This is a genomic window from Subsaximicrobium wynnwilliamsii, assembly GCF_007997225.1.
GTDB lineage: Bacteria > Bacteroidota > Bacteroidia > Flavobacteriales > Flavobacteriaceae > Psychroserpens > Psychroserpens wynnwilliamsii.
The window spans coordinates 1-57,671 of the sequence record NZ_VORM01000008.1; the positions used below are offsets into that span (position 1 = coordinate 1).

Genomic DNA, 57,671 nt, shown 5'->3' on the forward strand with positions numbered 1-57,671 from the left:
TAATGCTAAACGGAATTTTACAGGAACGTACCATAAAATCAAGAAAAAATATCTGCAACTTTATCTAAACGAGTTTGTTTACAAGTTAAATCGAAGATATTTTGGTGAGCGAATCTTTGATAGACTAGTAATAGCAAGCATTACAGCTAATGGACACTAAACGGATATACAAACTAAATTTCTTTGGTTCGATAAAATTTGGTTTCATAGACTGGTTTAGTAGTGATGCGTTTGTTTAGAGTCAATGTTCTGAAAGCATAGTAAATATAGTAGTTAGCGACCGTTCTTTGATTTTTTGATTTGATTTTAAAGGTAACTTTGGTCAAAACCAAAGTTATGAATAGTGGAAAGTACATTTTTGCTCAAGTTCTTTCATTGGTCAACCGCTATGAATTTCAAAAATGTGTTGACCGTTATAAAGGGGATCACGCCACGAGCAGACTTAATTGTTGGAACCAGTTCGCACAACTCTTTTTTGGTCAGATGACAGGAAGGAACGGTCTGCGTGACATTTGTCTCTGTTTAGGGGTTCACAGCAATCGCCTATATCATTTAGGCATCAAACAGAGCGTTAACCAATCGACGCTTTCCCGTGCTAACGAAAATAGGGACTGGCGTATCTTTGCGGATTTCGGCATGTACCTGATAAATCTGGTCAGCCCATTATATACCGATGGTCCAGAAGCGATAAGTGATATCGACAAGGACATTTTTGCCATAGATTCCACGACCATTTCGGTCAGTATCATTTTGATGGACTGGGCCAAGGGGAAGTACTCTCGGGGAGCGGTCAAGATGCACATGGTATTGAGTTTGCAGGGTAATATCCCAACGTTTATCCATATTACGGACGGCAAATACCATGATGTCAACGCACTCGATGAGATTATCGCTATTGCTGGAGCCATATATGTAATGGACAAGGCCTATATAGACTTCAACCGACTGTACAAGCTCCATAGGAATGATTCTTTCTTTGTGGTACGTGCCAAAACAAACCTACGCTTCAGAGCGGTGGCATCAAGAAAGATAGACAAGGCAACGGGACTCCGGTGTGCCCAGTACATAAAGTTGCTCGTTCCCAAAAGTCGAAAACAATATCCAGAAAAGATAAGGCGCATCAAGTATTACGATAAAGAGAAGGACTTGACCTTTGTGTTTCTTACAAACGAGTTTGATTTGAAGCCCATGGAAATTGCCGACATTTATCGAGAGCGGTGGCAAATAGAGGTCTTTTTTAGATGGATAAAGCAGAACCTGGAAGTGAAAAAACTTTGGGGACACTCGAAGAATGCTGTACATACACAATTATGGATAGCAATATGCACTTATTTGATTGTAGCATACCTGAAAAAACAACTACAGAGCGAATACTCAATCTATGAAATGACTCAAATATTAAGTATTTCTATGTTCGATAAAACACCTATAAATGAGCTGTTTACTGGAAAAAAAATCTATAAAAAAATACAAGAACAGCTAACTTATTTAATAACAATTAGTTATAAACGCATCAGTACTAAGACTGGTTATTTATTTAAATAATAGCAACATGCTTATAGAATACATTAGAGTCGAATATATACGGCTTATGTTTCAATATTATTTTAGGTTTATCCTTCCCAAATATACCCGATTCAAATAAGAACTCAATTTTGTTTGTAAAGTTTTGTAATATAAACCAAATATATCTTCTCGGAAGGTTAGTACTCGAAAGCCGTAAAAAAATTTGAACATTAAAGAATAATCAATCGCAGTATGTAATCTGTAATCGATATCTTCATAATGAGCCATCCATTTGGAATCTATTCAAATATAGACTTTGCTTCATGGTAAATCCTCTCAAAATTTGCCTCTAATTCTGCACTAGAAAACTCTTTATAATTCTTCGGAAGCTCCCGTTCAATTTTCTGTAATTTAAACTGTACCCTCTTGTCCTTCCCATCCGCATAAGTAATGAACTCCCCCTGCTTCAACCTGAAAAACACATCAGCCCTAATCTTTGGGATCTCCTTCTCTCCTGTTGTAATACGCGTATCAAAATCCAGATTATGACCACGGCTCACGCTTTTGGTAGGATCTTTAACAATCTCAAAAAAGCGTTCGTAATATTTTGCGGTGTCTGGGTCGTTGACCTTGCCAAAGAATTGATAAGAAAGATTGCTCAAAATAGCCTTGCTTGCCTTATCTCCATACATCATATCATTTTGGATTTTGTCCTGCATCACATATATGGTAGAAATATTATAACTCCGAAGTGTGGCAGGAATACGATGCATATTCAATAAGCGAATCGTAGGCGCTTCTTCCATCATTAGAAAAGAAGGTTTTGCTTTACGGACACTCATTTGTTTTGTAATGGTGTGGATAATGGTGGCAATTACAGGCGAATACGAAGTTTCGAATTTGGGATTGTTCACAACCGAAATTACTGTTGGATTTTCTGGACTATTTATATTGAGTGGTACTTCATCCGCAGACAATGCCATAAAGATACGTTGGGTGCTGATGCGTTTTAAGGCATTCGCCAAAGTACTTTTCACACCTGCGGTCTGTCGTTCAGAATCCTTGCCACTTATAAAAGCATCTGCCATCGCCCTCGATGTGATATTGCTTTCCAAAAACTGGATTAGGCTGTCCGTGTCCAGATATTGATAAATGGCAATTAGATGAGGCAACGTACAAAATTGAGGATAACTCGTTTTCAACTTCCAAATCAATCCACCAATCAGTCCTTCCGCAGCATCGTTGAAAAATTTGGTTGTTCCCGTTGACCCAGACTCTCTTTGCTCTAAAAGATTTTCGATTAATACCCTTGACACCTCGTTAACGCTTTCCTCGTTCTCTAAATAACGTGGGGCAATAGGATTTACCCTGTGGATGATTTTGTCAAAGGAAATGACCTTAAAGGGAATATCTCCACCTTTGAATAGCGGATATGCCATTTCGGTCAGTTCGAAATCTTTATAATCGTGAATAATGCCACAAAAGTCTTGCTCTTGAAAATGTTTCAGGAAACCGTAAACTACGCTTTCAGTTTTGCCACTTCCTGCAGAACCAATGACCGACGCACCTCGCTTGATATTGTCCAATTTAAAATTTCCCTTGGTCGTGGCAAAATTGACCTGATACTTGGCATTTGCAGTTTTGGGCTTTTCGGTTTTATGCAGAAAAACGTAAAGCCCTATATTGATAAGCATAAGAGGGCAAACGAGATAAAGTAGTATTGGTATTACCTCGGATTCGTTTGAGAGGTAAAACAATAATAAACCAAGTATCAGTATATTAAATATAAACGCATATCGTGATACCCGAAACGTTCCATAAAAAAGAGTGCTGGTAAAGCCAACCACAAAAAATATGTTTAAAAAATTGTCCATAGCTTGTTTTTATATTCCAATGGAACTTGAATTAATGGCCACCTCGACGCCTCGACGTAACCGGTTAAAAACTTTCATTGCCAATTGAGCCTGTGTGACAGGTATGCTTGGCATCATCGGAATGCCAGTCTTGCCCATTATTTTGAAGGCCAATGCCTTTTCATTGGTCGGCAACTTCATCAGAGCGGCAAAATAGATTTTCGGGTTCTTGATGAAATCCTTTCTGGCCTTGTAAGTCTCCGCAAAGTTCCGTTGGTAGCCGAATGTCTTATCAAATGTTTTCTCTGCACTTGTAAAAAATTTATCCCTATCAAAACCTCGTTTTACATTTTTACCGTGCATTTCAACCTCGGAAGCTTTGTGTTTGCTCCCTGGCGAAAGACTAAATGTATTGGAAGCATCCTTTCGGCTTACGATAATATGGATATGGCTTTGGTTTCCCGCTTTTGGCATTCCCTGAACAATTCGTTTACCATCTTGTTGATGTGGTGCTTGCTTCTCTAATTTGGAAACCTCCTTTTGCATTTTATTGATATTACCTTCCGCTCGTCCATCTTGTACATTTCGTATTTCAGTTTTTAACTGAAGTATTTTTGTGGCGTACGATTGGTTTTCTTTGATCTGTATATCTGTTCCCTTGAAGCTGCGCTGGTGTTCAATTTTTGCATAGTATTTTATATCATCGATGGAAATCGGAAGTCCATTGATTTCACGGTTGAAGGATTCCACATAATCCTTCATCAACTCACGCGTGTACTTTTTTAAATCTTCGCTGCTGTTCTGCAATCTGTTCAATTCGTATTTGGATGGACTAACCGTAATCGAATAAAATTTGGGCTCTGACTTTTTTAGTTTCGCAGCATTTCCATCAATATCTTTAATGACTTCCTCTGCTGAAATTTCATCGCCATATTGATTGAAAAAGTGTTCCATATCGCCTTCTTCCAATCCTTGATTTTCCTTTTCCAAATAGCCAACAAAATCTGCCGAACCTTGACTGTAATTACCTCCCAATTTCTGAGGTGTGATCGTGATATACATAGCTCAAAAATTTAGAGTTCGTTGTTGTGGTTCTCCTTTTCTCTGAATCGCACTTCCTTCTTTTCATCCACATATTTCTTTTCCAAGATCAAAGGTTTTTTTGTCGGTGCTTCGGTCTGAAAAAGTGATTCTATCATTGCAACTGTCGGTTTGGTTTGAGTCTTTTCCATATCGCGCATTATGGCAATTACCGCATTGATACGTTTCTTGATCGATGCTTCGATCGTCCTTCCGGTCGGTCCCAATTTTTCCTTTGGCGAGATTTCGTTGTAGAAGAAAAAATCGAGCATCGTGGACATTGCCACGGTATGTGATTTGAAGTGTGTTCTTGAAAATTGCTGGAAACGTTTTGCTGTTTCCTTTTTGAATCTAATTCCTATAAATGAGTCCATAATTCGCCGATTTGTCGCAAATCCTTCCCTAAAATTGGGCGTTCCAAGGCTGTTTGTCGCAAATTGCTGAAGGTCAAGAAATTATATGTTTTTCAAGTAGCTGAATATCAGCATTTTGAAAACGAAAAGGAGTGCTTAACATCGCGCAGCGTGTTACCCTCTTGCTACTCCTTTTCGTTCGCCACAGGCGAACAAAAATTTCGTACAATCTGGCTAAAAAGCCAATTGCATTTTAGGGAAATGAATTTCCAGTATGTTATTTTTCGATGGGTATGGCTATCGGCGAAAGTGAAAATTGGATAACCCTACGTAAAATTGAATGCTGAATTTCAGCAAGCTAAAGATACATTAAATTAGTATAGGGTTGCAAATTAGTCACGAAAAAGACCCTTGAAAATTCAAGAGCCTTAATTTCAAAATTGGAGCTATTCAAATAAGAAACTTGAACGAATAACTATAAAGGTTTCGCTGTGCTTCTTCCTCAATCAAAACATCGAAATTGGCAAAATTCTTATCGACATATTTTCGCATGTCATCGCCAAATTTACGTTCCACATCTTTTTTTGATATGGCCAAGAGTCGCTCTTGGGCCTCTTCACTCAAGTCTGAAAAATTGAGATAATACATGGTGTTAAAACCTTGAAATAATTAATATTCGCTAGGTAACATGAGCATGTTGTTCACAAAAAACAAACGTAGTTCATCCAATGGAAAATCCGAAACACTATATCCATGACATTCCAGGACATTCTCATTGCCATCTGTATAAATCAACTGCGCTTCATGTCCTGTATAGTCCTGCTTTTTTCGTGACAATCTCTTGAAATCTATGGTCACAAACTCAGTTTTCGTCATTAAGGTTTTAGCCATCAATGAGGCATCGGAAACCAACCAATAACAATTTGCGTTTTCAGCAAGATATTTTATACCACATGTATATCTCGTTTTGATAAGCGGAATCTCATAGTACGTATCAGAACCATAAAATTGCTTCAATCCTTCCAGAATTATATTGGCTTGTGTTTTCATTTTTAAGTTGTTTTAATTAATGATAAAAAAGAGGGCGTGATTTTAATCTTTGACGCCCCCTTTCATTTTATTTACCCGTTGGAGCTGTCATCGCCCTTAATTCCCAAAAGCAGGATTTCATCTATTACCACTTCGGTAATAAATCTTTTCTCCCCTTCCTTTGTCTCATAGGAACGCGATGTCAATTTGCCCTCTAGAGCAACTTCCTTTCCCTTGCCTACATACTTTTCGACGATTTCGGCAATCTTACCCCAAGCGACGATATTGTGCCATTGGGTGTTCTGTTCTTTCTCTCCATTGGGGTTTTTGTGAAACTCATTGGTGGCGATTGAGAATCTGGCGACTTTCTTTCCGCTTTCTAGGTTCGTGATTTCTGGCTCGTTTCCCACGTTGCCGATTAACTGTACTTTGTTTCTTAGCGTACTCATGATTTAAAAATTTAAGGATTAATATTTACCGTTCTGAACCATTCAGAAAGGCTTTGAGATTGATTTACTTATTATATCCAGAGCGTTTTCCTTTTTTTGTTTTCTTGATTTTTGTTCCGCTTCCTTTTTGTTGATTTTGTAAGATTTCATGATTTGTATTTTAGATTTACTTCCCATAGAGCCGTCACTGTTACCTTCTTTTTGTTGCCTAGTCCAGTTCAATATTCAGGTTTGTGAAGACATATAAAAAGTGCGAGGAACGAGCCTGGTTATGCTGTCGTTCAAATCTGAATGTTGTTATTTTGCTGGCAAAAAGAAGTGTGCGGGTGATGGTTCGGGATGTGGATCTAAACTGCTTGTGAAATACAAAAACATAGGAAGCGGAATAAAATGCCAATACATTTTTTTCATTTTTTTAGGCGGACGCTATTCTCGATTTTGGCATGGGAATGCAGTGTCCCGATCCCGCAAAGCGGAACGGGAAAACGAAATGTACAGCCAGAAATCGGGGATTGTGTCCAAGACCTTTGTAGGGAAGCGCTTTGCCCGAAATGCAGCTTTTCGCGGAATGAAGTGGGAATGGGCTTACCGGGCTATGAACATGGATTATTCTTGTTACTCGAAGTTAAAGCGGACTTGACTTCAAAGCTGTAGATTGGAATGTAGTTTGGTCGATTTCCGATTCTTTTCGGAAAGCGGGCAAGTGGAATGGAAATCGGAAGCTTTGGAGTTAGGTTCAAGATTTTTGTAGGGATGCGCTTTTCCCGGAATGGAGCTCTTCCTGCCCTTCCGGCAGGCGGGCGCGGAATGGAGCGGTAATGGGCTTACCGGGCTATGAAAATGGATTATTCTTGTTAATCGAAGTTAAAGCGGACTTGACTTCATAGCTGTAGATTGGAATGGAGCTTGACCGCTTCCCCACCCTTCTCTGGAATGTGCGGGCAAGTGGAATGGAGATCGGAAGCTTTGGAGTTAGGTTCAAGATTTTTGTAGGGATGCGCTTTTCCCGGAATGGAGCTCTTCCTGCCCTTCCGGCAGGCGGGCGCGGAATGAAGTGGGAATGGGCTTACCGGGCTATGAACATGGATTATTCTTGTTACTCGAAGTTAAAGCGGACTTGACTTCAAAGCTGTAGATTGGAATGGAGCTTGGTCGTTTTCCGATTCTTTTCGGAAAACGACCATGTGGAATGGAAATCGAAAGCTTTGGAGTTAGGTTCAAGATTTTTGTAGGGAAGCGCTTTTCCCGAAATGCAGCTTTTCCTGCCCTTCCGGCAGGCGGGCGCGGAATGCAGTGGGAATGGGCTTACCGGGCTATGAAAATGGATTATTCTTGTTACTCGAAGTTGAAGCGGACTTGACTTCAAAGCTGTAGATTGGAGTGTAGTTTGGTCGATTTCCGATTCTTTTCGGAAAGCGGGCAAGTGGAATGGAAATCGAAAGCTTTGGAGTTAGGTCCAAGATTTTTGTAGGGATGCGCTTTTCCCGGAATGGAGCTCTTCCTGCCCTTCCGGCAGGCGGGCGCGGAATGCAGTGGGAATGGGCTTACCGGGCTTTTAAAACGGATTATTATTTTTAAGCAAGGGTTGAAGCGGGCTTGACTTTAAAGCTGTAGATTGGAATGGAGCTTGGTCGATTTCCGATTCTTTTCGGAAAGCGGGCAAGTGGAATGAAATCGGAAGCTTTGGAGTTAGGTTCAAGATTTTTGTAGGGAAGCGCTTTTCCCGAAATGTAGCTTTTTCTGCCCGTCCGGCAGGCGGGCGCGGAATGAAGTGGGAATGGGCTTAGTGGCTTATGGAAACTAATTGTTAAAAGTAGAATCTGAAGCGGAATCTTTTAAGCAAGGTTCAGTATTTCTAGAGTGAAGCACTCCGTTTAAAGCGAGTATAGGTGCGAAGTGGAAATTATATTATAATTTGTTGTTATTTAAATAAATCTTTAAAGCTTCTTTATAATTCCTACCAATTGGAATTTCTATATTGTTGACCAGTATGCACTTACCATTATACTGACTTATTTTAGATAAAGGAACAATGTACGATTTATGAATTCTCATAAATTTATAAGGACTTAATATAGCTTCAATCGATTTCAATGTTTTTAGCGCTAAGCAATAATTGTTTCCTGTAAAAATTTTAGCATAATCTTTCAAACCCTCAATATAATCGATATCCTTTACTAAAATTTTAATAAATTCATCTCCTTCCTTTACAAAAAATGAGGGTTCAAGTGTCTTTTGATTCTCACTATTTTCTAAAATTTCAAAACGGGTTATGGCTTTACAAAAACGTTCAAATGAAATTGGTTTCAATAAATAATCAACCACTTCCAGATCAAAACTTTCAACAGCATATTCGCTATAGGACGTAGTAATTATAAACTTCGTATTACCCTTAGAAAGTTTTACAAGTTCAATTCCAGAAATTTCGGGCATTGCAATATCTGTAAAAACAATATCTATTTTATGACCTTCTTTTAAAAAATTAAAAGCCTCAACCGAATCTGTAAATGTTTTAATCACTTCTATATTAGAGAATCGTTTTAAATGATGCGTTATAACATCGATAGCCAAAGGTTCATCATCAATTATTATGGTTTTATGAAAATTCATTTAGTGTAGTCTTATTTTAAGATGTGCCGTGTAGGTTTCTTCTGTATTAGTGAACTTCAAGCTTGAATTTTTTGGATACAATAGCTGTAAGCGTTGTTTTAAGTTTTCGAGTCCTTTTCCTTTACGGTTACTTTCTTGAAAATGCTGTTTCTTAAAAAGACTATTCTCTACGGTGAACAGTAGTTCTTTATTCTCTATATTCACATTGATTGTCACAAATGCATCTTTTGAGTTGGTGTAAAATCCGTGCTTAAAAGCATTTTCTACAAGTGTTATCAAAAGAAAAGGGGCTATCAATTCTTCATCATTTATATTTCCGACATTAGTAAGTTGAATAGATGAATCCTTGCCAAATCGCATTTTCTCAATATCGATATATTTTTTGATAAAATCTATTTCTTTAACCAAAGGTACTTTTTTAATATGCGTTTCATCGGTTAGATAGCGCATCATACTTGACAGTTTCAAGATATAATCTGATGTCTCTGGATGATTCTTTAAAGACAAGCTGTACAAAGAGTTAAACGCATTAAATAAGAAATGAGGATGTAATTGATTCCGAAGTAATTGTTCTTTTGCTCGGTATAATTCTTTTTCTAACTTTTTATAGCGATTCAAATACTCTAAGCGATTTATAAAATAAATACCCAAATAAAACAAAAGGGATTGTCCTAAAAAACTGGTAAAGTATTCAAAGGATTGCTCAAACTCGATCCTATCGTGTATTCGGAAATCTTTAAGCCATGCTAATCCTATTAGTAAAAATATAAAGAGACTTACTAACCCAATTTTTTTCCAAAGGTCTTTTAATTTTAACACATAATAATATAATCCATAAGCGATTAAAGCGAATACAAAATTCTCTACAGCATCACTTGTCAAAAAGAAAAGCCAATCTTCTGGGATTGAGAAAAAGGTTTCTCTCACTAATTCGAAAGTGATAATGGCTATAAACATCACATTGAAAGTGATTTTAATAGACCGTATGCTTTTGTTAGATAATTTCAATATGATAGGTTTTGATCAGTATTTTGTAAATATAGAAAAATGGAATGCTGTTAAGTCGATTAGAAAGCTAGGTTTGTCGATTCGTTTGTAATGTTTGTCCATCTCATTTTAATGAAAGCTCTAATTGAAATACGTTTGATAAGAATTCACTTTAAATATTAAAAAAATGAGAACGTGTTTTATTCTGACTATTTTATGTTGTACTTCCATAATTGTCTCTGGTCAAAAATTGGAACTGAAAAAAGCATCTCCTTTTACCGCTGTAAAATGGGAAGGAGAGCAACCTATTGTAAAATTTGAAAACGAATGGTACCATTTTGAGAAATTAGATCACTTCAGCAAAAAAGAGATTTTAGATTTCTGCAAAATAGAGTATGGAGATAACTGGCAAAAACGTTTTTCTGAAGATCTTGTGAGCGTATTGAAAGGCTTAGGGTATCAACCCAATCTAAAAGTAAGTTTACAACTTTCTAAAAATGACATTTCACAAACAAGAACAGGAACATTTACTTTTGAGAATAGACAGCTTTCACTTCATTACAACAAAGCTGTAAAAGCATCTAAATTTCCTCAAAAACTATCGATAGCAGAAGCTTTAGCTGATTTAAGACAATTTGAAGAAATCTTGAAAACTAGATCTTCTTACGCTCAACTTTCCACCTTTGATTATAAAACAGCTATAAGAGAATTAGGGACCTCAATTGTAATTAAAAAAAACGAAGTAGATATTAATGAATTTACGAACGATTTAGGCAAAATTATGGCTCAAATAGGAGACAGGCATTCATCTATAAAAAATGAATCATTCAATAGTATTGGACATAACACTTATAATTTAAGGCTTCCATTTGGTATTGCACCAATAGATGGAAAAATTGTGGCGACAAAAGAAAATTCAAAAATTAGGAATTACACCTACTTTTATGATTCTCATCCTAATATTAAGAGTATAAATGCAATAGATATAGAAACGTTACTAAACTCTTATAATTACCGGGATAAAAAAGCGCCAAGAGAAGCTAAACTATCAAGAGGAAGTCGTGCTATTCAGAAATATGGAGCATTATTATATAAAAATAATATACAATGTCCAGATAGTGTGATAGTTATTTTTACTAACGAAGCTACTGAAAAGACAAAAACATTTCAATTAACTACAGATAAAAAGGGATATTATTCGCAGTTGATTCAAGAACACAGTAATTTCAGGGAGAAGGTGGGAAATGGAAATTTCAATAGTTTGAGCAATATACTAGACTCCAATATTGGGTATATCAATATTCCTGAGATGTACCATTACGAAGATTTAGAAGGCCTGGAGGATTACATAGAAAATACGTTGAGAAGTTTCTTAGACACCAAAGCATTAATCATTGATATTAGAAATAATCCTGGCGGTAGTAGAGATATATTGAAAACATTTGCACGATACATTGTTCAACCTGAGCAGTCTCCTTGGATAGCTAATGTCGCTTATTTGAGGGCAGATTCAACAATATTTGGGGATGATGAATCAATGAGTGGCCGCTATCTATATAGTTATAATTCTGAGGAACTATCAGACAACGACAGAAATGCAATAGATCAGTTTGATACTGATTTCGAACTTCAAAAAGCATTTGATGATTCAAAATTTAGCAATCCTTTTTATATGGTTCTACATAATGGAAAGCAACAATACCGGCATCCAGTATACATTTTAGTAAATGAAAATAGCTTTAGCGCAGCAACTGTCTTTACCAGCGCATTTAAAAGTTTACCAAACGTAAGAATAGTAGGAGAAACAACGGATGGCTCAAGTGGTAATTCAATAAAAATAAATCTGAAAAACTCAAATATTAGAGTTAAAATTTCTACGATGCTGTCATTTCAAAGAAATGGAAAAACATTAGATGGAAATGGCACGGTTCCAGATATTAATATTCCAGCAGATAAAATACAAGTTTTAGATGGTTATGACAATCAGTTAAGTAAATTAATTGAAAATATTAATTAATGCTAATTTGCAAAATTGCAATAAGAGGTTTACGAAATGAAGTGGGAATGGGCATACCGGGCTATGAAAATGGATTATTCTCGATACTCAAATGTAAAGCGGACTTGACTTCAAAGCTGTAGATTGGAATGGAGCTTGACCGCTTCCCCACCCTTCTCTGGAATGTGCGGGCAAATGGAATGGAAATCGGAAGCTTTGGAGTTAGGCCCAAGACCTTCGCAGGGAAGCGCTTTTCCTGAAATGCAGCTTTTTGCGGAATGGAGTGGGAATGGGCTGAGTGGCTTATGGAAACCTGTGTTGCAATTTTAGCAGTACTAAAGAATAGTTGAATTCAAAGCCGCAGATTGGAACGCCCTTGCAGCGTTTATCAAAGTGGATTTTGGTCGTTTCCGAATCCTTCTCGGAAAGCGGACAAGCTAATATATCTCAACTTGATATAAAAAACACAACCTAGAGCTGTGGTGTGATTTATTCCTATTTCAAAATTTTACCCTAAAAACCCAGTACTATCAATCTCCAAAATAGTATGATCCTCTTGATAATTCCTGGCGCTTGAGTATTTCCAATCTATAGGGTTTGTCACAAATCCTGCTTCTACTGGATTGTTATGGATATAATCTATTTTCTGTTTTATAACTTTATCACTCCATAACTCTATGGGTTTGTTATGATGTTGCCAGAATTGGTATTTACTTGTTGCGGCATTCTTTTTACCCGCTCGCTCAAACATCCATAACAACCATTCTTTTCTGCTTTCTTGTGGGTTGTTCTCAATCGCTTCTAAAACCCTCTTTGAAGTATGTCGCTTAAAATCCCGGAGCAACCCAGATGGCTGCTCATTAGTAGAACGAAATATAAAATGCACATGACTTGGCATAAAACAATAACAATAAAGCTCCATCCCTTTCTTTTCTCTGCAATACTTTACGCTTTCTCCTAAAACATCAAAGTAGGGATGCCGTGTAAAAACATCTATCCAATTTACCGTTGCAAAGGACACAAAATACAAACCTGATTTGTTATGAAATTTATAGTTTCTGCTCATAAGCCCAAACTACAAAAACTACTTCAATTTACTTTAAAGCAACTTGGTAAATTAATACTACTCAATGCCCATTCTTGGAGGTCACTAGTACAAACTCTTGAAAACATTAGGAAACCTAAAATTCAAAGCTCCAAAACTAGAACTTGAAGCGGTGTTTTAAGCTGTGTTTTTACTAACTCTTACCGCCACTAGTTGCAAACTAGCGGGAGTGGGGAGAATGATGATGAGGAACTCTTTAAAAATCCAGAGATGCTAAAACGCTTTCAGGATATTTCAGAGTTTGACGATGAGGATAGAAAGCATATGCTCTACACTCTTGATGCGCTCATTAAATCCGTGAAGCTTAAATCGAATGCATAAAAAAAACCACAACTCTTACATTGTGGCTCTGTGTTTTTATTCTCTTTACCGCCACTAGTTAAAAACTAGCGGTAGCCATGCTAGGGAACAGCGGTGATTTAAGCTATGTCTGTGCTTACTCTTACCGCCACTAGTTGCAAACTAGCGGTAGCGGGGAAGTATTGTAGTAGAACTCAGAAAAAAACAAGGCATATCACAAACAGACCTTGCTTCTCAACTTGGCATTCATAAAAATGTATTCGGTAGATATGAGCGTAATGAGGTTTTACCATCTATTGAGATAGCTCGTAAAATTGCTGATATACTTGATGTAAGTTTAGATTATCTTACTGGTAAAGCTGATGTACAGATGGATAAAAATACTCGTGAACGTATCTTAGAAGTCTCTAAATTTGAGGAAGAAGATAAGCAACATATCTTTTCTGTTATCGATGCTTTTATTGCTAAACGTAAAATTCAGTCTATACTTTAAACTAAAAAACCACCTCGTTAAAGGTGGTTTTTGAAAGTCAAAAAAATAAATATCTTATTAAGACAACTATCAATGCTAAAACTACAAGTGATAGCATAGCGTTAATATATGGGTCGTCATCCAATATTGATTTGAAAGTTCTTTTCTTTCTTAAGAACACCCATCTTATTAGAGCACCTGGATACCTAAATATAAGCACAACAATTGTTTCTAAAATTATTTCAACCATAATTTATTAATCTTCTAATCGTTTTAAAGCTTCTTTTATACCTTTCTTAATAGCTGATTTAACAACTGTATTGCCTACTGCATTTTTAACCACTTTGACTGGTGTTGCAACAACTGAAACAGTATTGTTTATTACTTCCTGTCCTTCTTCAAAAGATAAGCCTCTGCTTTGAGTGTTCCTTCCTTTTTCAAAACTCCAATTTTCAAATTTATATGTATTTTTTATCAGTACATTATCATAATCATTAGCTGTACCTTCGTGAAAACCTTCGTTAATAACAACGTTTGTTTGATTGATTATTGCCGCTCCTATGTCTTGAGGCAACTCCAAAAAAGGTGCTACTATATCAGAAACAAATCGAGAAGCTTTTTCCGTAGTATTTAAATTAGATATTATTTCTGTTCCTGTAGATTCTTGTACTACAAGCTCATCTCCTTTTTTATAAGATTCGCCTGTATCATTATTTTGAAAAGAACCATCTTCATTTAAAGAATAATTATCTCCACCACCAACAGCTAAATCTGTTGATGCTCCAATATTAGTATAACCTTCACGTTCTGCGCTTCCTTCAAAATATTCGTAATTACTATTTTCAATATTCTGATACCAATCTAATGGCGCCATACCATCTGGGTCAATAAAATAAATAGGGTTGTTGAATGCATAATTATAAGGCGAATGTCTTCGCATTTGTTCCGCTAATGGGTCGATGTTCATCCAACGCCCAAGAGCTGGGTCGTAGTTCCTTGCACCAAAGTCATACATGTTAAGTCCAAGCTCATCCTGTATCTCTTTTCCGTTGTATCTGTACTTGGAAGCTGCGCTGTTACTGTTGGCAGATACTATATTGTTGTACCCTTTGTGTTCAAGTCCAAAGGGATAGTAGTTGTTTTCCTCAACAATCTCCAGTTCTCCAAATGTCAGGCTTACATGTCCAACATAGAAATAGGTTTCGATGCCTGTATTGGTGTTGTCCTTGTCTATGCGGATGCTCCCTATGGTATTGCCCGAGTCCTGCATGGTGAGGGTGTGATCTCCGTAACCGGTCTGCAAGTCACTGTGGAGCTGATTATAGCGTACAAGGACGTTGTTGGCATCATATTCCGGTAGATACAGTCTTACGCTAGACTGCGTGTTCCCTTTATCAAAATCGAGCTTTATCTTGAGTGTTTCCCCTGCAACGGTAACTATCCCGGTCAAGTTATGTCTGATACCTTCCCAAGCAGCGTTAACGTTGGCCTTTATCCTGCCATTGTCCCGGGAATAGCTGACTGTGCCGCTTTCAACCCATCCGTCAAAATCAGTCTCGAAATCACTGTCCAAAATATTCTGGTAATTTCCGATTGCATCCATATAGGACAGTCTTATGTTCCCCAAGTGGTCCTTATATTGGTAAATATAATCAAACCCTAGACTATAATTACCTGGAATTTTTGGCTCAACATACCCTTCAGGTTGGCTGAAGAATTTAAGCACATCGGCGGCAGAGCCCGTCTTTTCGTAGACATAGTTCCCTGCGTATTTCGTTCTCTTGACTGGATTTGTCCCCTCTGTAACCACTTTTTCAAGTTTTGTTCCCGTTGCATCGTAAAAGTAATCAATTTTTTGGGTATTTGAGTTGTTGAATTTTACCTGGGTCGGTAAGTTCAGGTGGTTGTACAGTATGCCATTTGCCGTAGAGGTGCCGATGCCCTTGTTCAGATCCTTGAGCATGTTGCCATTGGCATCGTAGGTATAGTCATTTGATGTGTCCGTGCCAGACCCAATATGATCATCCTTAAAGCCAAAGGTGTCATTGCCCGTATCTGAAACTATCATTAGTTTATTGCTATTGGGCTGGTAAGAATAGGTTAGATTGTCCATGGTGCCATATTGAGTAACGATTCCATTGCCATCCATGGCTGTGTGCCCTTTTCTCAATAAGTTGACTATATTGCCGTTCTTGTCGTAAGCCACCGAGGTCAGGTCATAGTTACTTGAATTGGCCGTTCCCACCGTGATCCTGTTAAGGGCATCATAGCCGTAACTGTACCAGCGCAGGGCGTTGTCGCTCTGTGTTTTCCACTCCGTTTCGGCAATGTTGCCGTTGAAAAGTGCAGTGCCTCCATGGGATGCGGTGTTGTAGTTAAGCCTGAATCCGAACAGGTTCGATCCAAGATTGTCAGTATCGTTGATGTTCTTCAGCCAGCCCCTGATGTTGTAGGTGTAGTCCACCGTCTGCAACCTGCTCTGTGTGGTCTTGCCTCCAATGCCCTTTGCCGTTAATTGGCCCAGGGCGTCATAGGTGTTCTGTACAATGAACTCTTCCGGCAGTATATTGTCTAACTTCTGTTTCTGGGCCAGAAGCCTTCCCGAATCGTCATAGGTGAACGTGTCCACGGTTGTGATGGTAGCATGCCCTGTCTTTGAATGGGTGGCAGTGGCCCTGTCCACCTTGCCCACAAAGTCCAGTTTGCTTGTCGCCGTTTCTGTCGTTGACAGATAGCTGTTCTTACTGACGCTGTAGATTGGCCTTCCCTTGACATCATAACCTGTCAAGGTCGTTATCCAACTGGAGGTGCCCAATACCCTTACCTTGCCCCCCGTGGCCAGGCCCTTGGTCAGGGGCTTGTTGGCATCATTGTGATTTATGACCGGTTGCCCATCTGCTATACCTGGAAGGGTCAGATCGTCCCTGTCGAACGTATAATCGTCATAATAGTTGATGGTGTGCAGTTCCGTGATCCCAGATGTTGGATATACGCTAGCGTTGTTGGGATAATAAAGAGCTGTACCTGCCACCGTTATGGCGGCAGCACCTTTGGTGACATATTGAGCAGCTGTACCATTGGCCGCTGTCTGCAAAGCAGCCCGGCTGCTGGTGCCGCTCATAAATCCCGTGTAGGCCACACGCCCAAAGGCATCATATTTGGTAAAGAGCCATTTGGACTGCAATTTTAAATTTGGGTCGCGTGTCAATATGGGCTGATCCAGTTTATTGTAAACGATTTCCTCCCATGATGCCGCCTTCCCCTTGCCGGGGATTTTCTTTTCTACCAACCGGTTTCTGTGGTCATATTTATATTGATACCCAAGTTCATTTAATTGACCGTTGATGGCCGATATTGTTGAAATCGATGCTTCCATTTTTGGCGGCAGTACATATGTGAGATTACCGTGAACGTCATAGACATAGTAGGTATCATGCGCCCCGTCGTTATAGGCCCGTTTCAGGATGACACGCCCCTGTTTGTCCTTGAACTCCTCCGTGGTGTGGTCAGTGCCACTGACCCAGTTTTCATCTTTGGTGATCGTCACGTACAGTTCGCCTGCCGCATAATGGTTCGTTCCGCCGGTCAGTGTTGGGACATATATGCCGCTCGAGAAGCTCAACGACACTTCATAGTACCGCACTTCATTGAGGGCATTGGCCCTGTATCCAAACTGTATCTCATGGCCGCTGCCCAAGGCCCAGTCGTTCCCCGGTGCCGCCTGTTTCAATACCCTGTTCAAGGGGGAGGCTTCGATCAGTTTTTCCGAATAGGGATTGGCAGTGTTTTCATATAATGACGTATTATAAAAATATTCTGTTGCCGGTTGTGCGTTGTACATCCAAGCGCCACCATTGCTCTTGTTGGCATAGGGAAGATACTCTTTGGCCTGCCTGCCCCAGGCATCATATTCCACATGGGTGATGATATCATCGCCATTGCCGCCCGCCCTGATGCCCAGACTTTGCTCTGCCCTGCCCAGACCATCAAAATAGGTCACGGATTCCATCTTTTGGCTGTTCTGTAAAGCGCCGGTACTGGTCACCGGGATCTCTGGCATTATGGTATAAATATAATTTCTGTTGCTCAGCCCACAGCTCACCGAACTGACCGTATAGTTAACGGCAACAGCCGTACTCCAGTCACTGCCATATTTAGATCTCAGATAAAGGGTTCCTGGAGAGGATAGATCTTTATATTGAGCGGCATCCAACGTACTTGTGCCCGTTGCGGTGCTTTGCCAATACCATTCATTCCCTTCAGGTGGGCTCGCTCTGGTCAATCGGGTACTGTTGCAGTTGTTGGTCACCAAGGGCATTTCTGGTACCTGCAATCCATTATTCGCTCCCAATATGGTAACTGTTTCAGTATCTAGTATAATTGTTCTGTTTCTGAAGGTGATCGTTCCAGCCCCAAAAGCCCCCCATTGCACAATCGCTGAATACGTTGTGCCAGTTTGGGAAGACGACACTAAAGTTCCCCCGACAAGCTGCCAATTGGGGAACATTACTATTGTGCCATTGGTATAGGAATAGGCTCCTTGGCCATTGGGGGCTACCGATAGGGAACCTGTGATCTGGGCATGGCCCGTCTGACAGGCGGCCAGGAGTAGAAGGCAGGCCGCCAATAGCCTGTTCTGGATACTGATCTTTGGTGAGTGCATCATGGCTTTTCTATTGTTGGAAGTTGATCGAGTTTATGGAAAAGGTATAGTGCGCCACAGCGCCATCGACATCAACGGACAGGATCGCCGTTACACCATTGGTTGTGCCCTCTAGAACAAAAGTCCCCAAATGGTCGCCGTCCATGGCAATGGTATGGGTCAGAGCTCCCATAAAGCTGGCCTGGTCCCATTCCCCAGAGGTGCCTGTGACCTGAAAATCGGTAATGTTCACAGTGCCATCATTCTCTTGTGTCCACCTCAGGCCGCTGCCCTGTAGAACTATGGCGGAGGCAATGTTGAGGCTCTGGCCGGAAAAGGAAACATTTGTGCTCTCTAAAGTAAAGTATACCTGGGAGGCTTGTGCCTGCAGGCGGCCCGAATAGATCATCAAGACCAGGATGATGGTCAGTTTTGGAAGGTGTCTCATTTAAAATGGCTTTGGTTGTGGTTGTTTTTATACTGTCTGAATGTTTTCACTTGGCTATTGTCTGTAATGGTATTCTGTTTCGCTAAGGATCTTCCCGTCGGCGTCCTTGGCCTGTCTTAAACGGTTGAAGGCATCATAGTCATAATACACCGTATAGCCTTTGGGGTCGGTCATGCTGGTCAGCCCGACCAATGGATCGTAGGTGTAGGTGGTTACCATGGCCAAGGGCAGGGACAATCTTAAGGAATTCAAGGCAGTTCTTAGATTCTTCTCGTCACAATTCTCTGCATCCGTGCAATTGTCGTCATCAAGGTTGGACTTATTCTGTATATTGATTACCTGACCCGATACCTGTGCATAGACCGCATTTTCTATCTTCACAATCGGATATTGCTCGTTGTAACCCCAAATATATATGATGGGAGTGCCATCTTTTTGCCTGTATTGTAGTAAATTACCTTTATTATCGTATTTTTCGTAAATGACATCTTCTTTTAAAGTTGCCTCTCCCTTCGATTTTGAAATAGAAGTCACTAAAGTTATATTTGCTGTATTGACGTTCTTAGCATACGAATATTCTAAAGTAGAAAGTTTATTATTTTCTTTATAACTGTTAGCTTTTATAACAGTTGCCAATCGATTTTCTGCTCTTAAATTACTCATAAAAGGTTTACCGTAAACTTCACTATCATTAGGGTAAAAAAGACGGTTAGAAACCTCTTCGGTTTCATTTAGTAAAGACGTTGAAATTGTGGGAAGGTGGGTAATATTGTTGTAAATTAAAATGCTTTCTGACACGACATCTCCGGAGTTCATGAATTCTGTTTTAATACTGTTCGATAATTTGGAAACCAACCCATGATGTAGTGGAAATAAATAAGGAAAATATGTATGATGGTCTGCGCCCCAAGGACCTTGCGTTGTATTTAAAAGGGTTGCTGCCACACCGCCATTTTGACCAATAATACCGTGAATTCCTATATTCATGAAGCTTGTAAAATAATCCAGTGGGACATCACCTTTAAGGAGCGCATAGGAATTTTCGGTTTTTTTAAGTAAGTTTTGATTTTGATTATACGTGCTTTCTTTTATGATGCTGCCATTTATATAACTATAGTCTAAACGTGTGGGTAAACCTAAAACAACAGTATTTTCTACACAGGCATCTCCCGTTCTACTATAAACTTTTCCTCCTGTACCGTCATCGCAGTCAAACATGCCTCCACCACCAAAACATGACCATCCTGTATCAAAGCCAAATATATGAATTGTACCATAGTTATCATTAGTGATACCGTCATACATAAATGGAAAACAAAAGCTGTCTTTAAAATACTTGTTCTTCAAATTATGGTATGTCCTATCAACGTGTCCTAATTGATTATTTAGATTATTGATTGGAAATTCTTGCACAAAAGAATATCCTATATGGCTGCCTTGTGCACTCGTATTGCCACCCACCATATTGTATCCCTTAAAACTAAAATTATAACCACTAGGATTGAAAGAATGAAGACCTGCCCCTGAATTATGATAAATAAGGTCATCCATAAGCACACCCGAAGATGACAAACCTGCGATGGCGCCTGTATAATTATATTTGTATTCTTTGCCACTAGCAAAAAGGGCATTGGCATCTTTGTTGATTATTTTTTTAATACGGGCACCTCCTACTTCGAAACGTTCGAAAAAGGCACTTATATTATTTATGTTTTCGTATGTTTTTACGAGTAAGCTGTTAGGTTGGAAGTAAGATGCCGGAATCGGTGGATAATTGTTATAATCCTCTCCCGCTGGCAAAGTAGCCCATCTTCTTACAATTCTGAATTCCCCAGGTGGAATACTTATAGATTTTGAAACGTTGTTCGGTGGGCTTCCCTGATTGGAAGGAGCATCTCCGTAAGTAAAAACAACATATTCCTGGCCATTATTAATTTCTTCTACAACCAAAATCGGACGATTACCCCAATAGCCAATTCCGTTCCATCCAGTATATGTATTGATAGAACCACTAATCTGTATCAAAGAAGGAAAACTAACTTCAAAAACTTCATTAATTACGACAGGTATTATGATAGGGCTGCCCTGCTCAAGGGTGCCTTCCCGTTCAAAATAGTTATAATTAGAATCTTTTGAACATTTTAAATATTGGAAGGTAATATCAAATTTAGATTCATCAGTCATATCTGTCCAACGCATTCTTTGGGAGTTAGGCACATATTGAGTTACTTGAAATAAAGGTGGAGTATCTAAAACCACATCATGTGCTTCATACTCAAAGACTGTACTCCCCTTTGTCGGATAGACAATCTTATTTAAAAGGCCACGTTTACCGTATAAAAAATCACTGCTCCTATCTGCGCCTTTAAAGTTCATAAATGATTGCGCTGATGTTGACCCCGAAGGCGTGTTTATGTATTTTGTTATAAATCGCCCCAAGCTTGGATTATAAGTGTTATTATTTATTTTACCATTGCTAAAGCCCCAAAAATCGACTGCATAACTATCTTTGGCAGGCAGTAAATTAACATCGCTATACTCAAAAGAATGAATTTGATCATTAATAGTGACAGTATCCAGTTTAAGCCTTAAATAACGCTCCTTAATTGGGCTATTTATCTCATTACTGTTAAAATATGACTGACCAAAATCAACATTAAATACGTTCTTCCCCGAATTATTCTTAACGGAAAATCCGCTTAATTTCCACGGCAAGTAGGGTGTGTTAGTCCCACAGTTAGTTGTTGTTCCATGACACGATCTAATACTGCCGCTTTGTGATGTTGTTAGCACTTTGGTTCCAAAATTGTTTTGTGACAATAAGTTAATTGTACTTCCAGTACTCAAATCGAGTCTATTTTCCAAATGAAATTCTACGGATCCAAAATTACCTGTTATGGACGTTAAATAATTGTTTTCTATTACAGTAAACGAGACATTGTAATTAGCTTTATGACCAATTAAAGTATTTTGTCCACTTACGCTATTATATTGTTCATTTGGCCAACCATTAAGAGCTTCGTTGCCTCTTATATTATAATCAAAACTATAATCGGGAAAGGTAAAATGCAGTCCTTTTTGATAATTGAAATTTAAAACGCGCCCTCTTGGCGAGGTAACATTGTCTAATAACCAAGTAGTTATTATTGACTCATTTGCTCTATGGGTTCTCGAGAAAATTAGAGCAATAGACTCAAGATAATCGGTTGGAGGTGTATTTTCAGACACTGTTGAGAAATTTGTATTTACTTCGTTTGTTTCAAAGTGAAATTTAAACCCATTTTCGTCAATCAAGTCAAATGACATTGTAAGCAGGTCAAATATTATTTTCACATTATTACTATTAAATACTTTGGTTTGTAAAATATCACCCGTTCCCTTTTTCTCTAAAATGAATGTATAGGATTGGCCCAATACACTAACATTGAATACGTCGGGCTGAGTATCTAGGTAGCTAGAACCATCGCCTGCAACCGAAGTGTTACCATAACTTTCATGAACATTTAAAATATCGTCAATATCTAAATATGGCCTATCCGCCCCTTCCAATAACCCCATTACTAGGGGGTTATATATGTATCCATTATATGTATTATATAAATTTGCGTTTCGCTTACTGAAATCATCAATACCATAGACCTTTCTTGAAATACCATGGGTGGTGGACAAATTCCAATTTAGCCCTACCCAGCTAGCTTCTTGAACTACTCTAACACCTCCAGTATCATAATTTAACTGTATTGGTATTTTTAAACCCTCAAAATCTATTGAATATAGGGGCAAAGACACGTTAGCCTTTCCATTATAGGGGGAAGCCTTTATATTACCATATCTACCCAAACTAGAAGCTTCAGGGCTAGAAGCTATATTTTCAGAAAGATAAAAAGGATCATTATTCCTAATTTCTTGCGCCGAAACACAATAAGAGATGATGAGAAAGACTGGTATAAAAATCGTATATTTCATAAATGGTCAATTTTCTTATTTTGCATTATACTTTGACTGTACATATTTCCACTGGATGGGTAGTCATAACACTAATGATTTCACCGCTAACGATATCTTTAACTTGGCAAAATATAGTTGAAACTGGTCTTTCATTTATTGAACAATCAAAAATTAAGGTGTAAGTGGTGTTATTAGAATAGTTCCCGTATTTTTGACCTTTTAGGCGCCAACGGTATTCGTATTTTTTAGATCCACCATAGGGATACACTTGATAGGTAATTTTTACGGGACTCACATATCTATCATACTCGTGCGCAATTGTTGCACTAAGCTTTTTTTGTTGGTCTTGATTTGATTGATAATGTAAAGGGTCTAATTTTATATTTTTGCATACAAAATTATTGTTTATAATAAAAAACGGAAATAACCAAATGAGGTTTAAAAGTGTCTTCATGATTTTTATATTAATTCATATTGAATTTTGCACATTTGAAATGTAAATAATGGTAAACAATTCTGGAATATTCTGTGATTACAAATAAACAGTTCCTAAACAATACATGACAAATAATTTTTTTTACAAATAATAGATTTGGAGTAAGCTAAATTGTTTTTCAAAAAACAGTGGGTATTTGAGTTTATAAACATAAATCAGTCTCTTAATGTTAATTACTTTTTGATCTGATGAAATTATTTTTGGCTGAAGGGCGCCATTGATATTCAATATGATAAATCTACCCGTATGGCCAAAGAAACTAAACTGAAAAAGATCTGGCTGGTTATCAGCGTGCTGATTCCCATTGGCGGTTTCCCAAACAAACTCACTATAGGCCTCATATTTAGCATTCGAAATGTTTGAAAAATCAAGATTACAGAAATCATAAAAATCGTTGCTAAACGTACCTACATCGCCTTCCGCATAATCGCTAGGGCTATTCACAGAAAATATTTCATCCGGCACATCCATAACCGTTCTTGAAACAACACTTTCAGCACTTAATGATCATCCAGTTCCTGTCCACCCTGAGCGATCCGCCACTCTAATTCCTACAGGGTTATAACTTAAACCAATGTTGAAATTAAGATTATTTGAAACTTTTTTCGAGTATAAAGGAACGGATATATCTGGAATACCAGTATAATGATCTACTGGTACTTCCTCAAATCTCATTAAGGTGGCAACTGTAGGGGATGGTGGTATAATTGTAGGCAAATCAGTTTCAATCTCATTTGATGTTTGACCAAGAGGTATTTGGGAATACCCCATTATACAGTGCATAATAATGACAAGAAACACAAAGCTTTTTTTCGAGAAAGTTTGTCGGACAAGAATAAAATTTTTCATTTTAAATTTAATTTAAATATTGGTGCGCTTAGAATTTATTATAATTCACAGTTACTCTTTCAATTATTGAATATTGTAATTTATTTGAATCCACTTCAACCATCAACTAGAGTCAAACCATTTTCAATTGTATATTTGATGTTTATTATTGGAAGAACATTTAAATTATTCAATTGAGAATAATTGGTATTTAACCTCTTTCTGACTCCCTTAAAACTTCGAATTATCTTTGTCTTAGCATGTATTTGCAAACCCAATATTTTTACATGAACAGGTTTGAAATAATAAGTACTTTCGCCGCATAGATTTGAAATTTTGATAAACCTGTTTTTCTTGAGATTATGTTTTCAACAAAGTCATTGGAACAACATCTAGTCTCAACCACTATAGATCACTATGATAATCCAAATTTAACGACTCAACGAATGTTAAGACTTATGTGCATTTACTATATAGAGTCATAGGAGTTTCAAATATTCATAAAATCGCCTATTGTATTCAATCGCATGCCCCTTAGTAATGACTTTTCATACTGTTCTATAAACCCTAAAAAAACTAAGATTCAATTCAAACCTGAAGAACAATAATTGCCCCTATCTGGAAATCTTATTGGCAAATTGTTAAGCGGTTAGCAGTTCGATTATAGCTGTGCCAAATCTATAAAATAATATTAAAAAAAACACAGAAAACGCCTTACAATACCTAAGGCAACACCTTGCAGTTTTCAAGGCTCCACCTTATTTTTCAAGAGTAAATTTGCTAATGAACCTTCAAAAATAAGCGCAGGTAGATTACATAGAAATATCCGTTATGTAATATGATTTTATAATTTTTAAAGAAGACACCATCATGAATTTATGGTAATTGAAGTCATTACCCCAACACACTACTCAACTTAAACATAGGCAGGTACATCGCAATCAAGATGACCCCTACCAACACCCCAACAATCATGATGATAAAGGGTTCCATTACAGTAGAAAGGAGTTTGGAGCGTTGTTGCACTTGGGTATTGTATTGCATATTGAGGCGCTCAAAGATAAATTCGTTTTGGTTGGTCTCTTCCGCTACCTTTACCATGGCAACCATCTTGTCGTCAAAAAGCTTATGCGCTTTTAAACTCTCGCTTAGTGAGCTTCCTTGGAGAATGTCCTTCTCTACCTGTGCCAGTGCTTTTTGCAGGGGATAAAAATCAATCATTTGTTTTACCAACTGTATGCTATTGACCACAGGAACTTTGGACGCAGTCAACAAGGCGACCGCTTGAGTAAACTGGGATAGATAGACCGTCCTTACAAAATCGCCAATAAGGGGTAGTTCTAGAATTAATTGATCTTTGGCTTTTTTAAACCATGGTTTCTTATTGAGGAAGGCTCTTGAAGCAACAAGCCCTATAAATAAAAGTAGTAGCACCCAACCGTAAGCTTTCAGAAACTGAGAGGCCGCGATGATTAGCTTTGTGATTGCTGGTAATTCTACTTTTTGTTGTTCAAATATGTCCTGAAACATGGGCACCACAAACTGCAACATGAATATAACCACCAAAACTGCCGTACTTAAGATAATTATGGGGTAGGTCAACGCACTGATCAAGTTTCGGCGCTGCTCATTTTTTCTGGCAAAGAATGATCCTAACTGCATGCAGACTTCTGTAAGGCTACCCGTCTCTTCCCCTATCTTAATGGAGAAATATTCATAGTCTGTAAATTCTTTCTGGTTTTTTAAGGCTTCAGACAAGGATAGACCCGAAACAATGGTTTCTGAAATAGTCCCCAATTTAGTTTTGTGCAGCTTCTTTTTTGTCGAATTTTGAATCAATTCTAAGGCGTCCTTTAGGGTAATGCCCGCTTTTAAAAGTACTCCCAATTCTGTATAAAAATCCTCTTTGATTTTATTGGAAAATGAACTCCCAAAAAGCGTGATTTCCTTTTGCAGGAATGAGGTATCCATAGGACGTTTCTCCTTGGTCGTTTTAGTCGTTGCTATATTGTCAAGTTGAAATCCCATTAATTGTTCATATAAAGCTTGGCATCATTCGTTTTGAAAACAAACAATTTTTTATTTTGATAGCTATCGGGCATTTCCAGTTTCATGGCATCAATATTACCTTTTTCTTTTTCTTCTGCATCCAGAAAAAATATTTTTTGTTTTATGTGTACAGAAAAAGTGTCCCTGTCCTTGATGATTCTTTTATCGTAAAAACGGTAGGAAATGGAATCCAATTCTGTTGAGAACTTCAGCTCATCTTCAAGTTCGTCATAAGTTATCTTAGAATAACGATTGAAATCCAACCATAGCGAGGTTTCCAATGTATTCAATTCTAAATTGGTTTGATAATTACCTTGAATGGCCAACATTTGCCTTTGCACCAAAATTAGAACAGAAAATGCCAACCCCACAACAATGGTCGTCAAAATCAACACCACAATCATCTCACTTAGCGTAAATGCCTCTATCTTTTGTTTATCCTTCATCTACTATTATCGTAATCGTTTTCTCTGTTTCGGAGTTGACGGCTTCAAATTCAAGACTTTTTTTATTGTCTTCTGAAAATTTGACAATGCTAATTCGCCAGTTTTCAAAATCTTCGTAGTATGGCAATTCTATCTTTTTGTGCTTTTGTAAATAGTGCAGTTCATTCAAATAGGTGCTAATTGATTGCGTATTATTTTTAATACTGCTTGAAAAAATAGTATTCAGTATCATGCTGGACAGCATAAAAATAATCACGATCAACACCGTCGCAACCAATGTTTCCATTAAGGTCGATGCTTTTATTTTTTTTAATAGAGCCATTTAACGATGCCTTTTTCTGAGGTGTTAGTCAAGTTCAAGCCAATAAATTCTTCAGGCAAATCTGTTGCAATGATCTGCCCGTTATAGATATGGTTCTGGTAGATGGATCCGAATTGCTTCGCAATGAAATTTTTGGCATAAACCGTACCCAAAACCGTGCCTTGGAGTTCTATATTTTGATTGCAATACACTTCGCCGATAATGCTTGCATTTGTTTCTATACCCAATTGCACCTCATAGTTGTTGGGCTTTGGCTGACCCAAAAATAGCAGTACGCCTTTGATGGATGCATAAGCGCCAATGGTGATCGCATTTTTTTCTGAACCCGCCGGTTCTATCTTATCCTTAACAGATTCGTTCTCCTTAACCACAAGTGCCGACGGATACTCCAATGCTACATTTTCGCCAACCACAATCCGTTCTGATGCAATGGCCTGGAAGTTCCCCTTGACCTTATTCTGAATTTCAATCTCCGGAGCTACAAGCACAATATCCTTTAAGACTGATGTTGCGGCTACTGTAATTTTGGATTCAGATTGCACGATTATGTTTCCTGTCATTTTAAGGTTCCCCAGATTGATGTCTTGGTTTGAATACACAATTTGGACAGGCCTAAAAAACGAGTTCTTATAGGTCTTCCCTGGTTCAATTGCCAGAAATTGGTCTTCTGGAATACTCAGTGATTGGTCTTCCAAAGCTGATAAATGCGCACCCATCTCTTCGTCAATATCGGGAAGCTCATAAGCCGTTCTCGTTTGACCGTAAATGAGCTGTGAGCCATAGTAAGAATGCCCTGCAATGTTTCCTGATTTCACAGCTTGTTCGGGCAGATAGGCCAAACCTTCTATCCGGGTATTCCCTACCAATACCAAAGGTTTTCGCTCATCGCTCAAATATAATGAAGGCCTTTGGGCTTTACTCAATTGACCACCAACTAAAGCATATTTTTCAACGGTATTATTTTTTATCTTCGAAACCGAAGTAATCTTTTCAAAAACACCCCAATAGCTCCGGTAGGTTTTTAGAGTTTTATAGTCAGCATCACATTGGATGTAGGTGGAATCTCTTAAAACACCAGTATTGTTCAATGCATATTGAATTCCTCTATCGGCGTTCTTAACGGTCTCTATGATGAAATCCGTTTGAACTTGAAACCGTTTGTGGGTATGTACCAAAAGAATAAAGGCCATCAGCAATAAAGCGACCACCACTGCAATGAAAAGTGTGAGTTGCAATGCGCCAGCCTTAAGTTTCAACCACAGCATTATTGTCGTTTTATGTTTAGGTTTTTATTGTGATATCGCATTGTGATTTCGTCTTCATTGCCTTTTAGCAATTTGACGCTATCTGCAACTTGGCCTTTTTTAAGTAAAAACTGCTGATTATTGATGCTCACTACAAACACTTGGTCTGATGTGCTTTGTTTTCTTAAGATTCCGTTATAGGCAATCGTAGGGATGTTTTCTGGTGTTTTGGGCTGTTGGTTGGCATTCGGTTTTGGAACTTGACGTTTCGAGCTTGATAGGGTGCCTAAAAAAGGATCCCTTTCCAAATCTTGAATCGAAAATGTGTCTAAGGTAGTCATAGGTTGGGGATTGAATGCCCCATCAAATTCGGTCGGTGTAATTTCGGCGACATCTGGACTCATGCCACTCCATATCTTATAGCCAATGCTGCCCCAAACACCAAGAACCGCAACTAATAGGAGATATGTTTTCGTTTTATTCTTCAACCGTAAAAGTTTGAGTAGTGTATGCTGTTTGGTATTCTGAATTTTTGGCCCTTACCCGCCATTCGTAAGTATTGGCGTCCAAATTAGATACGGAAAATGAGGTTGCTGTTAAATTGACATCTTCAACAATTTCAATGGCCGATTCAAAATTCGGACTTGCAATTTGAATGGTATAGCCATTCGCCCCTGGTAATGCCTCCCATGAAAAATTAATGATTTCGGTTTCTGTAAATGACAGTCCTTCCGCAGGGGCTAAAAGTTGTACTTGATCTGAAGAAATATCATCATTTATGCTATTTATGGTAAAACTATAGGTGGTGTAGGTTGATTGGTAATCTGAATTTTCTGCCCTAATGCGCCACTCATAGTCTCCAGATGCCAAGACTTGTAAAAAACTGGTTGAGCCCACCAAGGAGTCCACAACAATCTGCGTGGCATTCTCAAAATTGGGTCTGGCCACTTGAATGCGATACCCCTCAGCCTCTGCCACGGCATCCCAAGAGAATACGACGCTGTCTTCTGTAAGCACTGCCTCATTTGAAGGCGCCAAGGGTATTACCAAGGTGTTGGAAATATCCTCTACTCCAATGATATCTTCACAACCATAGCATAAAATAATCGCTAAAACGAACAGGATTTTTTTCATGATCTAAAACTTATAGTAATTGATTTTCTTTTTAGCCCGTTTGGCAGATGTATAAGACCCGTTTGGGCAGTTGTCATTGCCTTCCACCAAATCTACGATTTCCACTTGGTGCCTATCGTTTTCTTTCCAACAGCATTTCGAGGTTTGGTAAGCGAATACAACCCCATCGTTGAAATTTATTTTTTGTTGAAATTTTCCATCATTGTAGAGGTTCAAACTATACGTTTTTATGCCTGAAGCCTCTAAAAACAGTTCGTCGGTTTTGGCAATCTTATCCAAGTCTTCTTGGTTTAATGCAATCGCCAAACTAGTAATGGCATGAACATCTTTATTATTTTTTATGAACTCAAAAACATCCTCGTTATCGGAATTATTGAGACTAGTTATCAGCTCTAGACGGTCTGAAATTTGAAGTTTCACATATTGTGATTTATTCTGAATGCTATCGTTGAAATTTATTGCTAATTCTTTGGATTGTCGTTCTTGGGCTTTTAAGAAAGCGTTTTCGCTTTCCTTCCCAAAATTCACGAGAGTAGCACTTAGCTTAATAGGATTTGAATACATTGGAAACGCCACACCATTATAATCACTTTGCAATAGAAAGTCATCATGTTCGCCCAGCGAACCTAGTATCATAATAAGAGATGTTTTTTGAAAGTTATCCCCTTTGGTATGTATTGTTTTACAACTCAAAAAGAAGATAAGGATAAAGCAACACAATGCGGTTTTAATCATGAAGAGTAGGTTTCAGTAAATATATAAAAAATGAACCAAAACAGCTGTATTTTTTGGTAATTTTGCAGCTAACATCTTTACTCAAAAATGGATTTGTTTTCAAACTTACGAGACTTGTTTCTTCAATATCTGTATTACTCGCATTTGCTCAGTATAAGCTTTTTACCCGCTCGCTCAAACATCCATAACAACCATTCTTTTCTGCTTTCTTGTGGGTTGTTCTCAATCGCTTCTAAAACCCTCTTTGAAGTATGTCGCTTAAAATCCCGGAGCAACCCAGATGGCTGCTCATTAGTAGAACGAAATATGAAATGTACATGACTTGGCATAAAACATTAACAATAAAGCTCCATCTCTTTCTTTTCTCTGCAATACTTTACGCTTTCTCCTAATATATCAAAGTAGGGCTGCCGTGTAAAAACATCTATCCAATTTACCGTTGCAAAGGACACAAAATACAAACCTGATTTGTTATGAAATTTATAGTTTCTGCTCATAAGCCCAAACTACAAAAACTACTTCAATTTACTTTAAAGCAACTTGGTAAATTAATACTACTCAATGCCCATTCTTGGAGGTCACTAGTCCAAACTCTTGAAAACATTAGAAAACGTAAAATTCAAAGCTTCAAAACTAGAACTTGAAGCGGTGATTTAATCTATGTTTGTGCTTACTCTTACCGCCACTAGTTGTAAACTAGCGGGAGCGGGGGTCTTACTGGTGGTCTGCTACTTTCTTGTAATTGTACTTTTACAGTTATTCGCATTCTGTCTAAACCTTCTAATTTTATTCCTCCTAAAACTGTGAGTTGTAAAATTTCGTTTTTATAAATGAGTTGGTCTGTACTATCTGTTTGAAGTTTTGTTGTCATTGTTGAAAAATATTTTTTAACTACATATATGTAGCAAAACTACAATATCTTTATGAATGAAACAAACACAACTTAATTTTATACTACATATTTTGTTTATATATTTGTGCTTTAATCTAATATCTTGTATTAAATCATACATTTATGACCTTTGGAGAACGTTTAGGATTAGTGCGTAAAAGACAAAAGCTTTCGCAGGCTAATATTGGTAAACTTATTGGTATTAATGGCGATGCGTATGGACGTTACGAACGTAACGAAGTAAAGCCAACTATTGAGATGGCTACAAAGATTGCTAACGCTTTAAAAGTGTCTTTAGACTATTTGGTAGGTAGTACAGATTTAGTTTTAGATACTGAACTCCTTAAACGTATTGAGCAAGTATCTAAACTTACTCCAAAAGAAAAAGAGCATATATATATTACTATAGATGCTCTTATTCGTGATTTTAATGCTAAAAAAGTATATGGATAATTTACTGCTACTTTTTTCTTTTGTTTATATAACGGATTAATAAAAAAAACATTAACAACACCAGTGTTGTAATTATAGAAGATTTCATTTAAACCTCTTTTAATGAATTCAAAATTTGCTTCCCTATAGGTTTCCATTTAGGCATATTTTCGATAGTACAATTAAAATTACTGGTAAAAGTATATCCATCAATATTAGTTATAAACATGAGATTATATATTCTCCCGTCTACAGCTTCTGATATAAATTCTACAACTAAAATATCTTTTTCATTAACTGATTGTATCTCTGCATTCTCTAATTGTATTTCTGGTATTCTCGAAAACTCTGATTGTATTTGATTAAGTATAACAGGTAATCTATTTTGATTTAAAGGTTTTTTTGATAGTTCTAACAATATATTTATAGTACTTTCTTTATTTGTACAAACAGTAATTGCCTTTGGGTCACTTGTTGGGTATTTGACTTTCTTTATTTCCTCACTCATTAAACCAAATTCTGAAGGAAGTTTTATATATAGCCTACCCGAATATAATTTAAACGTTTTTAAAATTTCTTGGGTATCAGTTTTTACATACTCCAAGTTACTATAAAACGAAGTGTTAAAGCTAAAAGAAAAAAAAGTTAATAATATAATTGCAAATGATTTCATATTAGACGTGTTCTTTTAAAAAATCATACAAAAAATCTCCAAAACTATCATATACTTTACTCTCCTTTAAATTAAATGAATTCCATAAATAAATAGGGTTTTCATCGCAATCATTTTTAATATTTGTATTGATTGTATAATAAGAACCATCATCTCCCGTTTCAGAAATTATAATATATCCTTTTGGTAACCCTTTATTTTTAAACTCATTTGTAATCCATAATACATTAGGGATTGTTTGAACATCAGTTATAGGGTCCGAAATTATGCCAAAAATTTCAATTCCAAAAATATCTCCACAACCATAATTCTCAATGAACATTCTATATGATTTAGGAAACTTTAACCCTAAAATATTTTCTGTTTTCTTAACAATATCAACCTTAATTTTACCAACAAAATCAGACTCTTCAATATTATTTTCTATTATTTTTAATACTCTAATTATACTCATAATAAATTTATTTAGCAAAATCTAACGCTCTTTGCTTCCAATATGAAGTTCTAAAAGCTGCAAATTTAATTCTATCTATTCCAGAACCTATCGTATTTGGATTTATATGTAATATTTTATGATTACTTTTATGAAAAGCTGCTGTAACTTCTGCTATAGCACCCTTTTCACTTTGTAACATATGATGTAAATTAACTGACTTTCCATCAGGAGTTATGGGGGCAATACCTTTCTTCATTCTTTGCAGGTTAGATCTTCCTCTGGCATCTTTCAAAGCTACGTCTATAATATCATCTCTTTGAAAGACTTTAGTATTCTTAAACTTGACTGAATTTGTCCAAAATTTTCGCGTAGCCTGCTCTGCTACTTCAGTAGTAATTTTCTTTGCTGTTTGTCTAACAACAAATTTACCTGCTCCAACAACTAACGATTTCACTAAAAATACATCAGAAATAGCTAAAGCAGTATGCATTGCACCTGTCCAATAATCTCCTCTTGAAAAAGAATCGTAAGCATCAACACCTGAACCATAAACAGGTATGTAACGTGTCCAACTATCACTACTTACACCACTTGCATTACCTGATGCTGTAATAACAACTTCATCTAATATAAAGGGGTCATCATCAGTACCACTTCCTCCACAGCATTCACCACCATCAGGGTCTACGAAACTTACCCAATTATTTCCCATCGCTAAATATGGAGAATGAAACTGACCTTTAGGGTCTGGCGTTAACCATCTGTTAATTCTCGGATCATACATTCTTAATTGAAAAGCTGGTTTCCCTGTTTCTTCATCAGTTTCTGCGTACTCTCCTTGATAGCCGTATCTATACCGTTCTCCGTTTACGATTCTACGGTTAGGCATTACCATCCCGCCTGAAAAGTAATCTAATGCATTTTTTTTCTGCGTTTGACCGTTTTTACAAGCACCTTCACTTCAAAATTTTATAAAAGAACGTTCCTTTCATCATCTATCCACTTGCAATATACTATTTTCTGTTAATTGCCACGCAAGTAAAACCCAGTTTTCTCGTACCTCAAAAGCCTCTGTGTTTTCCTTGCTTCCTTTTCCTCGGTATGTTACATAATTGGCATTATAATACAAGTTTAAGCGTTTATATTTGATTGGTTTTTCTCTTGTAAGTTATAATGTAAATTATGTAAAATACTCCCATTCGCCTGACTTCCGACGCTCACATTGGAACTCGGATTGACATTTTCGTTTCTATTCAAAAGATTATAAATACTAACGCCTTTCAGTTGTTTCATTTTAAAAGCTTGCGGAACTCATCCGCATCAGCCAACAACTTCCGCAACCTTTTAAAACGTTTAGCATTTGAGGAAGATTTGACGTTTTTAAAAGTTGAAGATTTAGGCGGTGGATTTTTTGAGCGTTGGCAATCTTCAGCTTTTAAAAATGTTGCCTAGCGGCAAAGAGCGACACAACAGTAAGCGGAACGAGTTGTGCAAAAAAACAAGCAAAGAAGTAAAGCAAGCTTTTTCGCTTGGTGTCTTTTTGTGAAGATTTTTTTGTGCAAATTCGGCGCGTTGGCTTACGAAGTAAATATTAATCAATCCTAGTGCGCAATGGCAGAAGTTGGTGGCAAAAAGCGCAGAGGCAAGTTGGATATTTTACATAATAGCAATTATAACGACGATTTTTTATCTTCTAAAATAACAACTCTAAAAATTGTGCGAAGCGAACTTATAATTACTATTATGTAACATAGCTTGGGATGGTTTTTATGGCGGATTTTTTGTTTTTGAGCGTTGGCAATAGCTGTTTATAATTGTGAGGAACGAGCAAGTTATAAAGTGCTATTTGCGCGTTGGCTTACAAAAAATGTGACGTAAAAACCATAGAAGTGGTGGCGAGCGGAACAAAACAAAAGACAGAGGATTTTTGCCTTTTTCGGCAAAATACTGGGTTTTGTTTTGTGTGGGATTTATGCGATTGGATGATATTTGTTGATATCCTCTTTTAAATCTTCCAAGTCGTTTATTAGATAGTTTTCAGTTGAACTAACGTAACGATGTCCTGCAAAATATTGTACTTCTCGAAGATTGTAAACTTTTAACCAACCAGTAATTACCGAAGCTCGTATTTGTTTTACACTTTCAACTTGCTTGTTTTGTTTGTGTAATTGTTGCATCAGTTTTTGCATTACGTTCTGTAATTTTAAACTGCTTCCTTGAGTAACAAAAAATAAATCGGTTTGCTTATTGGTTTCCTGTAAAATGGTTTCTCTTGTTTTTAATTGATATTCCATAAAATCCAAGATTTGATGTGCTTCCAGTTTTAAGGTTCTTTCGTTACTTCTGCGACTACCTTTTATAAAGATTTTACCTTCTCGCAATTTTACATCTTTGATAACTAAATTTTGTATATCATTTGTATTTAAACCTTGATAAACCAACAAACTTACTATAATTTCATTTCGCTTTTTGGATAGACTTTCACTTTCTAAATTCTTATAATCAAAGTAGATTTTCTCTAATTCTTGTTTGGTTAAAATGTTATGTAATACTTTCCGCTTTATTCCTTTTATTTGGACGTTTACCGTTGGATTTTCTGCTACAAAACCTAATTCTTGTAAGTAGTTATAATATTGCTTTAAACTTGCTAAAACCGTTTGTATCGTGATTTGTTTTACAGTTCCTTTTTTACTTTGTATGTAATGTGTAATATCATTATAACTTGCTGCTGCTTCTGTAATATTCTCTTTATTTAACCATTTTTTATAGCGTTCAATATCCTTTAAATAACGTTCACTACTTTTAATACTGTAGCCTTTTTGTAATAGATATTTGATAAACTCGGGTTGGTCTTTTTCATTCTGTAAACGTTGTAATAATTCCAGTTCTGCATCTTCTGTAACTTTCTTTTTACGTGTTCTACTATCTTTGGTTTTACCTAATTTAATTGCCATCTTCTTGATTTACTAAATGAGTATAAACTTGTGTAGATTCTAAAGAGTTATGTCCTAAAAATCTACTGATATTTTCTAATGGCATTCCGTTTGAGAGTAGATGTGTAGCAATACTATGACGTAAAACGTGTAATCTTACATTCTTTTCTTGTAGCTGTAAATCGTCTGTTCTTTGTTGCAATAACTTTAAACGTATAGACATACTTTGTGAGGATAATTGTTTTCCTCTTTCATTGATAAAAAAGGCTGATTCTCGTTTATCTTTGATTAGATTTATTCTACCATCATAAACGTAATCTTGTAGATATTTTGAGTTGGTTTTATTAAATGGTACTAATCGTTCTTTATTGGCTTTTCCTTTTCTAACGTGCAAGATTTGTTTATCAAAATTAATATCATCGACTGTTAAATGATAACCTTCATTTCTTCGTAATCCACAACCATAAAACACAGTTAACATTGCACAATCTCGTAATGCAATCGCTTCAAAAAAGTAATGTGGTTTTGTGTATTTTATATTCTTGGGATAGTGTTGTGTAGCTTTATAAAGTTGTTGTATTTCTTCTGTAGTTAGTATTTCTATATGTTTAGTATCATCATTTTCCCAATCAATATTTAAGGTTGGTAAAATCATTCTACCACTTTGCCGTAAATACTCTGTGAACTTGTAAAGTGCTTGTAATTGTTTGTTTAAACTGCCATTGCTTAATGCTCCGCCTTTTCTATCATTACTTCGTAATTTCAAGTTGTTGTAATGGTCTTTTATGATTTGATTATCTAATTGATTGATGTTATTAATATTGTTCTGTTCGAGGTAGTAAAATAATTCTCGTATGTGATTGGGAAGATTGTAAACCGTACTTTCTGCATATCCTAAAATATCTAACCATTCTCTAAATGATTTCTCGATATATTGAAAGCTCTCGTTTTTAAGTATTAGTTTTTTCATTGCACTTATCCATTTTTTAGATTTGTTGCGACTTACACTTAAGTAATTGATTTTGTGATTACTATTTCGCAAAAAGAGTACTTGCGTTTTAATTGCGCTTTGCGACTTATTTCTTCTTAATATTCTGTAAAGCCTTATCTAATGCGGTTTGTATATCCTTTTGTAGTGTTTCGTAATCTTTAGATATAACCAGTTCAAACGTGTAACTTCTTGTCTTTTTATTGGTGTTTCGTTTTATGTAGCCTAATAGTTGTAAATGCTTGTGATAGTTACGTAAAGTGCTTTCTTTAATGCGTAATTGTGTTCTAATTTCTAATCCTGTAAATTCCTTTTTCTTTTTAGCTTTTAAGTACGTTTTAAGTGTTTCTAAATAGTTTCTGCAACTTCCTGTTAGTTCATCACTTTTACGAAGTAATACTTCCTTTAAAAGCCTATTTGCATTTTCAATATCCTCTAATGTGGTTTCAATATATATTTCTCCTGTTTCCTTATCTGTTTGTTGCTCTCGTTGGTATTGATAGTAAAATGTAATGGCTTCTATAAATTGTAAATAATGGTTGTTGGTTCTTCTCGGTTTAAATACAGATTGCGGAAGATTGAGTTTATTAGCAAAAGGATTTCTAATAGTAATTGGTTTTAAAACTCGTTGTGTATTCTGTAAAAACTCTTGTATTTCTTTTTGTTCGTAGGTATTGATTTCGCCAGCAGATAATTGACGTTGATATTGCATTATTTTCTCGTCCTGTATCGTGCTTTCATCAAGATAAATTAAAAAACTTCTATTGGCATTATCTTCGTAAATATGTTCTTTGGTAGTACAACCTGCAACACAAACAGGACCTTCAACGACTAAATATTTTGTTTGGGTTTCGCCTTTGGTATTCTTGCTTGCAATGGTTTTTACTATTCTTTTTTTAGTTTGTAATTCTCGTAATGGATAGAGTGCATTTTCTGCTCCGTCTAAATCTTCTATTAATATGACTTTGTTTTTAAGTTCTTGTTTACCGAAGTAGTAAAAGGCATTTTCAGATAGAGTAGTAATACTTACACGTTCTTCTTCTGGAATAAGTTCGCCTACTTTTTCTTGTAAATGTGTTTTTCCTGTTCCAGAACTTCCCAAGCCAATAACGTGTAACGGTTGTTCTCTTTTTCTGCTTGTAAATATGATATACATTAATAATCGGTTTATTTCTTCTCCAATTACTCCAGACTTTCCAATGAGTTCATTTGTTTTAGTTAGTAAATCGGTTTGCTTTAAAAAGGTTTCTGCTTCTTCGATTTCTCCAAGATTGAGTTTTTTAAATTTTGGTTTTAGGTTTTCTTCTTTGGTTTTTATTTCTTGAAGTCTGTACTTTTCCAGTTCTTCCGTGAGTTCTGATAATGAAGCTGATATTATTGATGTTCCTATTTCTAAACGTTCTGCACATTTTCTAATAAACTTCTCTAATTGTGTATCGTTGTATAAATCGAGGTTATGTCTTACTGGTGGTCTGCTACTTTCTTGTAATTGTACTTTTAAAGTGCTTCGCATTCTGTCAAGACCTTCTAACTTTATACCTCCTAAAACTGTTAATTGCAGTAAATCGTTCTCGTAGATTAATTGGTCTGTGCTGTCTGTTTGAAGTTTCATAAAAAAGTTTATCCGTTCATTTATGACCCAAAATTACTACTTATGACTAATTTTACAAAATATTTATTACTTTTTTATATCATTTATGAACGGTATATTTGCAAATACAGTTATTTAACTGCTTTTTAATACCATATTTGACTTTATTATGCAGAGTTTTGGAAAAAAATTACGTGAGTGTAGAGATGCTAAAAAACTTTCTCAATCGGCTTTAGCTAAATTATTAAGCACCAATCATTCTATTATTGGTAAGTATGAGCGTGATGAAGTTAAACCAACTATTGACGTAGTTAAAAAACTGGCAGAAGCTCTTGATACTAATGTTGGTTATTTACTTGGGGAAACAGAAAATTCTAATATTCTTAAAGATTCTTCTATGCTCAAACGATTAAACGACATTGCCTCGTTCTCTAAAAAAGAACAAGAACATATTTTATTTGCGCTTGACGCAATGATTACTAAAATTAAATTGGGTAGTATTTAAAAATGAAAAAGCTACCTAATCGGTAGCTTAAATTCATTTGACGTTTGGATAAAGGTTTTTATTATTTAGACTCTCTTAACTTATAATCAAAATAGCTATAAATAAAAGAAGTCCAATTAATAAATTATAAGGATGTAAAAATATTTCCATAATTTCATCTTTAGACCATAGTTTCTTAAAATTAACATTCCCATTAATTTTAAACATCGTTATTATATTCAAATAAGTAAACCTAATAATAGCTCCAGGTAGACCAAAAATAAAATATAAAATTACTAAATATATATTATCAAAATTTATCATTCTGCACCAAATATAGATTCAGAAACACCTTTAACTGTTTTTAGGTTAGGGGCTATTACTTGTCTTCCCCAATACTTATTCAGTCTATTCATATTTTTTAGAATTATACCTTTAATTTTAGAGGACTTAATAGTTCTAGTTAAAACACCTTTATATTCAGCATTAAACTGTCCCATATTCATAGTAGGCTTTTTAAGCCTACCAAATGTAGCTATAGTTAACATTCCATTTATTCCTGTATCTATTCCTTCCGAACTACCTCTTACAATACCATTCCCATTTAAATGCCTTGGTCCGTTTGGACTTAATAAAGAAAAATGAGTTCCAAAAGAATACACATCATCAACCATATTATACCCCATTGAACCAACACTCGAAAGGGCAGAATCTGAATTATTTAAGCTGTTCTCTATACTGCCAAAGAAATTATGTTGTTTCTGCACGATTACAGCTATATCGTACCCACTTCCATCTTCTGTAAATCTCCAATTATTTAATGCTTGATTTCCATTCCACGAATCAAGGTCAGCTCCGCTCACTGCCATAAAAGAACCTGTAAGCTCTCCTTCGCCTGAACCACCACCGTAATCAAAAGCTAAACCATATTTGCCCTGTCCAGTAGCTACATCACTATTGTAAAATTCTCCTTTGAATCCATTTCCGACCCAACCCCAAAATCTTCCCCATTTGGTTTTCCAACCACCATCTGGGTCTATTCCGTTAATCCAATCATTCCCCATTCCTACATAAGGACTATGATATTGTCCATAAGGGTCAGTAGTAAGCCATCTGTTTATTCTTGGATCGTATAATCGAAGCTCGAATGCAACTTTTCCAGTCTCTTGGTCAAGTTCCTGTCCTTGGTAATCATACCTATAATCTCCAACGATATTTCTATTAGGCATTGCCATCCCGCCTGAAAAGTAATCTAATGCATTTTTTTTCTGCGTTTGACCGTTTTTACAAGCACCTTCACTTCAAAATTTTATAAAAGAACGTTCCTTTCATCATCTATCCACTTGCAATATACTATTTTCTGTTAATTGCCACGCAAGTAAAACCCAGTTTTCTCGTACCTCAAAAGCCTCTGTGTTTTCCTTGCTTCCTTTTCCTCGGTATGTTACATAATTGGCATTATAATACAAGTTTAAGCGTTTATATTTGATTGGTTTTTCTCTTGTAAGTTATAATGTAAATTATGTAAAATACTCCCATTCGCCTGACTTCCGACGCTCACATTGGAACTCGGATTGACATTTTCGTTTCTATTCAAAAGATTATAAATACTAACGCCTTTCAGTTGTTTCATTTTAAAAGCTTGCGGAACTCATCCGCATCAGCCAACAACTTCCGCAACCTTTTAAAACGTTTAGCATTTGAGGAAGATTTGACGTTTTTAAAAGTTGAAGATTTAGGCGGTGGATTTTTTGAGCGTTGGCAATCTTCAGCTTTTAAAAATGTTGCCTAGCGGCAAAGAGCGACACAACAGTAAGCGGAACGAGTTGTGCAAAAAAACAAGCAAAGAAGTAAAGCAAGCTTTTTCGCTTGGTGTCTTTTTGTGAAGATTTTTTTGTGCAAATTCGGCGCGTTGGCTTACGAAGTAAATATTAATCAATCCTAGTGCGCAATGGCAGAAGTTGGTGGCAAAAAGCGCAGTGGCAAGTTGGATATTTTACATAATAGCAATTATAACGACGATTTTTTATCTTCTAAAATAACAACTCTAAAAATTGTGCGAAGCGAACTTATAATTACTATTATGTAACATAGCTTGGGATGGTTTTTATGGCGGATTTTTTGTTTTTGAGCGTTGGCAATAGCTGTTTATAATTGTGAGGAACGAGCAAGTTATAAAGTGCTATTTGCGCGTTGGCTTACAAAAAATGTGACGTAAAAACCATAGAAGTGGTGGCGAGCGGAACAAAACAAAAGACAGAGGATTTTTGCCTTTTTCGGCAAAATACTGGGTTTTGTTTTGTGTGGGATTTATGCGATTGGATGATATTTGTTGATATCCTCTTTTAAATCTTCCAAGTCGTTTATTAGATAGTTTTCAGTTGAACTAACGTAACGATGTCCTGCAAAATATTGTACTTCTCGAAGATTGTAAACTTTTAACCAACCAGTAATTACCGAAGCTCGTATTTGTTTTACACTTTCAACTTGCTTGTTTTGTTTGTGTAATTGTTGCATCAGTTTTTGCATTACGTTCTGTAATTTTAAACTGCTTCCTTGAGTAACAAAAAATAAATCGGTTTGCTTATTGGTTTCCTGTAAAATGGTTTCTCTTGTTTTTAATTGATATTCCATAAAATCCAAGATTTGATGTGCTTCCAGTTTTAAGGTTCTTTCGTTACTTCTGCGACTACCTTTTATAAAGATTTTACCTTCTCGCAATTTTACATCTTTGATAACTAAATTTTGTATATCATTTGTATTTAAACCTTGATAAACCAACAAACTTACTATAATTTCATTTCGCTTTTTGGATAGACTTTCACTTTCTAAATTCTTATAATCAAAGTAGATTTTCTCTAATTCTTGTTTGGTTAAAATGTTATGTAATACTTTCCGCTTTATTCCTTTTATTTGGACGTTTACCGTTGGATTTTCTGCTACAAAACCTAATTCTTGTAAGTAGTTATAATATTGCTTTAAACTTGCTAAAACCGTTTGTATCGTGATTTGTTTTACAGTTCCTTTTTTACTTTGTATGTAATGTGTAATATCATTATAACTTGCTGCTGCTTCTGTAATATTCTCTTTATTTAACCATTTTTTATAGCGTTCAATATCCTTTAAATAACGTTCACTACTTTTAATACTGTAGCCTTTTTGTAATAGATATTTGATAAACTCGGGTTGGTCTTTTTCATTCTGTAAACGTTGTAATAATTCCAGTTCTGCATCTTCTGTAACTTTCTTTTTACGTGTTCTACTATCTTTGGTTTTACCTAATTTAATTGCCATCTTCTTGATTTACTAAATGAGTATAAACTTGTGTAGATTCTAAAGAGTTATGTCCTAAAAATCTACTGATATTTTCTAATGGCATTCCGTTTGAGAGTAGATGTGTAGCAATACTATGACGTAAAACGTGTAATCTTACATTCTTTTCTTGTAGCTGTAAATCGTCTGTTCTTTGTTGCAATAACTTTAAACGTATAGACATACTTTGTGAGGATAATTGTTTTCCTCTTTCATTGATAAAAAAGGCTGATTCTCGTTTATCTTTGATTAGATTTATTCTACCATCATAAACGTAATCTTGTAGATATTTTGAGTTGGTTTTATTAAATGGTACTAATCGTTCTTTATTGGCTTTTCCTTTTCTAACGTGCAAGATTTGTTTATCAAAATTAATATCATCGACTGTTAAATGATAACCTTCATTTCTTCGTAATCCACAACCATAAAACACAGTTAACATTGCACAATCTCGTAATGCAATCGCTTCAAAAAAGTAATGTGGTTTTGTGTATTTTATATTCTTGGGATAGTGTTGTGTAGCTTTATAAAGTTGTTGTATTTCTTCTGTAGTTAGTATTTCTATATGTTTAGTATCATCATTTTCCCAATCAATATTTAAGGTTGGTAAAATCATTCTACCACTTTGCCGTAAATACTCTGTGAACTTGTAAAGTGCTTGTAATTGTTTGTTTAAACTGCCATTGCTTAATGCTCCGCCTTTTCTATCATTACTTCGTAATTTCAAGTTGTTGTAATGGTCTTTTATGATTTGATTATCTAATTGATTGATGTTATTAATATTGTTCTGTTCGAGGTAGTAAAATAATTCTCGTATGTGATTGGGAAGATTGTAAACCGTACTTTCTGCATATCCTAAAATATCTAACCATTCTCTAAATGATTTCTCGATATATTGAAAGCTCTCGTTTTTAAGTATTAGTTTTTTCATTGCACTTATCCATTTTTTAGATTTGTTGCGACTTACACTTAAGTAATTGATTTTGTGATTACTATTTCGCAAAAAGAGTACTTGCGTTTTAATTGCGCTTTGCGACTTATTTCTTCTTAATATTCTGTAAAGCCTTATCTAATGCGGTTTGTATATCCTTTTGTAGTGTTTCGTAATCTTTAGATATAACCAGTTCAAACGTGTAACTTCTTGTCTTTTTATTGGTGTTTCGTTTTATGTAGCCTAATAGTTGTAAATGCTTGTGATAGTTACGTAAAGTGCTTTCTTTAATGCGTAATTGTGTTCTAATTTCTAATCCTGTAAATTCCTTTTTCTTTTTAGCTTTTAAGTACGTTTTAAGTGTTTCTAAATAGTTTCTGCAACTTCCTGTTAGTTCATCACTTTTACGAAGTAATACTTCCTTTAAAAGCCTATTTGCATTTTCAATATCCTCTAATGTGGTTTCAATATATATTTCTCCTGTTTCCTTATCTGTTTGTTGCTCTCGTTGGTATTGATAGTAAAATGTAATGGCTTCTATAAATTGTAAATAATGGTTGTTGGTTCTTCTCGGTTTAAATACAGATTGCGGAAGATTGAGTTTATTAGCAAAAGGATTTCTAATAGTAATTGGTTTTAAAACTCGTTGTGTATTCTGTAAAAACTCTTGTATTTCTTTTTGTTCGTAGGTATTGATTTCGCCAGCAGATAATTGACGTTGATATTGCATTATTTTCTCGTCCTGTATCGTGCTTTCATCAAGATAAATTAAAAAACTTCTATTGGCATTATCTTCGTAAATATGTTCTTTGGTAGTACAACCTGCAACACAAACAGGACCTTCAACGACTAAATATTTTGTTTGGGTTTCGCCTTTGGTATTCTTGCTTGCAATGGTTTTTACTATTCTTTTTTTAGTTTGTAATTCTCGTAATGGATAGAGTGCATTTTCTGCTCCGTCTAAATCTTCTATTAATATGACTTTGTTTTTAAGTTCTTGTTTACCGAAGTAGTAAAAGGCATTTTCAGATAGAGTAGTAATACTTACACGTTCTTCTTCTGGAATAAGTTCGCCTACTTTTTCTTGTAAATGTGTTTTTCCTGTTCCAGAACTTCCCAAGCCAATAACGTGTAACGGTTGTTCTCTTTTTCTGCTTGTAAATATGATATACATTAATAATCGGTTTATTTCTTCTCCAATTACTCCAGACTTTCCAATGAGTTCATTTGTTTTAGTTAGTAAATCGGTTTGCTTTAAAAAGGTTTCTGCTTCTTCGATTTCTCCAAGATTGAGTTTTTTAAATTTTGGTTTTAGGTTTTCTTCTTTGGTTTTTATTTCTTGAAGTCTGTACTTTTCCAGTTCTTCCGTGAGTTCTGATAATGAAGCTGATATTATTGATGTTCCTATTTCTAAACGTTCTGCACATTTTCTAATAAACTTCTCTAATTGTGTATCGTTGTATAAATCGAGGTTATGTCTTACTGGTGGTCTGCTACTTTCTTGTAATTGTACTTTTAAAGTGCTTCGCATTCTGTCAAGACCTTCTAACTTTATACCTCCTAAAACTGTTAATTGCAGTAAATCGTTCTCGTAGATTAATTGGTCTGTGCTGTCTGTTTGAAGTTTCATAAAAAAGTTTATCCGTTCATTTATGACCCAAAATTACTACTTATGACTAATTTTACAAAATATTTATTACTTTTTTATATCATTTATGAACGGTATATTTGCAAATACAGTTATTTAACTGCTTTTTAATACCATATTTGACTTTATTATGCAGAGTTTTGGAAAAAAATTACGTGAGTGTAGAGATGCTAAAAAACTTTCTCAATCGGCTTTAGCTAAATTATTAAGCACCAATCATTCTATTATTGGTAAGTATGAGCGTGATGAAGTTAAACCAACTATTGACGTAGTTAAAAAACTGGCAGAAGCTCTTGATACTAATGTTGGTTATTTACTTGGGGAAACAGAAAATTCTAATATTCTTAAAGATTCTTCTATGCTCAAACGATTAAACGACATTGCCTCGTTCTCTAAAAAAGAACAAGAACATATTTTATTTGCGCTTGACGCAATGATTACTAAAATTAAATTGGGTAGTATTTAAAAATGAAAAAGCTACCTAATCGGTAGCTTAAATTCATTTGACGTTTGGATAAAGGTTTTTATTATTTAGACTCTCTTAACTTATAATCAAAATAGCTATAAATAAAAGAAGTCCAATTAATAAATTATAAGGATGTAAAAATATTTCCATAATTTCATCTTTAGACCATAGTTTCTTAAAATTAACATTCCCATTAATTTTAAACATCGTTATTATATTCAAATAAGTAAACCTAATAATAGCTCCAGGTAGACCAAAAATAAAATATAAAATTACTAAATATATATTATCAAAATTTATCATTCTGCACCAAATATAGATTCAGAAACACCTTTAACTGTTTTTAGGTTAGGGGCTATTACTTGTCTTCCCCAATACTTATTCAGTCTATTCATATTTTTTAGAATTATACCTTTAATTTTAGAGGACTTAATAGTTCTAGTTAAAACACCTTTATATTCAGCATTAAACTGTCCCATATTCATAGTAGGCTTTTTAAGCCTACCAAATGTAGCTATAGTTAACATTCCATTTATTCCTGTATCTATTCCTTCCGAACTACCTCTTACAATACCATTCCCATTTAAATGCCTTGGTCCGTTTGGACTTAATAAAGAAAAATGAGTTCCAAAAGAATACACATCATCAACCATATTATACCCCATTGAACCAACACTCGAAAGGGCAGAATCTGAATTATTTAAGCTGTTCTCTATACTGCCAAAGAAATTATGTTGTTTCTGCACGATTACAGCTATATCGTACCCACTTCCATCTTCTGTAAATCTCCAATTATTTAATGCTTGATTTCCATTCCACGAATCAAGGTCAGCTCCGCTCACTGCCATAAAAGAACCTGTAAGCTCTCCTTCGCCTGAACCACCACCGTAATCAAAAGCTAAACCATATTTGCCCTGTCCAGTAGCTACATCACTATTGTAAAATTCTCCTTTGAATCCATTTCCGACCCAACCCCAAAATCTTCCCCATTTGGTTTTCCAACCACCATCTGGGTCTATTCCGTTAATCCAATCATTCCCCATTCCTACATAAGGACTATGATATTGTCCATAAGGGTCAGTAGTAAGCCATCTGTTTATTCTTGGATCGTATAATCGAAGCTCGAATGCAACTTTTCCAGTCTCTTGGTCAAGTTCCTGTCCTTGGTAATCATACCTATAATCTCCAACGATATTTCTATTAGGCATTGCCATCCCGCCGGGATAGTAATCGGTCTGGTTTGTCAAAGATAGCGCATTCTGGCCATCTTTCACCAACACCGCGCGCACGTTGCCAAGGTGGTCGGTAATCTGGTAGGCGTAGGTGCCCTTGTCGGTATCCCGTTGGTCACGATAGAACACGCCGATCCTACTACTGCCATAGACCGGGTGCTCCTCTGGGACCTCTCCCCTTTGCGCGCTTTCAACTACCCTGCTGTAGATCGCCACGGTGCTTCCACCGACATCCCTGACGTAATAGGTATTGGTCTTTGGGCTACCGTTTACATAGGCTTCCTTCCTAACCCGCTGCCCCCTGTCATTGTAATAGAGGGCCAGCTTCGGCTCCACCCCAAGGGCTATCTGGATATTGTCCAGGAATACATGCGTGTCCCGGGATGGCGCGTTTGTGTAGAGCTCGATCTCAAAGCGTACCATAGAGGTGAGAGGTGTAAAGCCAAGGGTCACGTCACGGTCGTAATAAAGGCTGCATCGCGAGCCAGTGTGGTCGGGATCGTTGATCGGGGCAAGGGCGGTGTTATAGCTCGAAGTTGCAATGGGAAGGGTGCCGCCCTTGTCGTATATCGTGATCTTGAAGCCGGTGGCATCATTCTCAAAGGCGATCACGTCAAGGTCAAGCTCATGTCCAACCCCAGGGATCACGTTGAAGTCCCTTCTGGCCCTCCTGTTCCCGTTGAGCCTGAGATGAAGGCTCCTGCCGTACTGTACCGACAGGCTGGGGCAATCCAACTTTTTTATGTCATAAACCCCGGAATAGTTGATACTGGCCGTGCCACTGTCCTCGCTCCAGTAGAGGAGCTCGGTATCGGTCACGTTACCGTAGTCTTGCTCGTAGAGAGTGAACTGGCCATTGCCAGCCCCCACTGTATTGGAAAAGGTATGGATCCGCTTCACCAGGCCAGAGCTGTTGTACTCGTAGAGCATACGTCCCTCAACGTCAACAGTGAGCTGCCCTATGTCATTGTACGTATAATTAGGGAGACCGTTGTTGGTCTGGTCCCTTAAGTCGTCATAACGGTCAGGGTCGATATTGTCACCAGTGTCCCCAACGTGCTGAAGCTTGTTGCTACCGTCGTAGTGGTAGGTAAAGTCGTCCATATCATTGGTGCCAGAACCATTGGTCACACCGTTCCTCTTTAGGCCCTGGATGTTCCCGTTGGCATCATAAGACAGATTGCTCACGCTGTAGTCCTGGTTGGAGTCTGCTGTGAAGTTGTTCTGGTACTGCCCCCCGCCGATCGATACCTGGTCACTGGCACCGAAGTTTGCCGTGGAGAGCCAGTTGTTCTTGTCATAGCCGTACATATAGGTGTTGAACTCGTCCCGGGAGGAGAACCCCTGGGTACTGGAGTGCAGCGCCTTGATGTTGCCGTTGTACTGCTCGTTGCCCGTATTGGTCTGACGGGCGATCGGGGTAAGGGTACCGGGCCTCTGGTAGTCCCCGTTGTGGTAGTCTATGGCAAGGCCGAAGACATCCGTCAGGAAACCGTTGCCGCCGCCGTCCCCACCGGGATCATTGCCAACGCTCAGCGAGGGGTGGTTGATGGCCTTCAGCTGCCCATTGAGGTTGTAGACGTAATCGATCCCCTGCAGGTTGCCGGCAAGCTCCGTACGCCTGAGACTGCCAGACTCGTTGTACCTGTAGGTCGCCTGTAGCTCCTGTGCCGCCCCGTCGGTAGAGGTGCGAACCTGGCCGAGCCGACCTGCATCATCGTATCTATAATGGTGCACAAAGCGCTCAGAGCGGCTGTGGCGTTGGTAGTCCACCTCCAGTACCTGACCGTTGACCGGGTCGTAGACATAGTCTATGGTCTTTAGGCAGGAAAGACCGGGGATATCCTGAACTATCCACCTGACACGGCCAAACACGTCATAACTGTACCATGTTGTCGTGGTCCAGGGATTGCCCGTGGAGGTCTTCGAGACGTTGCCAGCAACGAAGGTCTGCGCATAATCCCGCGCCGGGAGGCCACAGTTCTTTAGCTTCTCCTCAAGGCCAGAACCCGGCATATCGTACACGGTATAATGGTTGTCGCTGAAGTTCCCCGCCCAGCTTCCCAGTACCGCTACATCGACGTAGGCCGAGAGCGTACCGAATGCATTGCCATATCTGAAAGCCCCGCTCTCCACAGGTCGCCCGAGGTTGTCGTAATTGGTATAGGACACCTCCGAGATCAGAGCCTGCTCGCTGTTCTGTGAGAAACGGATCTGCCCGTCACTGCGGTACAGGAACATTGCCGTGCCCTCATCGGGGCTGGTGGTCTCCAGCAGCTGGCCAAGGCTGTTATAGGAAAAGGTGCTCTCAAGATGGTTGAGGGGCTGCTTTGAACTTACCAGGCGCTGCGCCCTGTCAAAGTAGTTCAGGCTATAGTCATAATAATTTACCTGGTGCGTGACCGTAATAGGACCGCTATCGCTACTACCATAGCCATAGGTGTCGCTCACAGCGATACGGTAAAAGCCCGATGGCACGCTGCGTGATGCGGACGCTGTGGTTATAGGGGACAGTTGCGTCTCGGTAATCAGGTCATAGATCTTAAGGGGGCCACTGGCCGTGGCGCTCGGGTTCAATACCGAGAACACGCCGGCACCCTTGGGAAGGTGGATGTCGATATAGCCAAGCTCGCCGATCTCAAGGGTCGTGGCATAGGTCTGGGGCGTGCCCTGCTCATTGCCGCTGCGGGCGGCCGCAATCGTATTGCCGTCCGTATCCGAGAAGACAACGGTGTCCACACCGTTGACGTCCCTGACCACCTGCTTGGTGACATTGCCATGGCTGTCATAGCCTGAACCGAAAGCAACCGATGCCGAAAGCTCCGTGCCTGCTGGCATGGTAAAACTGTAACCCTGTTTCCACTCCCCGCCGATCTTGTTGCCTCCAATTACCCTGAGTACGTTGCCTGGATTGAGCTTGCTGAAGACTTTCCTTGAGAACGGGTAATCCGTGATATCCTGATAGGGGCTGTCACTGTTGTTAATACTGTAATAAGTCCTCAAAAGGGCATTGCTGCCCACCTGGTCAGGGTCATCGATCGTGGCCGTCGACAAGTCAAAATCCGCATAGGTATAGCTGTTGTTCGCCTCGTTGAGCATAAAGTTGCCAGAGTAGCCGAACTGGTGTCCGATAGGGGCACCTAGGGTCAGCAGCGCCGGCCTGCCATGGCGGTCGTATAGCGATGCGCTAGCCCAGACCTTATCGGTCATGATGTCCCAGCTCTGGGACTGCGTGGGCTTGCTCAGAGAGTTGAAGAAGTTGCGGCCCTTTGAGATCGTGGCGCCCGAGAAATCGAAACCGATATTGCTGATCTGGTTCTTGTTGCCCCAGAGCAAAGGGGCACCCTCAAGAGGGACGCCCTCCTGGCCGCTGGCCATTAAAGGCAACATCAGCAGTGCGGCCAACAATATCGTAATCCTGAAATGTATCGTGCGCATATTCTCCATGTTTATCGCTTTATCGTATCATAGATGCTCCTTACAGAGATAATCTTGCCGCCCTGTTTGTCTCTCTCGATAATGGTCTCATTATCAATATAAACGTTCTCATCGGTCGCATAAGGCCTAGGCACTTTTAACTGAGGATTAGGTAAATTCTCGGAACATCCTAAATAAATAGAATAAGCTGGTCCACTTGTACCCGACACCTCACCTGTGGCTAAATTTGTTATTCTATAACCTAATATTATATTTTCTACAAAGCCACTTTGGCAACTAGACCATTCCCTGTAATACGTTTGAGGACAAAATCTACCATTGCTTGCAGTTACATCAATCCAATTAGACGTTGTTTCAGTAATAGGATCATAGTATATATATTCATAAGTGAAATTACCCGACATGTTTGGATCTTTTGTATAGATGTGAAAAGTATAATCTGCACCACTGCACTCATCGTGACATTTAGACACCTCAATATTAGACCAATTACTGTTACTAATCGAAAAATTACACCCTCCAAAAGTTAAACCGCCGTTTAATGTATCAATCTCACCAGTAGCTTGATCAGTAACCCTTACCTCTACACGCCAATATTTATCGTATCTATCACCGCTACCGCACAATTTTAATGCATAAGGAGCAAGCATTGTGTGATCGCCGCTTATGTATGGAGAATAAGTATTAGAATTATAATTTGTCATCCAACGCCACTCATAAGTGTAATTACCTGAACCCCCAGCCACATCAGCTTCGTAGCCCCGTTCTAAAAGTGCTATACATGTTTGATTTACAGATTTTATTTTTAAAGGATCAAAATCATTTGTATCGCAAACATCTCCTTCCTTATCGTTATCAGTATCGAGCTGATTCGGATTGGGGGTATTAATGCAATTGTCGCATCTATCTCCTACACCATCGCCATCTCTATCTTTTTGGTCAGCGTTCGCAATGTAAGGGCAATTGTCACAATTGTCGGCAATACCATCTTGGTCTGAATCCTTTCCTTCACAATTATTAATGTTATCACACGCGTTTCCAACACCATCACCGTCCTCGTCCGCTTGACTACTGTTACTTATTTTCGGGCAATTATCACAATCATCCCCTATTCCGTCATTGTCATAATCAGATTGTTTTGGATTGAGTGTTTTAGGGCAATTATCACATTCGTTACCAATCCCATCATTATCTACATCATATTGTCCAGAATTTGAATCCTTTGGACAATTATCACATAAATCATTAACACCATCCGCGTCAGTGTCATATTTACCGCAATCATTTGAAGTATCACAAAGATCACCAATCCCATCATTATCGCTATCTAATTGATCTGGATTAAATGCTTGTGGACAATTATCGCAAGCCGTACCTATACCATCTGCATCAAAATCTGCTTGATTAGAATTTGGAGTTTTTAGACAATTATCACAATCGTTACCAACTCCATCGCCATCTGTATCATAGGTTCCACAATAATATCCGCTATCACATAGATCACCAACACCGTCAGCATCAGCATCGATTTGATCAGGATTAAAATAATTAGGACAATTATCACATAAATCACCAACCCCGTCCTCATCTTGGTCAATAAAATTCGGATTCTCAATTACCCCAGTCTCATCATTAATTTGTGGGTCACAAGCATCATTCAAATCACAGACGTCACCTATGCCATCATTATCATTATCTAACTGAAGTGGATTAAATTCAGAAATACAGTTATCGCAAATGTCACCCATGCCGTCGCCGTCTTGATCATCTTGATTAATGTTTGCGAAAAATGGACAATTGTCGCAGGCATCACCCAAACCATCGTTATCACTGTCTATTTGATCAGGATTGAAGGTATAAACACAATTATCTTGATTATCCTGAACTCCATCACCGTCCGTATCATCAAATGGCACTTCATCACAAACATCTCCTACACCATCTAAATCACTGTCTAATTGGTTGGAGTTAGGAGTATAAACGCAATTGTCATCATCATTTAGTATTCCGTCATTGTCAATATCATCGTCACAATTATCGCCTATACCATCATTATCAGTATCCATCTGACCATTATTAGGTGTGGCGATACAATTATCATCATCATTTAAAATACCGTCATTATCGATATCATCATCACAAATGTCTGGCAGGCCATCACCGTCAGTATCTGGCTGACTAGGATCATCCAAATATTCACATGGGTGAATTATATTTATTACATCGTCAAAACAACCATACCAATTAATATCGTCATAATAAGAATCCACGGAAGCCCCTGCTGCTGCATATTTATATTTGTTCTTACCGGTTACCTTAAATCCACCCTTAAAATTATCAGTCTCATAAGGAATTTCCTTATATGATTTGATTAGGCGACCTGCATTATCGTATTTAAATGAAGTCGCCATATTATTAGCATCCAACATATAACTTAGGTCATCCGTGGCATCATTATAAATGTAGGTATTAACGCTTGAACTTACTGGATGTATTCTAAAGTCATCGAAAAACTGATTTATAAAATTTGCATTTCTGACATAAACGTTAAACGAAGCTCCATTCTCGTATTTAATATAATAATTTCTAAGCTCCCAGCATGCTGCTCTTACTATCTCTTGCGGATCAACTCTAACGTTATTAAAATACACAGCGTTTTGTTTGTAACCCTGTTTCACTGCAGACCAAAAAGAAACTTTATAGACTCCAGGTCTCAATAAATTAGATGCTTGACTAGAATTATAGTTTACTTGAAACACCTTATTACTTGTGCTTGTATTTGTTACTGAATAACCACCTGAATGCGCCAATTGATTGGTTCTAAAGTTAGCCCCGTAGACATCACCTTCAAAACGATTTCCACTCAGTATACGTTCAGCACTTGAGAAAAACATCTCAGTCATTTTTGCATTACCTGAAATCAATACCTTTGATTGATCTGTTGACGTCCTTGATCCTGCAAAATTGTTGTTAATATCTCTTGTTTCTAGAGGGCTAGAAAAATGATTGTACCTTGTAATCTCTGATACATTCTGCCATCTTGTATCATTTGGCTGCCCAAGACCCCAATTAAATAAATTATTGGTTTCACTTATATTAGTAGCATAAGTACCATCTGGGTCAACATCTTCCTTCCAAACAAAAGTTTTATGCATTCTCCATACAGAAGTGCCAGAACTTTCATTGCCATAATCATCCCTATAAATCCAATCTTTATTCCAAGTATTTATAGATGCATTTACCGTCTTCCATGAACTACCACCATTTAATGAAATCTGTGATACTGTCATTGCCTCTTGAGTCAGCATATTTTTATTAGAGTAGTCCAAGATCTTGGATGACATACGTCCTGGGTTTTGACCATCGTAAAAATTATACGCCGGTATTCTAACATCCCTCTTTAAAGTACCGTCCGCCGTTTTGGTCGTACTTTCCCTAAAACTGCTTAGCCATGGATCTATATTAGAATACTCTACAGAGGAAACAAGATTATTGGAATGAGAGACAACTCTCTTGATCATATTATTATATTCTGTTTTTGATGAAATACTTAACAGGCGTTTAGTTTCTACATCAACTACGTTTAGGCCATCAGTGTCCGTTTGAAATATGGTTTTCATAGAGTTGAAGGATTCTTTGACATACCCTTTGTTTAGTTCTGCATCATTATAATTACCAATATTATTACCATTAATATCGAATAAATTGTTTGTTTTTTCACCTGTCAAAATGGCACCATTGATATACTCATTTTCTGTTTTGAAAAGTATGTGACCTTCATCATTTAGATTTTCAATGGACTTAATTTGACCAATTAGAGCTGTATTTACATTAATATCAATTTTTTTTGCAGCGACTTTTTTTAAGCCTGCACCATCCAACCCTCCAAAGTTATCTTCAACTGAAGCCCAAAAAATATCGTCCTCACCTCTAGCATCTGCTTCTAAAGCTGCCATTTCAATATTTGGATTAAAAATATCATGAATTGGCTTTAAGACATGATGCCTATATCTTGTTTGAGAGTCAAATTCGCCATTTTGAGTCTTTTCCGTCATAGTTACGTACTCGTACATTACTCCAGGAGCTGGAACCTCTGATTGATATGGTACATATTTCAATCCATTAACAGGTGTGTAGGAGGTAATCCCAGATGAAAGCCCTTCTCTTAGATGACCCATTGGATAATTATAATCATACTCCACCCAATAATTTGTATTTGAGGAAATATCTGTAGTTTTTAGTTTTTTAACTCTTAATCCTCCGCCTGTTTCATCCTCTGGAACCCTATTTGCCAAAAGTTTGTACAGCATAGTATGATGATCCATCCTAGCTCGGTCAGCTGAAGGAATAAAGCCCCTAATTCCTGGATAAAACACGTTCGATCCACATCCACTAGCTTTGCAGAACCATCTGTTTCTAGCTCTAGACATATCCTGTCCAACATTCCAGGATGTATTATTTTGAGTTCTTAGTACAACTTGATTCTGATTGGCACTATGAACGATAACGTAGTCATTATTTTTAATATTGATCCCTCCCCAATCATTATCTGATAAAATATTTTTTTTCTTTCTTCTAGCAGCCCAATAATCAAAAAACACTCTCTCCCCAACAATGAAATAATCGCTGAAGTCTTCTACCATAGCATTTGTTGGAATTCCATCCTGATTTGTTATTGTAATTTCAGCGTCTCCACTAGGTAGTTTTCTTGTATGAATTTTCAAGCTATTTTGCCAGTAGCGCCTTCCAAAGGCCTCGATCCAATAATCATCCTCTTCATAGTCAATTTGAATCTTAGCTCCCGTTGGAGTAGAAATTTCTTTGAGGCTCCACCCCTTTATTCGTTCCACACCATTATAGTTATTTTTTAAAAACCCCCAATTATCAACTGCCTCTCTCTTGTTTCTAACATAATCGATAGCCGAACTTGAATTTTCAGAAATGCCAGCCAGAGAAACATTAGGCATGTCTTTCAAAAAATAGTTAAATTTATAAGGAGGCATATAATACGCACCACCACGACCTTTGAAATAAACCTTATTCAGTGTTAGCCTTCCTTGATGCCCTGAAGTCAGATTTGGCGGTAACTCCATAGATGAAGCTGATTTTTTTGCTAAGCCATAATCATAATCAAATTCAATTACCCTGAGAGCATGTTGATTTAGAAAGCTTTGAGACACATCATTTATATCGAATACGTGAGACTCTCGATGTATTTCATATTCATAATTGGAACCATATTCGTCAATGAAATATGGAGATTCCCATCCAGGACTACAAACATCATTCCTTGTATAATTTAAATTTGAAGGCAATGCGCCACCAAGACTACCTGCGTTATTTTTATTTAACTCCTCTGCCTTTTCAGTTTGGAGTAATACAATCTTACTTAGTTTTAAACTATATTCTCTTTTATAATTAACACCGCTTTCACGAACATAAATATTATCAGTATTATTCATTCCAGAGTTACCCCCAGTTGTCTTTAATGTTCCATCTCTATTATCTGACGTTTGGTAATAAGGTGATTCGCATGCAGAAGGGTTAAATTGGCATATAGGATTACTATCATTGTGCATGCCAAAATGTAAATCTTTACCAACCGCATCATATCTAATATCTTTAATAAAAATTGCTGTCTTCCTTCTAGTCTTTATTTTATCAAGATAGTATAGCTGTTTTCTTCCAAACTGATAATACCCTTTATCTTTCTCTTCAATATCACTAAATAAATTAGTATTGTAGTCTCTTACGTTATCCTCAAAAGGAGTTCTCCAAACGTATCCATCACTCCACTTACCATATTCCAACTCCACCCAATATCCATAATCATTTGTATCTATCTTCTTGTTGTTGTTGTTATCTATATAATCAGAACCTGTGATTGCTGTCAACAACCAATGAGTCGCATACCTTGAATACTGTCTTCTTTCTTGGACATTGGTAGCGTTACCTTGAGGATATTCATCCGTTTCTATAAGATTCCGATGAATTTGTTCAAAATGATATACAGGCAAAGAAAAATGATAGGTTTTACCATCTGTTGAGGTAATTTTATAAGCACCAATACCATCTGGATCAAATTTTGATGGATTGTTTCGATCGAGGTCATTCTGGTTGTTAGGAGTTATAAGACCTCTTGTTGTTGCATAACCTGATGCTATCTGGGCATTTGTGAACACCTCGATATAGTTTGGAGTTTTTGCTCTATTGTAAAGGTTCTGATTAGTAAAAGATTTACTTAAATCCAATCCTCCATTTTTGAGAAAGCTATTAAGGTTTGAACCGGAAGCGCTATTAAATTCACTTGGTCTCACAACCTCCCTACTAGTTAACTGTCCGTCAAAATAAAAATGCAATTCATTATTACCTCCTCCAAAATTTCTTTGAGCGGAATTAGAAGACGACCCTTTATGCCAAAAGACATGTATGTCCTTCCCACTCTCATTTGTTGTTCTTTCTCCTTTTCCAAAGACGGGGATATTTTGAAAAAGTCTTGGAGACATAACACCGCTTAGCCCTTGGGTATTGACACTATAGTTATCATACCCTACGTAAGTGAAATTAATGTTTTCGATAGTTTTTGAATAATCACCAACAAATTCCTCCTCAGGCTGAGGAAGTCTTGTCGAATAGACATCAAAACTATTGGTTCTTTTTTGATAATCATTCAAACCGTTTCTATTACCCGATTGGTTTGTTCCTGCCGTCATTTCGTTGAAATTACCTGCATATAATGCGCCCCATTCTCTATTAACAAACCCCTTTCTTAGAGAATATTTTACCTTAGATTTACTGAAACCTAAAGTTATTGGAATTCCAATGACATGAAGAGGCAACGCTACGGCAGTACTTTGTTGATCAATGCTGTAGTCGCCTTGCGAAAAGCTACTAGAATTCATCCCGCCTCCTGCCGAACCAGAAACTCCTTTTTTAGTTTGCCCAGCAAACATACCGACTCCAAAGCCACCATCAGAAGACATCCCCATTCCAACAAATTGGTTTTCAGCAACAGCGACTCCTAAACTTCCTGATACACTCCATTGATTTTGCAAACTATAAGACAAACTAGCACCAACTCCTAAACTCCCGATACTTACGGACGCACCTAGACCAACTGAAACGTTCCCTGATGTATTGGCAGATGCTCCAGCACCTACATTAGCTACATCGCCTACTTTCAAAATATGAGCTGATGCATTTACGGAACCTGATATGCCTTTTCCCGCACCCCAGTTCATTCCTACACCTACTGACGCCCCAATGGGAAATCCTACATCAACGCTTATTCCATAATAGACCTCTGTTTTGTAATATGACGTGAAATTAATTCCTACGCCGTTCCTTATATCATCGGCGGTATTGGTAACAGTTCTATTAATAGCACCAGGATTCAAATACCACCCTAGACCTACCCATGAGGCCTCCATATCCATGGCAATACCTGCATGATAAGAGAGGTTTACAGGAAAGCCATCAACTGATAAAAGAGGTAATACATAAGACAGGTCTCCTGAAGCCAAATTAACCATATCAGTTGCATCTACTGGCTCAAAACCAGAAGCTTCCGGAGAATTTGGTCCTTGGGCTTGGCTATAATTTGCACTAAACGCAGCGATAAGTATAAAAAGCATTATTAAATTTGATCCTTTTCTAATACTCATTTTATTTAATCTTTAAATGATAATTTCGGCTGGTTTATAATTAAATCCAGTTCAGTCTTGAACTTCACTTCACCTGTATAAAGACCTAAATCCTGAATAACAAAAGTTAAATACTCTTGTTTTAAAAGCTCTTCGCTTTTTGGATAAATGAACATAATAGTGGTAGCATTGGTCATACCGTACATTCGCGGGTATATATAGTCAGCTAGGGCAATAGTATCTTTTTTCTGTGTATATAGATACACTTTTTCTTCCATTCCAAATACTAACTGGTTTACCATAGCAGTGAATTGATTCTTGTTTTTAGGCTCTGTATTTAGTAGTTCACTGTTATTTCTACTCATACTCAAGTTGAAATAAAGAAATTTATCATATCGTTTTCGTAAACTCTCTATGCTTTCAGTCGATTCCATCCCTCCCATCTCCTGTTTTACCAAAAGATCGGTGGGTCTATACATCAAAGTGAAATCAACACCATTAACCGTTTTATGTTGCACATAACCATTAGATTCCACTTTT

At 37.2% G+C, this 57,671-nt stretch carries 45 protein-coding genes and 2 pseudogenes (1 of these 47 running past the window's edge); 10 read left to right on the forward strand and 37 right to left on the reverse strand.

The window, feature by feature from the left end:
• Together ESY88_RS08840 and ESY88_RS08845 are read left to right on the forward strand one after the other, a co-directional pair.
• A partial coding sequence (locus ESY88_RS08840; RefSeq protein WP_147089840.1) for a transposase occupies positions 1-160 on the forward strand: 160 nt, incomplete at its 5' end.
• A 176-nt stretch (positions 161-336) separates the two neighbouring features.
• A complete protein-coding gene (locus ESY88_RS08845; protein ID WP_223270778.1) occupies positions 337-1,545 on the forward strand; it encodes an IS4 family transposase in 1,209 nt (402 codons plus the stop codon).
• 260 nt (positions 1,546-1,805) lie between these two features.
• On the opposite strand, the gene ESY88_RS08850 is transcribed toward ESY88_RS08845, so the two are convergent.
• From ESY88_RS08850 to ESY88_RS08890, 8 genes are all read right to left on the reverse strand, one after another.
• Positions 1,806-3,380, reverse strand: a complete 1,575-nt coding sequence (locus ESY88_RS08850; RefSeq protein ID WP_147086377.1) for a type IV secretory system conjugative DNA transfer family protein — start codon at positions 3,378-3,380, stop codon at positions 1,806-1,808.
• Positions 3,381-3,389: 9 nt separating this feature from the next.
• Complete coding sequence (mobB, locus tag ESY88_RS08855) at positions 3,390-4,421, reverse strand: MobB family relaxase (RefSeq protein WP_147086376.1); 1,032 nt, start codon at positions 4,419-4,421, stop codon at positions 3,390-3,392.
• An 11-nt stretch (positions 4,422-4,432) separates the two neighbouring features.
• Positions 4,433-4,813, reverse strand: coding sequence for a BfmA/BtgA family mobilization protein (locus ESY88_RS08860; RefSeq protein ID WP_147086375.1), 381 nt, complete (start codon positions 4,811-4,813; stop codon positions 4,433-4,435).
• A 429-nt stretch (positions 4,814-5,242) separates the two neighbouring features.
• A complete protein-coding gene (locus ESY88_RS08865) occupies positions 5,243-5,440 on the reverse strand; it encodes a hypothetical protein (protein WP_147086374.1) in 198 nt (65 codons plus the stop codon).
• Between the two features lie 21 nt (positions 5,441-5,461).
• Positions 5,462-5,842, reverse strand: coding sequence for a DUF6876 family protein (locus ESY88_RS08870; RefSeq protein ID WP_147086373.1), 381 nt, complete (start codon positions 5,840-5,842; stop codon positions 5,462-5,464).
• 71 nt (positions 5,843-5,913) lie between these two features.
• Positions 5,914-6,270, reverse strand: a complete 357-nt coding sequence (locus ESY88_RS08875; protein ID WP_147086372.1) for a single-stranded DNA-binding protein — start codon at positions 6,268-6,270, stop codon at positions 5,914-5,916.
• A 1,908-nt stretch (positions 6,271-8,178) separates the two neighbouring features.
• Positions 8,179-8,880 carry a LytR/AlgR family response regulator transcription factor gene (locus tag ESY88_RS08885; RefSeq protein WP_147086370.1) on the reverse strand — a complete coding sequence of 234 codons (702 nt, stop codon included), beginning with the start codon at positions 8,878-8,880 and terminating at the stop codon, positions 8,179-8,181.
• Positions 8,881-9,888 carry a sensor histidine kinase gene (locus tag ESY88_RS08890; protein WP_147086369.1) on the reverse strand — a complete coding sequence of 336 codons (1,008 nt, stop codon included), beginning with the start codon at positions 9,886-9,888 and terminating at the stop codon, positions 8,881-8,883.
• Between the two features lie 229 nt (positions 9,889-10,117).
• Between ESY88_RS08890 and ESY88_RS08895 the strand changes: the two genes are divergently transcribed.
• Complete coding sequence (locus ESY88_RS08895) at positions 10,118-11,884, forward strand: S41 family peptidase (protein WP_189702563.1); 1,767 nt, start codon at positions 10,118-10,120, stop codon at positions 11,882-11,884.
• A gap of 487 nt (positions 11,885-12,371) precedes the next feature.
• Here ESY88_RS08895 and ESY88_RS08900 read toward each other — a convergent pair whose 3' ends face one another.
• Positions 12,372-12,929, reverse strand: coding sequence for an REP-associated tyrosine transposase (locus ESY88_RS08900; protein ID WP_147086367.1), 558 nt, complete (start codon positions 12,927-12,929; stop codon positions 12,372-12,374).
• A 192-nt stretch (positions 12,930-13,121) separates the two neighbouring features.
• Between ESY88_RS08900 and ESY88_RS20970 the strand changes: the two genes are divergently transcribed.
• Both ESY88_RS20970 and ESY88_RS21815 read left to right on the forward strand, forming a co-directional pair.
• Positions 13,122-13,289, forward strand: coding sequence for a hypothetical protein (locus ESY88_RS20970; protein ID WP_189702564.1), 168 nt, complete (start codon positions 13,122-13,124; stop codon positions 13,287-13,289).
• A 160-nt stretch (positions 13,290-13,449) separates the two neighbouring features.
• Positions 13,450-13,761 (forward strand): helix-turn-helix domain-containing protein, encoded by a 312-nt coding sequence (locus tag ESY88_RS21815; RefSeq protein WP_147086366.1) that lies wholly within the window; start codon positions 13,450-13,452, stop codon positions 13,759-13,761.
• A 235-nt stretch (positions 13,762-13,996) separates the two neighbouring features.
• Here ESY88_RS21815 and ESY88_RS08910 read toward each other — a convergent pair whose 3' ends face one another.
• From ESY88_RS08910 to ESY88_RS21400, 15 genes and pseudogenes are all read right to left on the reverse strand, one after another.
• Positions 13,997-17,287 carry an RHS repeat-associated core domain-containing protein gene (locus ESY88_RS08910; RefSeq protein ID WP_223270787.1) on the reverse strand — a complete coding sequence of 1,097 codons (3,291 nt, stop codon included), beginning with the start codon at positions 17,285-17,287 and terminating at the stop codon, positions 13,997-13,999.
• Positions 17,288-17,413: 126 nt separating this feature from the next.
• Positions 17,414-18,406: pseudogene (locus ESY88_RS21875) on the reverse strand (DUF6443 domain-containing protein); the annotation flags it as partial.
• 7 nt (positions 18,407-18,413) lie between these two features.
• Complete coding sequence (locus ESY88_RS08915) at positions 18,414-18,830, reverse strand: hypothetical protein (protein WP_147086365.1); 417 nt, start codon at positions 18,828-18,830, stop codon at positions 18,414-18,416.
• Between the two features lie 54 nt (positions 18,831-18,884).
• Positions 18,885-22,796, reverse strand: a complete 3,912-nt coding sequence (locus tag ESY88_RS08920) for an RHS repeat domain-containing protein (RefSeq protein WP_147086364.1) — start codon at positions 22,794-22,796, stop codon at positions 18,885-18,887.
• A 25-nt stretch (positions 22,797-22,821) separates the two neighbouring features.
• A complete protein-coding gene (locus tag ESY88_RS08925) occupies positions 22,822-23,232 on the reverse strand; it encodes a hypothetical protein (RefSeq protein ID WP_147086363.1) in 411 nt (136 codons plus the stop codon).
• Positions 23,233-23,355: 123 nt separating this feature from the next.
• A complete protein-coding gene (locus ESY88_RS08930; RefSeq protein WP_147086362.1) occupies positions 23,356-23,718 on the reverse strand; it encodes a hypothetical protein in 363 nt (120 codons plus the stop codon).
• 63 nt (positions 23,719-23,781) lie between these two features.
• Complete coding sequence (locus ESY88_RS08935; RefSeq protein ID WP_147086361.1) at positions 23,782-24,123, reverse strand: hypothetical protein; 342 nt, start codon at positions 24,121-24,123, stop codon at positions 23,782-23,784.
• A gap of 873 nt (positions 24,124-24,996) precedes the next feature.
• The gene (locus ESY88_RS08940; RefSeq protein WP_147086360.1) at positions 24,997-26,130 is read right to left on the reverse strand and encodes a type II secretion system F family protein; all 1,134 of its coding nucleotides are present in this window, start codon (positions 26,128-26,130) and stop codon (positions 24,997-24,999) included.
• Positions 26,130-26,597, reverse strand: a complete 468-nt coding sequence (locus tag ESY88_RS08945) for a PulJ/GspJ family protein (protein WP_223270779.1) — start codon at positions 26,595-26,597, stop codon at positions 26,130-26,132. The genes ESY88_RS08940 and ESY88_RS08945 overlap by 1 nt, the downstream gene beginning before the upstream one ends.
• Positions 26,587-26,919 (reverse strand): hypothetical protein, encoded by a 333-nt coding sequence (locus ESY88_RS08950; RefSeq protein WP_147086359.1) that lies wholly within the window; start codon positions 26,917-26,919, stop codon positions 26,587-26,589. The genes ESY88_RS08945 and ESY88_RS08950 overlap by 11 nt, the downstream gene beginning before the upstream one ends.
• Entirely contained in the window at positions 26,907-28,184 is a 1,278-nt protein-coding gene (locus ESY88_RS08955) for a hypothetical protein (RefSeq protein ID WP_147086358.1), read from the reverse strand. The genes ESY88_RS08950 and ESY88_RS08955 overlap by 13 nt, the downstream gene beginning before the upstream one ends.
• Complete coding sequence (locus ESY88_RS08960; protein WP_147086357.1) at positions 28,184-28,651, reverse strand: hypothetical protein; 468 nt, start codon at positions 28,649-28,651, stop codon at positions 28,184-28,186. The genes ESY88_RS08955 and ESY88_RS08960 overlap by 1 nt, the downstream gene beginning before the upstream one ends.
• Positions 28,641-29,297 (reverse strand): fibronectin type III domain-containing protein, encoded by a 657-nt coding sequence (locus ESY88_RS08965; RefSeq protein WP_147086356.1) that lies wholly within the window; start codon positions 29,295-29,297, stop codon positions 28,641-28,643. The genes ESY88_RS08960 and ESY88_RS08965 overlap by 11 nt, the downstream gene beginning before the upstream one ends.
• 3 nt (positions 29,298-29,300) lie before the next feature.
• Positions 29,301-29,933, reverse strand: coding sequence for a hypothetical protein (locus tag ESY88_RS08970; RefSeq protein WP_147086355.1), 633 nt, complete (start codon positions 29,931-29,933; stop codon positions 29,301-29,303).
• A 257-nt stretch (positions 29,934-30,190) separates the two neighbouring features.
• Positions 30,191-30,529: pseudogene (locus tag ESY88_RS21400) on the reverse strand (transposase); the annotation flags it as partial.
• A gap of 518 nt (positions 30,530-31,047) precedes the next feature.
• Between ESY88_RS21400 and ESY88_RS08980 the strand changes: the two are divergent.
• Entirely contained in the window at positions 31,048-31,377 is a 330-nt protein-coding gene (locus tag ESY88_RS08980) for a helix-turn-helix domain-containing protein (RefSeq protein WP_147086353.1), read from the forward strand.
• 88 nt (positions 31,378-31,465) lie between these two features.
• On the opposite strand, the gene ESY88_RS08985 is transcribed toward ESY88_RS08980, so the two are convergent.
• Genes ESY88_RS08985 through ESY88_RS08995 form a run of 3 tightly spaced genes read right to left on the reverse strand, consistent with a single transcriptional unit; the run spans position 31,466 to position 33,360 of the window.
• The gene (locus ESY88_RS08985; RefSeq protein ID WP_147086352.1) at positions 31,466-32,029 is read right to left on the reverse strand and encodes a hypothetical protein; all 564 of its coding nucleotides are present in this window, start codon (positions 32,027-32,029) and stop codon (positions 31,466-31,468) included.
• 1 nt (position 32,030) lies between these two features.
• Positions 32,031-32,483, reverse strand: a complete 453-nt coding sequence (locus ESY88_RS08990) for an SMI1/KNR4 family protein (RefSeq protein ID WP_147086351.1) — start codon at positions 32,481-32,483, stop codon at positions 32,031-32,033.
• A 7-nt stretch (positions 32,484-32,490) separates the two neighbouring features.
• Positions 32,491-33,360 (reverse strand): HNH/ENDO VII family nuclease, encoded by an 870-nt coding sequence (locus ESY88_RS08995; protein ID WP_147086350.1) that lies wholly within the window; start codon positions 33,358-33,360, stop codon positions 32,491-32,493.
• A 389-nt stretch (positions 33,361-33,749) separates the two neighbouring features.
• Between ESY88_RS08995 and ESY88_RS20975 the strand changes: the two genes are divergently transcribed.
• Positions 33,750-33,917, forward strand: coding sequence for a hypothetical protein (locus ESY88_RS20975; RefSeq protein ID WP_189702565.1), 168 nt, complete (start codon positions 33,750-33,752; stop codon positions 33,915-33,917).
• A 518-nt stretch (positions 33,918-34,435) separates the two neighbouring features.
• Here the strand turns inward: ESY88_RS20975 and ESY88_RS09000 are convergent.
• The 3 genes from ESY88_RS09000 to ESY88_RS09010 all read right to left on the reverse strand — a co-directional run bounded on the left by ESY88_RS09000 (position 34,436) and on the right by ESY88_RS09010 (position 37,998).
• Entirely contained in the window at positions 34,436-35,419 is a 984-nt protein-coding gene (locus tag ESY88_RS09000; RefSeq protein WP_147086348.1) for a tyrosine-type recombinase/integrase, read from the reverse strand.
• Complete coding sequence (locus ESY88_RS09005) at positions 35,409-36,368, reverse strand: tyrosine-type recombinase/integrase (protein ID WP_147086347.1); 960 nt, start codon at positions 36,366-36,368, stop codon at positions 35,409-35,411. The genes ESY88_RS09000 and ESY88_RS09005 overlap by 11 nt, the downstream gene beginning before the upstream one ends.
• Positions 36,369-36,474: 106 nt before the next feature.
• Positions 36,475-37,998 (reverse strand): hypothetical protein, encoded by a 1,524-nt coding sequence (locus ESY88_RS09010; protein ID WP_147086346.1) that lies wholly within the window; start codon positions 37,996-37,998, stop codon positions 36,475-36,477.
• Between the two features lie 148 nt (positions 37,999-38,146).
• Here ESY88_RS09010 and ESY88_RS09015 point away from each other — a divergent pair, with 148 nt between their 5' ends.
• On the forward strand, positions 38,147-38,482 hold the full coding sequence (locus ESY88_RS09015; protein WP_147086345.1) for a helix-turn-helix domain-containing protein: 336 nt from the start codon (positions 38,147-38,149) through the stop codon (positions 38,480-38,482).
• A 299-nt stretch (positions 38,483-38,781) separates the two neighbouring features.
• Here the strand turns inward: ESY88_RS09015 and ESY88_RS09020 are convergent, their stop codons facing one another.
• A complete protein-coding gene (locus tag ESY88_RS09020; protein WP_147086349.1) occupies positions 38,782-39,696 on the reverse strand; it encodes an RHS repeat domain-containing protein in 915 nt (304 codons plus the stop codon).
• Positions 39,697-40,085: 389 nt separating this feature from the next.
• Here ESY88_RS09020 and ESY88_RS20980 point away from each other — a divergent pair, with 389 nt between their 5' ends.
• Positions 40,086-40,253: a hypothetical protein gene (locus tag ESY88_RS20980; protein WP_189702565.1), complete on the forward strand. Its 168-nt coding sequence runs from the start codon at positions 40,086-40,088 to the stop codon at positions 40,251-40,253.
• 518 nt (positions 40,254-40,771) lie between these two features.
• Here ESY88_RS20980 and ESY88_RS09025 read toward each other — a convergent pair.
• The 3 genes from ESY88_RS09025 to ESY88_RS09035 form a co-directional block, all read right to left on the reverse strand.
• Positions 40,772-41,755 carry a tyrosine-type recombinase/integrase gene (locus ESY88_RS09025; protein ID WP_147086348.1) on the reverse strand — a complete coding sequence of 328 codons (984 nt, stop codon included), beginning with the start codon at positions 41,753-41,755 and terminating at the stop codon, positions 40,772-40,774.
• Positions 41,745-42,704 (reverse strand): tyrosine-type recombinase/integrase, encoded by a 960-nt coding sequence (locus ESY88_RS09030; protein WP_147086347.1) that lies wholly within the window; start codon positions 42,702-42,704, stop codon positions 41,745-41,747. The genes ESY88_RS09025 and ESY88_RS09030 overlap by 11 nt, the downstream gene beginning before the upstream one ends.
• 106 nt (positions 42,705-42,810) lie before the next feature.
• Positions 42,811-44,334, reverse strand: coding sequence for a hypothetical protein (locus ESY88_RS09035; RefSeq protein WP_147086346.1), 1,524 nt, complete (start codon positions 44,332-44,334; stop codon positions 42,811-42,813).
• Positions 44,335-44,482: 148 nt separating this feature from the next.
• On the opposite strand from ESY88_RS09035, the gene ESY88_RS09040 reads away from it, so the two are divergent.
• Positions 44,483-44,818, forward strand: a complete 336-nt coding sequence (locus ESY88_RS09040; RefSeq protein ID WP_147086345.1) for a helix-turn-helix domain-containing protein — start codon at positions 44,483-44,485, stop codon at positions 44,816-44,818.
• Positions 44,819-45,117: 299 nt separating this feature from the next.
• Here the strand turns inward: ESY88_RS09040 and ESY88_RS09045 are convergent, their stop codons facing one another.
• The 3 genes in view from ESY88_RS09045 to ESY88_RS09055 are tightly spaced (at most 11 nt apart) and all read right to left on the reverse strand, a layout consistent with a single transcriptional unit that may run on beyond the window.
• Positions 45,118-49,488, reverse strand: a complete 4,371-nt coding sequence (locus ESY88_RS09045; RefSeq protein WP_189702566.1) for an RHS repeat domain-containing protein — start codon at positions 49,486-49,488, stop codon at positions 45,118-45,120.
• An 11-nt stretch (positions 49,489-49,499) separates the two neighbouring features.
• Positions 49,500-57,152, reverse strand: coding sequence for a thrombospondin type 3 repeat-containing protein (locus ESY88_RS09050; protein ID WP_223270780.1), 7,653 nt, complete (start codon positions 57,150-57,152; stop codon positions 49,500-49,502).
• A 5-nt stretch (positions 57,153-57,157) separates the two neighbouring features.
• A protein-coding gene (locus tag ESY88_RS09055; protein WP_223270781.1) for a hypothetical protein crosses the window boundary here: on the reverse strand, positions 57,158-57,671 show its 3' portion. The gene runs 80 nt beyond the window's last position; only the last 514 of its 594 coding nucleotides appear in the window; the start codon falls outside the window, past its right edge; it ends in the stop codon at positions 57,158-57,160.

What these genes read in the sequence shown, in the direction of transcription:
- ESY88_RS08920 (WP_147086364.1), bottom strand. Translation starts at nt 22,796, where the DNA reads ATGAAATATACGATTTTTATACCAGTCTTTCTCATCATCTCTTATTGT.
- ESY88_RS09030 (WP_147086347.1), bottom strand. Translation starts at nt 42,704, where the DNA reads ATGAAAAAACTAATACTTAAAAACGAGAGCTTTCAATATATCGAGAAA.
- ESY88_RS08925 (WP_147086363.1), bottom strand. Translation starts at nt 23,232, where the DNA reads ATGAAGACACTTTTAAACCTCATTTGGTTATTTCCGTTTTTTATTATA.
- ESY88_RS08885 (WP_147086370.1), bottom strand. Translation starts at nt 8,880, where the DNA reads ATGAATTTTCATAAAACCATAATAATTGATGATGAACCTTTGGCTATC.
- ESY88_RS09000 (WP_147086348.1), bottom strand. Translation starts at nt 35,419, where the DNA reads ATGGCAATTAAATTAGGTAAAACCAAAGATAGTAGAACACGTAAAAAG.
- ESY88_RS08870 (WP_147086373.1), bottom strand. Translation starts at nt 5,842, where the DNA reads ATGAAAACACAAGCCAATATAATTCTGGAAGGATTGAAGCAATTTTAT.
- ESY88_RS08940 (WP_147086360.1), bottom strand. Translation starts at nt 26,130, where the DNA reads ATGGGATTTCAACTTGACAATATAGCAACGACTAAAACGACCAAGGAG.
- ESY88_RS08950 (WP_147086359.1), bottom strand. Translation starts at nt 26,919, where the DNA reads ATGGCTCTATTAAAAAAAATAAAAGCATCGACCTTAATGGAAACATTG.
- ESY88_RS09045 (WP_189702566.1), bottom strand. Translation starts at nt 49,488, where the DNA reads ATGCGCACGATACATTTCAGGATTACGATATTGTTGGCCGCACTGCTG.
- ESY88_RS08900 (WP_147086367.1), bottom strand. Translation starts at nt 12,929, where the DNA reads ATGAGCAGAAACTATAAATTTCATAACAAATCAGGTTTGTATTTTGTG.
- mobB (WP_147086376.1), bottom strand. Translation starts at nt 4,421, where the DNA reads ATGTATATCACGATCACACCTCAGAAATTGGGAGGTAATTACAGTCAA.
- ESY88_RS08965 (WP_147086356.1), bottom strand. Translation starts at nt 29,297, where the DNA reads ATGAAAAAAATCCTGTTCGTTTTAGCGATTATTTTATGCTATGGTTGT.
- ESY88_RS09020 (WP_147086349.1), bottom strand. Translation starts at nt 39,696, where the DNA reads ATGGCAATGCCTAATAGAAATATCGTTGGAGATTATAGGTATGATTAC.
- ESY88_RS08955 (WP_147086358.1), bottom strand. Translation starts at nt 28,184, where the DNA reads ATGCTGTGGTTGAAACTTAAGGCTGGCGCATTGCAACTCACACTTTTC.
- ESY88_RS08915 (WP_147086365.1), bottom strand. Translation starts at nt 18,830, where the DNA reads ATGAGACACCTTCCAAAACTGACCATCATCCTGGTCTTGATGATCTAT.
- ESY88_RS09015 (WP_147086345.1), top strand. Translation starts at nt 38,147, where the DNA reads ATGCAGAGTTTTGGAAAAAAATTACGTGAGTGTAGAGATGCTAAAAAA.
- ESY88_RS08985 (WP_147086352.1), bottom strand. Translation starts at nt 32,029, where the DNA reads ATGAAATCATTTGCAATTATATTATTAACTTTTTTTTCTTTTAGCTTT.
- ESY88_RS08970 (WP_147086355.1), bottom strand. Translation starts at nt 29,933, where the DNA reads ATGATACTAGGTTCGCTGGGCGAACATGATGACTTTCTATTGCAAAGT.
- ESY88_RS08945 (WP_223270779.1), bottom strand. Translation starts at nt 26,597, where the DNA reads ATGAAGGATAAACAAAAGATAGAGGCATTTACGCTAAGTGAGATGATT.
- ESY88_RS09005 (WP_147086347.1), bottom strand. Translation starts at nt 36,368, where the DNA reads ATGAAAAAACTAATACTTAAAAACGAGAGCTTTCAATATATCGAGAAA.
- ESY88_RS09040 (WP_147086345.1), top strand. Translation starts at nt 44,483, where the DNA reads ATGCAGAGTTTTGGAAAAAAATTACGTGAGTGTAGAGATGCTAAAAAA.
- ESY88_RS08995 (WP_147086350.1), bottom strand. Translation starts at nt 33,360, where the DNA reads ATGGTAATGCCTAACCGTAGAATCGTAAACGGAGAACGGTATAGATAC.
- ESY88_RS08865 (WP_147086374.1), bottom strand. Translation starts at nt 5,440, where the DNA reads ATGTATTATCTCAATTTTTCAGACTTGAGTGAAGAGGCCCAAGAGCGA.
- ESY88_RS08850 (WP_147086377.1), bottom strand. Translation starts at nt 3,380, where the DNA reads ATGGACAATTTTTTAAACATATTTTTTGTGGTTGGCTTTACCAGCACT.
- ESY88_RS09010 (WP_147086346.1), bottom strand. Translation starts at nt 37,998, where the DNA reads ATGAAACTTCAAACAGACAGCACAGACCAATTAATCTACGAGAACGAT.
- ESY88_RS08845 (WP_223270778.1), top strand. Translation starts at nt 337, where the DNA reads ATGAATAGTGGAAAGTACATTTTTGCTCAAGTTCTTTCATTGGTCAAC.
- ESY88_RS08990 (WP_147086351.1), bottom strand. Translation starts at nt 32,483, where the DNA reads ATGAGTATAATTAGAGTATTAAAAATAATAGAAAATAATATTGAAGAG.
- ESY88_RS09025 (WP_147086348.1), bottom strand. Translation starts at nt 41,755, where the DNA reads ATGGCAATTAAATTAGGTAAAACCAAAGATAGTAGAACACGTAAAAAG.
- ESY88_RS08875 (WP_147086372.1), bottom strand. Translation starts at nt 6,270, where the DNA reads ATGAGTACGCTAAGAAACAAAGTACAGTTAATCGGCAACGTGGGAAAC.
- ESY88_RS09050 (WP_223270780.1), bottom strand. Translation starts at nt 57,152, where the DNA reads ATGAGTATTAGAAAAGGATCAAATTTAATAATGCTTTTTATACTTATC.
- ESY88_RS08935 (WP_147086361.1), bottom strand. Translation starts at nt 24,123, where the DNA reads ATGAAAAATTTTATTCTTGTCCGACAAACTTTCTCGAAAAAAAGCTTT.
- ESY88_RS09035 (WP_147086346.1), bottom strand. Translation starts at nt 44,334, where the DNA reads ATGAAACTTCAAACAGACAGCACAGACCAATTAATCTACGAGAACGAT.
- ESY88_RS08980 (WP_147086353.1), top strand. Translation starts at nt 31,048, where the DNA reads ATGACCTTTGGAGAACGTTTAGGATTAGTGCGTAAAAGACAAAAGCTT.
- ESY88_RS08860 (WP_147086375.1), bottom strand. Translation starts at nt 4,813, where the DNA reads ATGGACTCATTTATAGGAATTAGATTCAAAAAGGAAACAGCAAAACGT.